The 57,671-nt window shown below is 73.2% G+C and carries 44 protein-coding genes (1 of these 44 running past the window's edge); 18 read left to right on the forward strand and 26 right to left on the reverse strand.

Translation table 11 applies throughout. From position 1 onward, the window contains the following. A partial coding sequence (sucB, locus tag KR546_RS10660; RefSeq protein ID WP_238444695.1) for a 2-oxoglutarate dehydrogenase, E2 component, dihydrolipoamide succinyltransferase occupies positions 1–1,505 on the forward strand: 1,505 nt, incomplete at its 5' end. A gap of 414 nt (positions 1,506–1,919) precedes the next feature. Then, complete coding sequence (locus tag KR546_RS10665; protein WP_238444696.1) at positions 1,920–3,227, forward strand: MFS transporter; 1,308 nt, start codon at positions 1,920–1,922, stop codon at positions 3,225–3,227. Here KR546_RS10665 and KR546_RS10670 read toward each other — a convergent pair. After that, positions 3,217–4,158 carry an acyl-CoA thioesterase gene (locus KR546_RS10670; protein ID WP_238444697.1) on the reverse strand — a complete coding sequence of 314 codons (942 nt, stop codon included), beginning with the start codon at positions 4,156–4,158 and terminating at the stop codon, positions 3,217–3,219. The two genes, KR546_RS10665 and KR546_RS10670, sit on opposite strands and share 11 nt — an antisense overlap. Positions 4,159–4,326: 168 nt before the next feature. On the opposite strand from KR546_RS10670, the gene KR546_RS10675 reads away from it, so the two are divergent. Then, positions 4,327–4,932, forward strand: coding sequence for a DJ-1/PfpI family protein (locus KR546_RS10675; RefSeq protein ID WP_238444698.1), 606 nt, complete (start codon positions 4,327–4,329; stop codon positions 4,930–4,932). A gap of 3 nt (positions 4,933–4,935) precedes the next feature. Here the strand turns inward: KR546_RS10675 and KR546_RS10680 are convergent, their stop codons facing one another. Next, a complete protein-coding gene (locus KR546_RS10680; protein ID WP_238444699.1) occupies positions 4,936–6,903 on the reverse strand; it encodes a M3 family metallopeptidase in 1,968 nt (655 codons plus the stop codon). A 71-nt stretch (positions 6,904–6,974) separates the two neighbouring features. Between KR546_RS10680 and gpt the strand changes: the two genes are divergently transcribed. Both gpt and KR546_RS10690 read left to right on the forward strand, forming a co-directional pair. Further along, a complete protein-coding gene (gene gpt, locus KR546_RS10685) occupies positions 6,975–7,472 on the forward strand; it encodes a xanthine phosphoribosyltransferase (protein ID WP_238444700.1) in 498 nt (165 codons plus the stop codon). A gap of 87 nt (positions 7,473–7,559) precedes the next feature. Next, entirely contained in the window at positions 7,560–8,840 is a 1,281-nt protein-coding gene (locus KR546_RS10690; protein WP_238444701.1) for a saccharopine dehydrogenase family protein, read from the forward strand. A gap of 15 nt (positions 8,841–8,855) precedes the next feature. On the opposite strand, the gene KR546_RS10695 is transcribed toward KR546_RS10690, so the two are convergent. The 3 genes from KR546_RS10695 to KR546_RS10705 are packed head-to-tail and all read right to left on the reverse strand — an operon-like array spanning position 8,856 to position 12,267. Further along, complete coding sequence (locus tag KR546_RS10695; protein WP_238444702.1) at positions 8,856–10,094, reverse strand: SAM-dependent methyltransferase; 1,239 nt, start codon at positions 10,092–10,094, stop codon at positions 8,856–8,858. Beyond that, a complete protein-coding gene (locus KR546_RS10700) occupies positions 10,091–10,984 on the reverse strand; it encodes a DUF1365 domain-containing protein (protein WP_238444703.1) in 894 nt (297 codons plus the stop codon). The genes KR546_RS10695 and KR546_RS10700 overlap by 4 nt, the downstream gene beginning before the upstream one ends. Beyond that, positions 10,981–12,267, reverse strand: coding sequence for an NAD(P)/FAD-dependent oxidoreductase (locus tag KR546_RS10705; RefSeq protein ID WP_238444704.1), 1,287 nt, complete (start codon positions 12,265–12,267; stop codon positions 10,981–10,983). The genes KR546_RS10700 and KR546_RS10705 overlap by 4 nt, the downstream gene beginning before the upstream one ends. Before the next feature lie 228 nt (positions 12,268–12,495). Here KR546_RS10705 and lipB point away from each other — a divergent pair, with 228 nt between their 5' ends. Further along, the gene (gene lipB / locus KR546_RS10710; RefSeq protein WP_238444705.1) at positions 12,496–13,281 is read left to right on the forward strand and encodes a lipoyl(octanoyl) transferase LipB; all 786 of its coding nucleotides are present in this window, start codon (positions 12,496–12,498) and stop codon (positions 13,279–13,281) included. On the opposite strand, the gene KR546_RS10715 is transcribed toward lipB, so the two are convergent. After that, on the reverse strand, positions 13,265–13,999 hold the full coding sequence (locus tag KR546_RS10715; RefSeq protein ID WP_238444706.1) for an SDR family NAD(P)-dependent oxidoreductase: 735 nt from the start codon (positions 13,997–13,999) through the stop codon (positions 13,265–13,267). The two genes, lipB and KR546_RS10715, sit on opposite strands and share 17 nt — an antisense overlap. Before the next feature lie 353 nt (positions 14,000–14,352). On the opposite strand from KR546_RS10715, the gene lipA reads away from it, so the two are divergent. Further along, a complete protein-coding gene (gene lipA, locus KR546_RS10720; protein WP_238444707.1) occupies positions 14,353–15,378 on the forward strand; it encodes a lipoyl synthase in 1,026 nt (341 codons plus the stop codon). Positions 15,379–15,394: 16 nt separating this feature from the next. Here the strand turns inward: lipA and KR546_RS19720 are convergent, their stop codons facing one another. After that, positions 15,395–16,066: a CPBP family intramembrane glutamic endopeptidase gene (locus KR546_RS19720; RefSeq protein WP_238444708.1), complete on the reverse strand. Its 672-nt coding sequence runs from the start codon at positions 16,064–16,066 to the stop codon at positions 15,395–15,397. A gap of 208 nt (positions 16,067–16,274) precedes the next feature. On the opposite strand from KR546_RS19720, the gene KR546_RS10730 reads away from it, so the two are divergent. Together KR546_RS10730 and KR546_RS10735 are read left to right on the forward strand one after the other, a co-directional pair. Then, on the forward strand, positions 16,275–18,311 hold the full coding sequence (locus KR546_RS10730; RefSeq protein ID WP_238444709.1) for an alpha/beta-hydrolase family protein: 2,037 nt from the start codon (positions 16,275–16,277) through the stop codon (positions 18,309–18,311). A gap of 91 nt (positions 18,312–18,402) precedes the next feature. Continuing rightward, the gene (locus KR546_RS10735; protein WP_238444710.1) at positions 18,403–19,059 is read left to right on the forward strand and encodes a TM7S3/TM198-like domain-containing protein; all 657 of its coding nucleotides are present in this window, start codon (positions 18,403–18,405) and stop codon (positions 19,057–19,059) included. On the opposite strand, the gene KR546_RS10740 is transcribed toward KR546_RS10735, so the two are convergent. From KR546_RS10740 to KR546_RS10780, 9 genes are all read right to left on the reverse strand, one after another. Beyond that, positions 19,056–20,114 (reverse strand): mechanosensitive ion channel family protein, encoded by a 1,059-nt coding sequence (locus tag KR546_RS10740; protein WP_238444711.1) that lies wholly within the window; start codon positions 20,112–20,114, stop codon positions 19,056–19,058. The genes KR546_RS10735 and KR546_RS10740 overlap by 4 nt on opposite strands. Positions 20,115–20,238: 124 nt before the next feature. Continuing rightward, the gene (locus KR546_RS10745) at positions 20,239–20,769 is read right to left on the reverse strand and encodes a hypothetical protein (protein WP_238444712.1); all 531 of its coding nucleotides are present in this window, start codon (positions 20,767–20,769) and stop codon (positions 20,239–20,241) included. Continuing rightward, the gene (locus tag KR546_RS10750; RefSeq protein ID WP_238444713.1) at positions 20,754–21,362 is read right to left on the reverse strand and encodes an RNA polymerase sigma factor; all 609 of its coding nucleotides are present in this window, start codon (positions 21,360–21,362) and stop codon (positions 20,754–20,756) included. The genes KR546_RS10745 and KR546_RS10750 overlap by 16 nt, the downstream gene beginning before the upstream one ends. Positions 21,363–21,816: 454 nt before the next feature. Then, a complete protein-coding gene (locus KR546_RS10755; RefSeq protein WP_238444714.1) occupies positions 21,817–24,420 on the reverse strand; it encodes a CHAT domain-containing protein in 2,604 nt (867 codons plus the stop codon). Continuing rightward, complete coding sequence (locus tag KR546_RS10760; RefSeq protein WP_238444715.1) at positions 24,417–26,360, reverse strand: S8 family serine peptidase; 1,944 nt, start codon at positions 26,358–26,360, stop codon at positions 24,417–24,419. Before KR546_RS10760 ends, KR546_RS10755 begins: the two co-directional genes overlap by 4 nt. 52 nt (positions 26,361–26,412) lie before the next feature. Then, positions 26,413–26,928 (reverse strand): hypothetical protein, encoded by a 516-nt coding sequence (locus KR546_RS10765; RefSeq protein ID WP_238444716.1) that lies wholly within the window; start codon positions 26,926–26,928, stop codon positions 26,413–26,415. Between the two features lie 185 nt (positions 26,929–27,113). Next, the gene (locus KR546_RS19725) at positions 27,114–29,708 is read right to left on the reverse strand and encodes a CHAT domain-containing protein (protein ID WP_238444717.1); all 2,595 of its coding nucleotides are present in this window, start codon (positions 29,706–29,708) and stop codon (positions 27,114–27,116) included. Positions 29,709–29,718: 10 nt separating this feature from the next. Further along, positions 29,719–31,401 carry a S8/S53 family peptidase gene (locus tag KR546_RS10775; protein WP_238444718.1) on the reverse strand — a complete coding sequence of 561 codons (1,683 nt, stop codon included), beginning with the start codon at positions 31,399–31,401 and terminating at the stop codon, positions 29,719–29,721. 279 nt (positions 31,402–31,680) lie between these two features. Next, complete coding sequence (locus tag KR546_RS10780) at positions 31,681–33,111, reverse strand: amidase (protein WP_238444719.1); 1,431 nt, start codon at positions 33,109–33,111, stop codon at positions 31,681–31,683. A gap of 100 nt (positions 33,112–33,211) precedes the next feature. Here KR546_RS10780 and KR546_RS10785 point away from each other — a divergent pair, with 100 nt between their 5' ends. Then, the gene (locus tag KR546_RS10785; RefSeq protein ID WP_238444720.1) at positions 33,212–33,679 is read left to right on the forward strand and encodes a GNAT family N-acetyltransferase; all 468 of its coding nucleotides are present in this window, start codon (positions 33,212–33,214) and stop codon (positions 33,677–33,679) included. A gap of 147 nt (positions 33,680–33,826) precedes the next feature. Here KR546_RS10785 and KR546_RS10790 read toward each other — a convergent pair whose 3' ends face one another. Genes KR546_RS10790 through KR546_RS10800 form a run of 3 tightly spaced genes read right to left on the reverse strand, consistent with a single transcriptional unit; the run spans position 33,827 to position 36,863 of the window. Continuing rightward, positions 33,827–35,083 carry an aspartate aminotransferase family protein gene (locus KR546_RS10790; RefSeq protein ID WP_238444721.1) on the reverse strand — a complete coding sequence of 419 codons (1,257 nt, stop codon included), beginning with the start codon at positions 35,081–35,083 and terminating at the stop codon, positions 33,827–33,829. Then, positions 35,080–36,027, reverse strand: a complete 948-nt coding sequence (locus KR546_RS10795) for a DODA-type extradiol aromatic ring-opening family dioxygenase (protein WP_238444722.1) — start codon at positions 36,025–36,027, stop codon at positions 35,080–35,082. Before KR546_RS10795 ends, KR546_RS10790 begins: the two co-directional genes overlap by 4 nt. 41 nt (positions 36,028–36,068) lie before the next feature. Continuing rightward, on the reverse strand, positions 36,069–36,863 hold the full coding sequence (locus KR546_RS10800) for an acetoacetate decarboxylase family protein (RefSeq protein WP_238444723.1): 795 nt from the start codon (positions 36,861–36,863) through the stop codon (positions 36,069–36,071). A gap of 178 nt (positions 36,864–37,041) precedes the next feature. Here KR546_RS10800 and KR546_RS10805 point away from each other — a divergent pair, with 178 nt between their 5' ends. The 4 genes from KR546_RS10805 to KR546_RS10820 all read left to right on the forward strand — a co-directional run bounded on the left by KR546_RS10805 (position 37,042) and on the right by KR546_RS10820 (position 40,340). Next, positions 37,042–37,335, forward strand: coding sequence for a hypothetical protein (locus KR546_RS10805; RefSeq protein ID WP_238444772.1), 294 nt, complete (start codon positions 37,042–37,044; stop codon positions 37,333–37,335). A 20-nt stretch (positions 37,336–37,355) separates the two neighbouring features. Then, positions 37,356–38,492, forward strand: a complete 1,137-nt coding sequence (locus KR546_RS10810; RefSeq protein ID WP_238444724.1) for a JmjC domain-containing protein — start codon at positions 37,356–37,358, stop codon at positions 38,490–38,492. Further along, the gene (locus KR546_RS10815) at positions 38,489–39,376 is read left to right on the forward strand and encodes a sucrase ferredoxin (RefSeq protein WP_238444725.1); all 888 of its coding nucleotides are present in this window, start codon (positions 38,489–38,491) and stop codon (positions 39,374–39,376) included. The genes KR546_RS10810 and KR546_RS10815 overlap by 4 nt, the downstream gene beginning before the upstream one ends. Before the next feature lie 70 nt (positions 39,377–39,446). Next, positions 39,447–40,340 (forward strand): fumarylacetoacetate hydrolase family protein, encoded by an 894-nt coding sequence (locus KR546_RS10820; RefSeq protein WP_238444726.1) that lies wholly within the window; start codon positions 39,447–39,449, stop codon positions 40,338–40,340. A 37-nt stretch (positions 40,341–40,377) separates the two neighbouring features. Here KR546_RS10820 and KR546_RS10825 read toward each other — a convergent pair whose 3' ends face one another. The 3 genes from KR546_RS10825 to KR546_RS10835 are packed head-to-tail and all read right to left on the reverse strand — an operon-like array spanning position 40,378 to position 44,728. Then, positions 40,378–42,615 (reverse strand): cyclic nucleotide-binding domain-containing protein, encoded by a 2,238-nt coding sequence (locus tag KR546_RS10825; RefSeq protein WP_238444727.1) that lies wholly within the window; start codon positions 42,613–42,615, stop codon positions 40,378–40,380. Continuing rightward, a complete protein-coding gene (locus tag KR546_RS10830) occupies positions 42,612–43,700 on the reverse strand; it encodes an ATP-binding cassette domain-containing protein (protein ID WP_238444728.1) in 1,089 nt (362 codons plus the stop codon). Before KR546_RS10830 ends, KR546_RS10825 begins: the two co-directional genes overlap by 4 nt. Next, positions 43,697–44,728: an FtsX-like permease family protein gene (locus tag KR546_RS10835; RefSeq protein WP_238444729.1), complete on the reverse strand. Its 1,032-nt coding sequence runs from the start codon at positions 44,726–44,728 to the stop codon at positions 43,697–43,699. Before KR546_RS10835 ends, KR546_RS10830 begins: the two co-directional genes overlap by 4 nt. Before the next feature lie 224 nt (positions 44,729–44,952). On the opposite strand from KR546_RS10835, the gene KR546_RS10840 reads away from it, so the two are divergent. Together KR546_RS10840 and KR546_RS10845 are read left to right on the forward strand one after the other, a co-directional pair. Continuing rightward, positions 44,953–45,753: an MBL fold metallo-hydrolase gene (locus KR546_RS10840; protein WP_238444730.1), complete on the forward strand. Its 801-nt coding sequence runs from the start codon at positions 44,953–44,955 to the stop codon at positions 45,751–45,753. A gap of 7 nt (positions 45,754–45,760) precedes the next feature. Beyond that, positions 45,761–49,561, forward strand: coding sequence for an adenylate/guanylate cyclase domain-containing protein (locus KR546_RS10845; RefSeq protein ID WP_238444731.1), 3,801 nt, complete (start codon positions 45,761–45,763; stop codon positions 49,559–49,561). Positions 49,562–49,578: 17 nt separating this feature from the next. Here the strand turns inward: KR546_RS10845 and KR546_RS10850 are convergent, their stop codons facing one another. The 4 genes from KR546_RS10850 to KR546_RS10865 form a co-directional block, all read right to left on the reverse strand. After that, a complete protein-coding gene (locus KR546_RS10850; RefSeq protein WP_238444732.1) occupies positions 49,579–50,835 on the reverse strand; it encodes a hypothetical protein in 1,257 nt (418 codons plus the stop codon). Positions 50,836–51,011: 176 nt separating this feature from the next. Then, positions 51,012–51,956 carry a TIGR03619 family F420-dependent LLM class oxidoreductase gene (locus KR546_RS10855; RefSeq protein ID WP_238444733.1) on the reverse strand — a complete coding sequence of 315 codons (945 nt, stop codon included), beginning with the start codon at positions 51,954–51,956 and terminating at the stop codon, positions 51,012–51,014. Positions 51,957–51,983: 27 nt separating this feature from the next. Beyond that, positions 51,984–53,456 (reverse strand): aldehyde dehydrogenase family protein, encoded by a 1,473-nt coding sequence (locus tag KR546_RS10860; RefSeq protein WP_238444734.1) that lies wholly within the window; start codon positions 53,454–53,456, stop codon positions 51,984–51,986. 42 nt (positions 53,457–53,498) lie between these two features. Continuing rightward, positions 53,499–54,770, reverse strand: coding sequence for a cytochrome P450 (locus KR546_RS10865; protein WP_238444735.1), 1,272 nt, complete (start codon positions 54,768–54,770; stop codon positions 53,499–53,501). Positions 54,771–54,896: 126 nt separating this feature from the next. Here KR546_RS10865 and KR546_RS10870 point away from each other — a divergent pair, with 126 nt between their 5' ends. Both KR546_RS10870 and KR546_RS10880 read left to right on the forward strand, forming a co-directional pair. Continuing rightward, on the forward strand, positions 54,897–55,604 hold the full coding sequence (locus KR546_RS10870; protein ID WP_238444736.1) for a type 1 glutamine amidotransferase: 708 nt from the start codon (positions 54,897–54,899) through the stop codon (positions 55,602–55,604). A 140-nt stretch (positions 55,605–55,744) separates the two neighbouring features. Further along, a protein-coding gene (locus tag KR546_RS10880) for a multicopper oxidase family protein (protein WP_274387948.1) crosses the window boundary here: on the forward strand, positions 55,745–57,671 show its 5' portion. It continues 56 nt past the right edge of the window; 1,927 of the gene's 1,983 nt are visible here — the first part of the coding sequence; the start codon lies at positions 55,745–55,747; the stop codon falls past the right edge of the window.

Raw genomic sequence — 57,671 nt, forward strand, 5'->3', positions numbered from 1 at the left:
TCCGTCCGGACCGAAAGCCGCCCGCCATGGCCAACGTCGAACTGCCCCAACTCGGAGAATCGGTCACCGAAGGCGTCGTGACCGCCTGGCTCGTCGAGGTCGGTGACACCGTCGAGGTCGACGAACCGATCGTGGAGGTGTCGACCGACAAGGTCGACACCGAGATCCCCTCCCCCGTCGCCGGGGTCGTCCAGGAGCTCAAGGCCGAGGTCGACGACACCATCGAGGTCGGCCAGGTCATCGCCGTGATCGGCGAGGACGAGGGCGCTGACACCGACGGGGGCGGCGATGGCGACGGCGGCGCGGACGGTGCCGAGGGCGAGCCCTCCGGCGCCCCCGAGGACGAGGCCACCTCCGAGCAGGTCGCGGAGGAGATGGAGGCGGAGAGCGCAACGGACGAGGACGAGGACGACGACGAGTCGGCCGACGACGACGCACCGGCCGAGTCCACCTCGACGACGTCCGCGCCGTCCAGCCCCGCCCCGTCGGGCGGCGACACCTCCAGCAGCGAGGCCGTACTGACCTCGCCGCTGGTACGCAAGCTGCTCCGCGAGGCCGGGATCGACGCGGCCAGGGTCGAGGGCACGGGACCCGGTGGGCGGATCACCCGCGCGGACGCCGAGGCCGCCATCGCCGACCCGCCGGCCGACGCCACGTCCGGGGCGGCGCCCGCCACGGACCAGCCGGCCGCCGGGGCAGGCGTCACGCCAGCACCCGTCCAGGTCGCCGCCGTCGGCACGCCCGACCGTCCCCGTCCGTCCCCGACCCAGGTCGACTTCCAGGGCCAGCGCGAGGTCGTCCAGGACCTCACCCGGGTCCGCAAGGCCATCGCCAAGGGCATGATGGACTCGTTGCAGTCCACGGCCCAGCTGACCGCCGCGGTCGAGGTCGACATGACCGCGATCATGAACCTGCGGGCCGCCGTCAAGGACGACTTCAAGGCACGCGAGGGCGCCTCGCTCTCGCCGCTGCCGTTCGCGGCCAAGGCCGTGCTGATGACCATCCCGCGTCACCCCACGGTCAACGCGCGCATGGACCTCGACGCCGGCACGGCGACCTACTACCGCCACGTCAACCTCGGCATGGCCGTCGACACCGAGCGTGGCCTCCTGGTGCCCAACATCAAGGACGCCCAGGACATGACGGTGGCCGCACTGGCGCGCAACATCGCCGACATCGCGAAGCGGACGCGGGACAAGAAGATCTCGCCCGACGAGATCCAGGGCGGCACCTTCACGATCACCAACACCGGCTCGCTGGGCACGCTGTTCGACACGCCGATCCTCAACGCGCCCGAGGCAGCGATCCTGGCGACCGCAGCGATCGAGAAGCGCCCGGTCGTCGTCTCGGACGCCTGGGGCGACTCCATCGCGATCCGTTGGATGACCTATCTCTGCATGACCTACGACCACCGGATCCTGGACGGCGCCGACGCCGCCCGGTTCCTGCAGGACCTCAAGTGGGTCATCGAGAACCACGACTGGCGCGCCGAGGTCGGCGTCTGAGCCGACCCCACCACGCACCGGACCGGGCGCCCCATCGGGCGCCCGGTCCGCGTCCAGGGTCGTGCGGGGTCAGACACGACGCCCGCCGGAACCGCGGAAGAAGCCGCGGATCGCGCCCAGCAGTCCACCGGAGACACCGCCGCCACCCCGGTGGGTGGTGTGCGTCCTCCGGCTGCCGCCGGTCACTGAGCTGATGAGCCTGCGCAGGATTCCCATGGTGGGCCTCTCGTCGCGTTCCCGTCCGACGGTAGGAGCCGCCTCCACTGCCCCCCCTGCACGAACGCGGGGGGCGGCCAGTGCCGTCGCGGACGGGGAGCCGGTCGGCGGCAGGGGCGACCGACGGGCATCCTCCACGTCAACCCGACCCGTGCCACACCCGGCCCGCGGCCCGGGCCCCACGGACGGGAGCGGACGGTGATCGAGCCAGCAGCGGCACGGCCGGCGTCGCCGTGGGCCCACCGCAACTTCCGACTGCTCTTCACCGCCAACGCGGCCGACATGGCAGGCACGGCAGTGGCGCCCATCGCGCTGTCGTTCGCGATGCTCGACCTCACCGGGTCGTTGACCGACCTCGGCCTGGTGGTCGGTGCCCGCTCCCTGGGGCTGGTCGTCCTGCTGCTGGTCGGGGGGGTGCTGGCCGACCGGTTCCGACGGTCTCGCGTGCTGGCGTGGTCCAACGTCGTCAACGGGCTCGTGCAGACCGCCGTGGCCGTGCTGGTCGGGACCGGGACCGGGTCCGTGCCGACGCTGGTGGTCCTGTCCCTGGTCGCCGGTGGCGCCGACGCGATGTCGTTCCCGGCGATCCAGGGCGTCCTGCCCCAGACGGTCCCCCGACCGTTGCTCCAGCGGGCCAACGCGCTCAACTCGTCGGGGCGCAACACCGTGCAGCTGGTCGGGCTGGTCGGCGGTGCCGCGCTGGTCGCCTTCGTCGGGCCGGCGTGGGGCCTGGCGCTCGACGCGGCGTCCTGCCTGGTAGCGGCGGTCCTGTTCTCCCGGCTGCGCCTGCCACGGCGCGAGCGCGGTGCCGGCTCGACCATGCTGGCCGACCTGCGCGAGGGCTGGTCGGCGTTCACGGCGCACCAGTGGCTGTGGGTGACCGTGCTGTCCTTCATGGTGCTGATGATCGCCTTCAGCGCGACCGTCACGGTCCTCGGGCCGGCCGTGGCGGACCAGACGATCGGGCGGGCCCAGTGGGGCTGGGTCCTGGGTGCCGAGGCGTCCGGCGTGCTGGCGGCGACCCTGCTGCTGTCCCGGGGCCATGCCCGCACCCGACGCCTGTGGCAGGGCATGGTCGGCATCCTGCTGCCGGTCGGGCTGATCGTGGCGCTCGGGATCGCCCCACGGCTGTGGATCCTGCTCGTGACGGCCCTGGCCTCGGGGGCGGGGATCGGCGTCTTCGTCGTGACCTGGGACACGACCCTGCAGGCCAACGTGGCCGAGGAGCACCTGTCGCGGGTCGCGTCGTTCGACGCGTTCGGGTCGATCCTGATGACGCCGATCGGCCAGGCGATCGCCGGCCCGCTGGCGGCGGCGTTCGGGTTGGCGGCCACGCTGGTCGGCGCCGGCGTGCTGGTCGTGGTGGCCGTGCTGGGGGCACTGGCCGTGCCGGCCGTGCGGCACCTGCCGCCGCCACGCCTGGACGAGGGACCCACGGACCCGGGGGGACCCGGCGGTCCGGGCGGTCCGAGCCCGTCCGCGCCGGAGCCGGTCGCTACTCCTTGATCCGGAGCATGCCCTCCTGGGCCACGGTGGCCACGAGCGTCCCGTCACGGGTGAACATCCGGCCCAGGCCCAGCCCGCGTCCGCCCTGGGCCGACGGCGACGACTGCGTGTACAGCGTCCACTGGTCGATGCGGGGTGGGCGGTGGAACCACATCGCGTGGTCCAGGCTGGCCGGACGCAGCCGCGGATCCGACCACGCCACGCCGTGGCGACGCAGGACGGGCTCGAGCAGGGTGTAGTCGGAGCTGTAGGCCAGCACGGCGGCGTGCAGGAGCGGATCGTCGGGCAGTTCGCCCCGCGCCTTGATCCACACCCGCTGGCGTGGCTCGCGGACCGGCGACGGGGACGCCCAGACCTGGCCGTCGACGTGACGCAGGTCCAGGGCGCGTCGCCGCGCGAACATCGCCACGCGGGGGTCACTCGTGCCGGCCAGGGCCTCCTCGGCCGACGGCAGGGTCTCGGGGTCGGGCACGTCGGGCATCGTGTCCTGGTGGTCCAGTCCCCCGGCCGGCGCCTGGAACGAGGTGATCATCGACAGCAGGATGTTGCCGTCCTGGACGGCGTGGACCCGCCGGGCCGAGAACGACCGACCGTCGCGCATCCGCTCGACCACGAACTCGATCCCGCGCTCGGAGTCCCCCGGACGCAGGAAGTAGCCGTGCAACGAGTGGATGTGGCGGTCGTCACCGTCGACCGCCTCGACGGTCCGCCCCGCCGCGATCACGCACTGGGCGAGCACCTGCCCCCCGAACACGCGGCCGTGGGGCTGTGGCTGGCTGCGTCCACGGAACATCAGCGCGTCGGTGGTCCCGGTCCGTCCGGCCTCCCCGTCGCCGGACACCTCGATGTGGCGACGTCCCACCTCCTCGAGGTCGAGCACCTCGAGCAGGTCGGTGACGGGATCGAGGTCGGGTTCCGAGATGTCGTCCATGGCCCGCACGCTAGCCGGAGCACCTGCCGGCGATCGGACCCGGGGTGACGGCAGGATCCTTGCGGTGCTCGTCGGGATCGACCCACCCGCGGCCTCCGCAGGCGTGCCATGCTGTCCCCGAACGACCGATCCGCCGACGCGCGCCGTTTGCCACCGAGGGAGCCACCCATGCTCGACATCGCCCTGGTCCTGTTCGACGACGTCGTCCTGCTCGACGTCGGCGGACCGTGGGAGGTCTTCCTGACCGCCAACCGACTGGTGGCCCGCGCGGGCGGGGACGAACCATTCACCGTCACGGCCGTGGCCGTCGAGCCAGACGTGCGCGCCCACGGGGGCCTGGGCCTGGTCGGCACCGCCGACCCGGCCGACGTCGGGTCCGTGGACGTGCTCGTCGTCCCGGGCGCGGTCGACCTCGACGCGGTCCTGGCCCGCCCCGTCGTGCGCCGGGCCGTCGCCGAGCTGGCCGGTCGCGCGGCACTGCTCGCGTCGGTCTGCACGGGCGCCCTCCTGCTGGCCGACGCCGGCCTGCTCGACGACGTGACGGTGACGACCCACCACGAGGACGTCGGTGCCCTGGCCGCGATGGTCGGGGAGGGTGCCGTGACCGCCCGATGGGTCGACGCAGGGGACGTGGTGACGTCGGGGGGGCTGTCGTCGGGCATCGCGATGGCGCTGCACCTGGTCGAGCGGCTGGTGTCACGCGACCTGGCCGTGGCCACCGCCACGCAGATCGAGTACGACTGGGACCCCGACGACGGGATCGTGGTCACCTGACCCTCAGTCCGCGAGCCCGAGCTTGCGCAGGAACGCCCGGTCGTCGGGGTCCCGGCCCAGGAAGTCGCGCAGCAGTTCGATGGCGTCGTGCGTGCCGCCGGGCTCGAGCACGGCTCGGCGGTAGTCGCGTCCCACCGACGGGCTGGTGACGCCCTCGGCCTCGAACCGGCTGAACATGTCGTCGCCGTAGACCTCCGACCACAGGTAGCCGTAGTAGCCGGCGTCGTAGCCACCCATCAGGTGGCCGAAGCTCGCCGGGAAGAAGGTGTCGGGGTCGGGCGGGAACGGGGTCACGTCGGCCGCTTCGCGGTCGATCGCGTCGAGGTCCTTCGGGCTGGTCGCGTCGTGCAGGCGCAAGTCGAGCAGGGCGAACTGCAGCTGGCGCAGGGTGGCCAGACCGACGTTGAGCCGGCGTGCCTCCACCAGTCGGGACACCAGGTCGCCCGGGATGGGCTCGCCGGTGTCGAAGTGGAAGGCGAACCGGGCCAGGACGTCGGACTGCCACGTCCAGTGCTCCATGATCTGCGACGGGGCCTCCACGAAGTCCCGCTCGTTGGCCACCCCGGAGAACCGGACCAGCTCGGCCCGGGTCAGGACGCCGTGGAGCACGTGGCCGAACTCGTGGAAGTAGGTCTCGACGTCGCGATGGGTCAGCAGGGACGGCCGGTCGTCGGTCGGTCGGGGGAAGTTGGCGACGATCGCCACCTCGGGCCGCTGCCACGAGCCGTCCGCCAGCCGACGTGCCGGGACCAGGGGGAAGGCCGCGGCATGGCTGAAGGTGCCCTCGCGGGGGAACAGGTCCATGTGGACCAGCCCGAGCCGCTCGCCCGAGTCCGCGTCGCGCACCACGAGCGAGACCACGTCGTCGTCCCAGGTGTGCACGTCGACCGGCTCCCACACCAGCCCGAACACCTCGGCGGTCAGGTCGAGCAGACCCTCCGTGACCTGCTCGAGGGGGAAGTACTCGGCCACCTCGGCCTGGTCCACGCCGTGGTCCGTGCGACGCTGCTGGGTGTCGTAGAACCGCCAGTCGAAGGCCTGCACGGGCGGGTGGTCGCCGTCGGCCTCGAGCAACTCCTGCATCCGTGCCAGCTCGTCGACCGCCCCCTCGGTCAGCGGGCCGCGCAGCCGGTCCAGGAACGCCTCGACCCGCTCCGGGGTCTCGGCCATGCGGTGCTCGAGCTGCAGGTGGGCCCACGACGGACGGTCGAACAGGCGGGCGATCTCGGCGCGGATCGCGACCGCCTCGTCCAGGATCGGCCGGTTGGGCACCTCGGCCCGGGAGTTGAAGGCCCGGTGGACCCGGGCGCGGAGCCCGCGGTCGCGAGCCAGGTCCATCACCGGCACGACGTCCGGGTAGGCCATGGTCAGGATTCGGCGGTCGTCGGCGGGCGACGGGGCGAGCGACGCGATCCAGTCGTCGGGCATGCCGTCGAGCTCGTCGGGGTGCACCAGCAGCCGGGTCGGGTCGTCGGCGATGTTGGTCTCGAACGTGACCCCCAGCTCCACCAGCCGGGTCGTGAGCTCACGGACCCTGGCGCGGGCAGCGGGTGCGAGCTCGTGGCCGGCCCGGCGGAAGTCGCGACGCAGGAAGGTCAGCAGCCGGGCCTCCTCGCCCTGCAGCGTCGCCGCCTCGTCGGTCTCGCCGAAGGCGGAGACGGTCGCGAACAGGTCGTCACGGAAGGCGAGGTCGGCCTCCCACGTCGCGAGTCGCTGCTCGGCGACCCGTCCGGCCGCGCGCACCTGCGCGTCGTTGTGGACGTGGCCCAGGAAGCCGGTCGTGCCGTACACGCGGCCGAGCCGGTCGGCGACGTCCTCCAGCGGGCCGAGCACCTCCGCGAAGGTGCCGTGGCCCCCGGTCGCCACGATGCGGGCGACGTCCGCATCGGCGGCGGCCAGGGCGTCGTCCACCGCGGCGGCGAGCTCGTCGGGCGTGCGGGTGTACGGGTCGTCGGGCGTGTCGTCGGTCATGCCCCCGGACGCTAGCCGTCGTGTCCGGACCCAGGCTGGCATGCTGGCGTCGTCGACGACCAGGAGACGCGATGCCACCCACCGAGAAGTCCTATCCCGTTTCCTGGGACCAGTTCCACCGGGACGCCCGGGCCCTGGCCTGGCGCCTGTCGGACCGGGCGACGTCGTGGCGCGCGATGGTCACGATCACCCGGGGCGGCCTGGTGCCGGCCGCGATCATCTCGCGCGAGCTCGAGATCCGGGTCGTGGAGACCGTGGGGGTCGCCTCGTACCACGACTACGACGAGCAGGGTGACATCCGGGTCCTCAAGACCATCACGCCGGACTTGCTCACCGACGACGGCGCGGACGTGCTGATCGTCGACGACCTGGTCGACACCGGCGCGACCGCCCGAGTGGTGCGCGAGATGCTGCCCGCCGCCCACCTCGCCACGGTCTACGCCAAGCCGTTGGGGCGCCCGGAGGTCGACACGTTCGTGACCGAGGTGAGCCAGGACACCTGGATCTACTTCCCGTGGGACCTGGGCATGGCCTTCCAGGAACCGATCATCGGGCCGCCCGGCCGGTGATGCCAGGACCCGCGATCGTCGCCGTGCGGCACCATCGGGACGACGCACGGCCCGCCTCGCCTCCCCCACGACGAACGGTCCTCATCGATGTCCTCCCCCACGCCCGACGGCTCCCCGATCGCCCCGGAGGACCGACCCCACGACATCGTGGTCCACGGCGCGACCGGCTTCGTCGGCCGGCTGACGGCACAGCACCTGCGCGACGTCGCACCGCCCGACCTGGTGATCGCCCTGTCCGGCCGCTCGCGGGAACGGCTGTCCGCGCTGCGCGACGACCTCGGTCCCCGCGCCGCGGACTGGCCGCTGGTCGTCGCCGACAGCCTCGACCCCGACGACGTGACCGCCCTGGCACGGTCGACCCGGGTGGTGGCGACCACCGTCGGCCCCTACGACTGCTTCGGGCTCCCGCTGGTCGAGGCCTGCGCGGCCGCGGGCACCCACTACGCCGACCTGACCGGCGAGGTGTCGTTCATGCGCGACTCGATCGACGCCGCACACGACGTCGCCCGGACCTCCGGCGCACGGATCGTGCACGCGTGCGGGTTCGACTCGGTCCCGTCGGACCTGGGCGTGCACCTGCTCGCGACGTACGCGGCGGCCCACGAACTGGGTGAGCTGGGTCCGACCACGCTGGTCGTGCGGGCAGGACGTGGCGGGATCAGCGGCGGGACGATCGACTCCCTGCGACACCAGGTCGACGCGATGCGCCACGACGCGGACCTGCGCCGCCTCGTCCTCGACCCCTACGCCCTCAGCCCCGACCGGGACGCCGAGCCCGATCGCGACCCCGGCCCCGCGGGTCGTGACCGCGACCGCGTCGGCATCGTCCACGACCCACGGCTGGGCGGATGGCTCGCGCCCTTCCCGATGGCCCCCGTCAACACCCGGGTCGTGCGCCGCTCCAACGCCCTGCTGGGCCACGCCTGGGGCCGCTCGCTGCGGTACCGCGAACTGGTGCGGACCGGCACGTCCCCGCTGGGCGCGCTGGTGGCGGGCGGCATGGTCGCCGGCCTCGGAGCACTCGTCGCCGCCATGGCGTTCACCCCCACCCGGGCGCTGCTGGACCGGGTGATGCCGGACCCCGGTGACGGGCCGGCGGAGCAGCTGCGCGAGGACGGGTTCTTCCGCATCGACGTGCACACCACGACCACGACCGGGGCACGGCTCCACGCCGAGATCGCGGCCCCGGGGGATCCCGGCTACGGCGCGACGAAGGTGATGCTCGGGGAGGCCGCGCTGGCGCTGGCCGGTGATCCCGCCACACTGCCCGACCGGGCCGGGGTGCTCACGCCGTCGACGGGGATCGGCGACGTCCTGGTCGACCGTCTCCGTGCCGCCGGCCACCGCTACGAGGTGGTGGCCGACTGAGTCCCGGCCGGAGCCTCAGCCGGGCTGCTCCCAGGTCCACTGGGCCACGCCGATCCGGCCGATCTCGAAGCCTGCTTGGCAGTAGCCGAGGTAGTAGTGCCACATCCGGCGGAACCGGTCGTCGAACCCGAGCGGACGAAGGTCGTCGAACGCACCGTCGAAGTCCCGCCACCACGTCGCCAGCGTGCGCGCGTAGGACGGCCCGAAGTCGTGGACGTCGCGCTCCCGGAGCCCGGCCCCGGACGCGAGGTCGCGCACGACCGCCGGCGACGGGAGGCGACCGCCCGGGAAGATCCAGGTCGTGATGAAGTCCTCGCGGTCGGCATAGGTCGCGAACAGGTCGTCGGCGATCTCGATCACCTGGTAGACCGCCCGGCCGCCCGGCCGCAGCGCGCCGGCGGTGACGGCGAACAACTCGGCCCAGCGTTCCTGCGGGATCGACTCGATCATCTCGATCGACACCACGGCGTCGAACGAGCCGCGCGCGAACGTGGTCGGGATGTCGGCGAAGTCGAGCAGGTGGAGGTCGACGCGCTCGGACAGGCCGGCGTCGGCCAGCCGCTTGCCGGCGAAGGTCAGCTGCTCGCGGGCGATCGTCACGCCGGTGACCAGCACGCCACGTGCCGCCGCCACCTCGGCGAACCCACCCCACCCGAAGCCGATCTCGAGCACCCGGTCGCCGTCGCCGAGCCCGGCCCGGTCGAGGATGCGCTCGTACTTGGCGACCTGCGCCGCGGCCAGGGCGTCTCGTCCCACCGGCGGGGTCGACACCGGCAACGGCCCCGACGACGGGACCGTCGGGAGGTCCTGGGGGTCGAACAGCGCGGACGAGTAGGTGACGGTCCGGTCGAGCCAGGCCGTGTAGAAGTCGTTGCCGAGGTTGTAGTGGTCGGCCATGGTGTCGACCGCGCCGTCGGCACCCAGGCGCGCGGTCACGGCGCCGAACAGTCGTCCGGTCAGGGCCTGGACGCGCTGGCCCAGGTCCGAGCGCACCCGTTGGTCGACGCTCGCGCTGAGCACGCGCAGCGCGCCCGGCAGGTCGTCGGTCTCCCAGCCTCCCTCCACGAAGCTCGATCCCAGCGCGGACGCTCCCCCGGTCGCCAGGCGCCGACCCAGACCGGGATCGTGCACCACGATGGCCACGTCGGGTCCTGCCCGGCCACCTCGGTGGATCCGGCGTCGGCCGTCGGGCGTGGTCAGGTCGATCGACCCGGCCACGATCTGTCCGGCGAGGGCGTGCAGCAGTCGGCTCATGCCGCCACCTCCGTGGCCGGTTCGCGGTCATGGGTCACCGGGCAGCCGGTGGTCACCCCGCGGTCGTGGTCGGGCACCGGGCGGTAGGTCGCACCCTTGGCCCACAGTCGCGCGGCGTGGAGGTGGATGCCACCGGTCACCGCCTGGGGCAGCAGGGGGTGGCGGGCCATCGAGCGCCACAGCCCCGCGGTCGTGAAGGCACGGCGGCGACCGGTGAAGGACGCGGTCAGGGTGTGGCCGTCGCCGGCGTGGTGGAGGATGCCCAGCGCCGCCCGGTCGTCGGGCATGCGCAGGGTGAAGTCGTAGGTCCCGTCGACGTCGAAGAAGGGCGAGACGTGGAACGCCTTGTCGGCCCGGTGGCGCACCACCGTCGCCCCCTCGGGGTCGGGGCCGACGCGACCGGCGAGGGGATCGGGGACGACGTAGGCATGGCGCTGGCCGAAGGTGTTGCGGACCTCGTGGACCACCGCGGACGGCCGGCCGCCGGCGTCGTGGCCGAACCAGACGCTGATCGGGTCGAAGGCGTAGCCCAGGACGCGGGGCATGCTCAGGACCTGCAGGGGGCCGGACACGTCGCGCACCCCCGCGCCGGCGGTGACCTCGGTGAACCAGTCGCGCAGGTCCGAGCCGTCGGCACGGCCGTGGTCGTCGGTGCGGAAGGCGACCGGGGCGGGACGGTCTACCCCGAAGCCGGTCACCTCGCGGTCGAGCAGGTCGAGCTCGTCGAGGTCGAACAGCCCCATCACGACCCGCTGGCGCAGGTCGTGGTCGATCTCGCCACGACGCCGATGGACGACGACCCCCGGGTACAGGCCCGAGCGGAGCCCGTCCGCGCCGGAGGACGTCGGACGAGCAGGCGAGGAGGTCGTGCGGGCAGGCATGGCACTCATGGTGCCACCACCGCGGCCGCAGGACGACCGTCCCGACGCGGCGGGCCCTCGACGTCGGCGATCGCGGCACCGACGGCCAGGCCGGACTCCAAGCCGTCCTCGTGGAAGCCGTAGCCGGTCCAGGCGCCGCAGACCCACACCCCGTTGACGCCCTGGATCGAGGGGATGGCCCGCTGGGCGGCGACCTCGCGCTCACCCAGCACGGGATGGCGGAACTCGCGCTCGGCCCGCACCCCCTGCAACTCGCGAGTCGGGTTGAGGGTCACGAACAGGTCGGTGTCGGTGTCCAGCGGCTGGAGCCGGTTCATCCAGTAGGTCACCGCGACCTCGCCGCCGGTGACGACGTTCCACGACGACCACAGGCGCCGGTCGTCGGGCATGACCGATGCGTCGGTGTGGAGCACGGCGGTGTTGTCGCTGAAGGCGAAGTCGCCCAGCACTCGGTCCTGGCCGGGCGTGGCGGCGTCACCCAGCAGCCAGCGCGCCGTGTCGGCCGGTGTCGCGAGCACGACGTGGTCGGCGCGCAGGAGGTCACCACGACCGTCGTCGCCGCGACCACCGTTGACCTCGACGACCCATTCGTCGCCGTCACGATGCAGGTCGGTCACGACGGCGTCGTGGGTGACCGTGCCGGCGAGGCGATCCACCAGCGCGTCGACGTAGCGGGCGGAGCCGCCACGGACCGTGCGCCAGCGGGGGCGATCCACCAGGTCGAACAGGCCGTGCTGGTCGAAGAAGGTCACCATGCTGGCCAGCGGCATCCGCTCGACGTCGGCACCGGGTGCGGACCAGATGGCCGAGACCATGGGGATCACGTAGTCGTCCACCACGGTCGACCCCAGCACGGCGCGGCTGTCGCCGATGGTCGCCCCCGTCCGGGCCAGCGCACGGGCCCGGCGGCCGAGCAGGACGATCCCGGCGAGGCGTTGCCAGCCTCGTCGCGTCCGCCACCGCCCGTCCCCCAGCAGGCCGGACGCCGTCCCGGCGTAGGCGTCGTCACCCAGCTGGACCGACAGCGACATGTCGCTGGGAGCCGTCTCCACGTCGAGCTCGTCGAACAGCTGGAGCAGCTCGGGATAGGTCTGGTCGTTGCAGACGATGAAGCCCATGTCGACGTCCACGTCGAGGTCGTCCACATGGACGGTCACGGCGTTGCCGCCGACGTGGTCATCGGCGTCCAGCACCTGCAGTCGGGGGTCGTGTCGCAGGGCCCAGGCTGCTCCCAGCCCGGCCACGCCTGCGCCCACGACGACAGTACGAGTTCCACGCGCATCGACCCTCACGTCGCATGCCTCCTGCACGTTCGTCGGCCCCGCGCGGCGTTCGGTCGAACGCCGACGCTAGTCGTTCGCAGCCGACGCTCGTTCGGTTCGTTGCAACGGCAACGAACCCGGGGGCATTCCCCCACGCCGGCCGGACGGTGGTGTTCCCGGTCTCCGTCGGGGCCCGGTCGGGCGGCACCACGCACGCCGTACGCTGCCGGTGATCGAGTCCCGGACCAAGGCCGTGTGATGGCGACGCGCTCCGCCCGCCGTGGTGGGCCGGCCTCGACGCTGCGCGCGACGCCGGACCGGCCGCTGCAGGTCGTCACACCCGGGACCGTGGACTACCGACGGGCATGGGACTGGCAACGGCGACTGGCCCGGGCACGCGCCGCCGACGAGGTCGGCGACGTGCTGCTCCTGCTCCAGCACCCCCCGACCTACACGCTGGGCACCCGTGCGGACCGCGCCAACGTGTTGCTGGACGAGGCCGGACTGGCCGACGCCGGCATCGACCTCGTCCAGATCGACCGTGGCGGCGACGTCACCTACCACGGTCCCGGGCAACTGGTCGGCTACCCCATCCTGCGGCTGGACGGCCCCCGGGTCGTCGACTACGTCCGCGCCCTGGAGGAGTTGAACCTGCGCCTGCTGGCGGCGCACGGCGTCGACGCGTACCGGATCGACGACCTGACCGGGGTCTGGACCGACGCCGGGAAGGTGACGGCGATCGGCGTCCGCGTGACCGCTGGTCGCGTCACCCAGCACGGCTGGGCGACCAATGTCACGACCGACCTCGACGAGTTCCGCGGGATCGTCCCGTGCGGCATCGACGATCGCCCGGTCACCTCGATGGCGGCGCTGGGTGCCGACCTCGACATGGCCACCGCCGTGGACGACACCGTCGCGGCGTTCGGCGAGGTCTTCGGGGCGGCCCTCGAGCCGGTCGCGGCCGACGGGCTCGGGCCCGGGCTGGGCCCGGACGGGTCGTCGGGGACCGACGCCGTGGTGCCGGCCGCTACAGGAAGCGCCTGAGGACGCGGCCGGGGACCAGCGGCAGCACCCCACGGGCCAGCAGCCGCCACCACCGTGGCACGTACGCCTCGCCCCGGCGGGCATCGATGCTGTCCAGCATCGACGCGACCGCGGTCTCGACGTCGGTCTTCACGCGCTCGGGCACGCGCTCGGTCATCTCCGACGACACCCAGCCCGGGATCACGACGGTGACGTCGATCCCGCTGCCGGCCAGGTCGGTCCGCAGGGCCCGCCCCAATTGCAGGACACCGGCCTTGCTGACCGAGTAGGACGCCGACGACCCCGGCAGGCCCCGCGTCCCGGCGACCGACGACACCAGGACCAGGTGGCCCACACCCCGGGGGCGGAACAGCGACAGCGCGACCTCGGCCTGGGCGAACACGCCGACGAGGTTGGTCTCGAGCACGCCGACGTTGCGATCGTGGTGGCCGTCCCCGACCACCGCTCCCCCGCCTCGGCCGGCGTTGGCGACCACGACGTCGAGCCCGCCGAGGACGGCGTCGGCGGCCCGGACCTCCCGGTCCACGGCGGCGGCATCGGTCACGTCGAGCTCGTGGACGCTGACGATGGCGCCGTTGGCGGACAGCTCGTCGGCGAGCGCGGTGAGCCGGTCCGTTCGCCGGGCGGCCAACGCAACGGCGTCGCCGCGAGCAGCGAGTTGGCGGGCCAGCTCGGCGCCGATGCCGGAGCTCGCCCCGGAGATGAAGTAGGCAGCCATGCCCCCGGACGATAGCTCCCACCCTCCCCCACCCCCGAGCGGGTGCACGACCGAGCGCGAACCGCACCCAACCGCACCCACTCACCACCTCCCGGGCCGCCACGTCCCGAGCGGGTGCACGACCGAGCGCAAACCGCACCGAAGTGCACCCACTCACCACCTCCCGGGCCGCCACGTCCCGAGCGGGTGCACGACCGAGCGCGAACCGCACCGAAGTGCACCCGCTGGAGGGGTCGGGCGACTGGCGGTGTCGGCGCGGCGGGCGGGCGGGGCGGTGAGCGTCGGACGGGCGGGGAGGTGGGGGGTGGTGGATACGATCGAGGGACCGCAACTCCGAGTTCCGAGGAGTCACCGTGACCGCCGAGCCCGTCATCCCCCCGGGCACCCGCACGCTGGACGTCCTGGGGCGTGAGCGCACCCAGCGCGCCGGCGTCGTCCGCAAGACCATCGACACGTCGCTGCACGACGGTCGCAAGCCCGAGTGGCTGAAGGTCAAGGCCTCGTTCGGCGACAACTTCACCGACCTCAAGCGCCTGATGGGCGACCTCGACCTCAACACGGTCTGCGAGCAGGCCGCGTGCCCCAACATCTACGAGTGCTGGGAGATGCGCGAGGCGACCTTCCTCATCGGTGGGTCGGACTGCACGCGGCGCTGTGGGTTCTGCCAGATCAAGACCGGCAAGCCGGCCGGCTACGACCAGGACGAGCCCCGCCGCGTCGCCGAGGCGGTCGAGCACCTCGGGCTGCGCTTCGTCGTGGTCACGATGGTGGCTCGTGACGACCTGGCCGACAACGGCTCGTGGCTGGTGGCCGAGACCATCCGCCAGGTCCGGGCCCGCACCCCCGACGTGGGCATCGAGGTCCTGCCCAGCGACTTCGGCTACGGCCTGGACCCGACCGTCGGCGCGGCGGCGCTCGAGCAGGTCGTGGCCGACCCGCCGGACGTGTTCGCGTTCAACCTCGAGACGACCCGGCGCCTGTTCAAGGAGATCCGCCCGTCGTTCGACTACGACCGCGGGCTGGAGTTCCTCGCCCTCGCGCGCGAGAAGTTCCCGGCCGACACGGCCGTCAAGTCCAACATCATCGTGGGCATGGGCGAGACCGACGAGGAAGTGCTCGAGATGATGCGCGACCTTCGTGCGGCGAACGTCCAGTTGCTGACCATCGGCCAGTACCTGCAGCCGTCGGCCCAGCACCTGCACCTCGACCGCTACGTCACCCCCGAGTCGTTCGAGAAGTTCCGCCAGTACGGCGAGGAGGAACTGGGCTTCGACCATGTCGAGTCCGGCCCGATGGTGCGCTCGTCCTACCACGCCGGCGACCAGGCGACCGATGCCGGGGCGTGGGCCCACGACAAGGAACGCCTCCCCGTCCTGTAGGGCCAGGGGGTTCGGCTCAGGGGTCGGCAGGCTCGGGCGTCGGCGTGGCGATGCGCGCCCCGAACGCCAGCACCATGTTCACCGCGGCGTGCACGCCCACCGGGGCCCAGATCCCGCCGGTCCGCAGTCGCAGCCAGCCCAGGAACAGCCCGGCCAGGCCCGTCGCCACCACCGTGACGGCGATCCAGCGCAACTCGTCGTGGCCCTCGCGCCGGGCCTGGTCGCGGGCGACGACCACGTGCCCGAAGCCGAACGCCACCGAGCTGCCCACCAGCGCGACGACGTCACCACCCATCCGCGCCAGCAGCGCCCACACGACGCCCCGGAACAGGACCTCCTCGGTCAGGGCGGTGAACATCGGGATCCGCACGAGCGTGTGGACCAGGAACTCGCTCGACCCCATCGCGGCCATGCGCTGGTCGGTCAGCCACCCCGCCACGGTCGGCACGACCCGCGACACCGCCACGACACCCAGGCACAGCCCGGCGGTCGCCAGCGTCCAGGGCACGGCCGCGGCCAGCCCCCTGGTCGGGTCGACCGACGAGAACAGCCACACGCCGCCGGCCACCGCGGCCGCCGTCACGCCGATCGACACGACCGGCTCGCGCAGTCGGGGCGGCGCCAGGTGGAGAGCGTTGTGCCACACCACGATCCCGATGACCAGGACGATCGACAGGACGGGTTGCACGGTCGGGGGATCCTCGTCGTCGGGGGTCTGACCCCCTGCGGGGAGCGCGTGGTCGACCGAGGAGGCTACCGACGCCACGATCTCGACCAGCGACCGAGGACGTGGCCGACCCCGCCGACGTGGACGCATCGGACCCCCTAGGTTCGACGGCGCGAACGGGCCCGACCCGTGCGTCGGTGCCGTGTTCGGACCCGGACCAGGAGCAACGATGGCCACCCCCGACGACGACCTGCACGACCGGATGGCACGACGAGCCACCGAGACGGGGCTGCTGGTCGCGGCCGCCGCCCTGCCGGCCACCTTCCAGCGCACGCTGACCAGTCGCAGCAACCTCGACCAGGCCCTGGTCACCGGACTCACCGTCACGATCGGCCAGGGGCTGGTCTCGACCGTCCAGGAGGCGCTGCAGGCACTGTCACGACCGACCACCGGGACCACCGGCGACGACACCCGTGACTGGCACCGGCGGGTGCTGGGGGCGGACGCGCTGGCCGTGCTGGCCGGGCTCGGGCTCGAGCACTGGCTGGACGAGCGTGACGGCGAGACCCTGTGGCGTGCGACCGCGCGAACGACCGGCTGGCTGCTCAAGATCACCGGGACCGCCGGGCTCGCGGCGGGCGCCGTGCACAGTGCCGCCGGCACGGCCGAGGGCGACGACGACACGGCGGCGCGCGCCGGCCTGGTCGTGCTCGCCGGCGCCCTGGCCGCCGCACGGGAGCTGGATCGCCGGCGCCACGAACGGCTCGACGAGGGACGCGACCTCGACGTCGAGGAGGCATCGGTGTCGGTCGGGCGGTCCCTGGCCATGGGCGTCGGCGTGACGGTCGGCGCCACCGGCCTGGCACGGGCCGAGGGCTGGATCAGCGAGCAGGTGGCCGGCCTCCTGGGGTCGGTGCTTCCCGGTGGACGCGAGACGTGGCGTCCGGTCGGCCACCTCGCGTCGGTGGGCCTGTTGCTGGCCGGGGCACGGGCGGCAGCCCAGCCGGTCTTCCGGTCGCTGGAGGGGACCAACACCCGGTTCGAGGCCGCCCTGGACGTGGCACCGTGGCGTCCGGAGGTCTCCGGTTCGCCGGACAGCACCATCCCGTACGACACCATGGGCCGCATGGGTCGCCGCATGGCCTGGACGGTCCGGCCTCCGGACGAGATCGAGCGGGTGGTCGGCGAACCGGCCGCGGCCCACCCGGTGCGAATCTACGGTGGGCTGGAGCTTGCACCGACCGTGCAGGAGCGCGTCGACCGGGTGCTGGACGACCTCGAGCGGGCGGGTGGCCTGGAGCGTCGCTGGCTGATGCTGGTCTCGCCGACCGGGACCGGCTACGCCAACTACGCCGCACTGGGCGCGCTGGAGTTCCTGACCCGCGGCGACTGTGCCAGCGTCGCCATGCAGTACTCGGCCCGTCCCTCGCCGCTGTCGCTGGACCGGGTCGACGAGGGTCGCGCGCAGTTCCGTGCGCTCGTCGACACCCTCGGGGAGCGGCTGGAGGGACGCGCGCAGCGACCGACCGTGGTGGTCTTCGGCGAGAGCCTCGGGGCGTGGACCAGCCAGGACGCCTTCCTGCACCAGGGCACCGACGGCCTGCGGGACGCCCACGTCGACCATGCCCTGTGGATCGGGACGCCGTTCGAGAGCAAGTGGAAGGACCAGGTGCTGTCCGGCGACCGGCCCGACGTCGACCCGTCACTGCTCGGGGTGTTCAACGACATCGGCGAGTGGGACGCCCAGGACCCCGACCGCGCCGCGGACCTGCGCTTCGTGATGCTGACCCACCACGACGACGGGGTGGCCCGCTTCGGGCAGTCCCTGCTCGTCCAGCGGCCCGACTGGCTGGGGGACCCGGACACCCGTCCCAGCGGGGTGCGTCGCTCCCAGCGCTGGATCCCGGTCACGACCTTCGTGCAGACGCTGGTGGACATGAAGAACGCCGCCCGGGTCGTCCCGGGGGTGTTCGCCGCACGGGGGCACGACTACCGCGCCGACCTGGCGCCGTTCCTCGCCGCGGTGCTCGACCTGCCGGCGACCTCGGCCCAGCAGGACGCGATCCGCCGTGCCCTGGAGGCCGAGGAGGCCGTCCGGACCCGCTGGATCGCCGACCACGGGACCATCGGCAACTCCATGGCCGTCCAGTTGGTCGACCGCATCCGGACCCAGTCCCCCGAGGCCTTCGCCGCCGCCATGGACGACCTGCGGGCCGAGCTGCGCGGCTGGGGCGCGGCATGGGAGGCGGGGACCGACCCGGCGTGACGCCGTCGGCGATGTCCCACCGCCCGACGGGCCGGGACTAGGGTTCGCGGTACACGGCCCCACGACGGGGCCACGACGGACGAGGCGGACCGTGGACGACGTGGTGGTGGGGATCCTGGCGGTGCTGGTCGGCGCCGCCTTCTGCTTCCGGGGGTACCTGGCGATGCGGGTCATCATCCCGATGTGGGGTGCGCTGGTCGGGTTCTTCCTGGGCGCCGGCCTGGTGGCCAGTTTCACCGACGGCGGCTTCCTGGCCACGACCACGGCCTGGCTGGTGGGGGTCGGCGTGGCGTTGCTGTTCGGTGTCCTGGCATACCTGTACTACGAGTTCTCGGTCGTGTTGAGCATGGCCGCGATCGGCTGGGTCCTGGGCACGACCGTGCTGGTCGCGCTGGGCGTGACCTGGACGTGGGTGATCATCCTGGGTGGCGTCGCCGCCGGCGCCCTGCTGGGGTTCGTGGCGATCGCGGCCGACCTGCCGATGGCGCTGCTGACGATCCTGACCGCCTTCGGGGGTGCCACCGTCGTGACGACCGGCGTGATGCTCCTGGTCGGGACCCTCGACGTCGAGCAACTGGGCCAGGGCGCCACGACGGTGGCCATGGAGACGTCCGCCTGGTGGGTGGTGCTGTACTTCGGCCTCGCGATCGCCGGGATCGTCATCCAGCTGCGCGACGTCGACCGGCGCCGCGCCGGACTGCGCTCCGCCTGGGAAGGCGACGGCGGTCGCAGCATGCGGGCCGTCTAGGCGTCCCCGTCGGCACCCGGCGCGCCGGTGGCGAGCTGGCCGTCACCGCCGTCGCGGAAGACCTGCCCGTCACCCCGGATCCACAGTTCGCGCTGGGGGAACGGGATCGAGATGTCGTTGGCGTCCAGGGCGAGCTTGATCCGCTGGCGCATCTCCCGGGCCACCGTCCACTGCTCGCCCGGCAGGGTCTTGATCGAGGTGCGGATCACGACCGCGTCCGCCCCGAGGGTCTCCACGCCCAGGATCTCCGGATCCTCGAGCACGACCTGGTCGAAGTCGGGGTCGACCGACATTTCGTGGGCGACCTGGCCGATCACCTCGCGCGCGTGGGCGACGTCGGTGTCGTAGGCCACGCCGATGTCGAGCACCGCGCGGGCCCAGTCCTGGGACATGTTCCCGACCCGCTGGATTTGGCCGTTCGGGACGTGCCACAGCGTCCCGTCCACGGCCCGCAGCGAGGTCGTCCGCAGGGAGATCGACTCCACGACGCCGGTGGCCTCGCCGACGTCGATGACGTCGCCGATGCCGAACTGGTCCTCGGCCAGCATGAACAGGCCGGTCAGGAAGTCCTGCACCAACGACTGGGCCCCGAAGCCCAGCGCGACGCCGATGATCCCGGCACTGGCCACCAACGGCCCGAGGTTGATGTTGAACGCACCAAGGGCGATCATCACCCCGATGGTCCACACGAGCACCGTGACGATGCTCGACACCACCGCGACCAGGGACTCGACCCGGCGGGCCCGGCGCGGATCGGGCGGGCCGGTGCGCAGTCCCGGGGTGAGGTCGGTGATCCGACTGGGTCGGTCCCCGCCAGCGACCAGCCGGCGGCCGATCCGGCGGACGGCGAAGCGGGCGATCAGGCTGACGACGAAGGTCACGACCAGGACGGCGAACGCCTGGGTCAACGGGGCCACGATCCCCCCGGCCAGCCCTGCGAGTGCATCGGAGCCGGTGGTCTCCAGCACCCAGTCGCACACGGCGTTGGGCTGGTCCTCACACAGGCCGGTCGGCTGCTCGGTCGCCGACTGGGCGAGGACGACGAGGGCGTTCACGAGGGGAGGTCTCCTGGGTCGCGGTGGCGCGGGCCGGGCGGCGGGGCGGGTTCCCAGCGTAGGAGTGGCGCGCGCGACGACGCCCGGTGGGACCCGAACCGTCGACCGCCGTCCGACCGGATCGCTACAGCTGGAACACCGGGGTGACCACGGCCGGGCCGTCGCCGTCCACGGTGGCGACCACGAGCTGGACCATGCTGGCCGGCACGTCGTCGAAGACGAACCGCCCGTCGTCCCCGACGCGCTGGCGCCGCGGCGTGTCCGGCAGGCGCAGCGTCACGTCGACCTCGCCCCCGCCGGTCAACCAGCCGTCGACCCGGAAGCGGTCGCGACCCACCTCGGTCACCGCGACCGTGACGGTCACCGACGCCGCCGCGAAGGTCATCGTCAGGGAGCGGTCGGTCGTGGCACTGCGGACCCCGGCCAGGTCTCCGTCCCGGTCGGTCGAGGTCTGGAGGAGGTGCGCCACCTCGACCTCGACCTCCTCCAGTGCCACGGCGAAGCGGGCACGGTCGACCAGCCCCGCCGGGACCGGGTCCAGCCGGTCCGCGAGCCGGGCCAGGCCGGCCAGGAGTCGCTCGTCGTGGTCGTCGATCGGTCCGTCGGGGCCGCCGTCGTCGGGTGGGATCGGGGCGTCCATCAGCTCGTCTCCCACGTCGGGTCGTCGGCCAGGAGCGTGCGCAGCTTGGCCAGGCAGCGACCACGGGTCGGCCCGATGCTGCCGATCGGCATGCCGAGTGCCTCGGAGATGCTGGCGTAGTCCGGGCGGTCCGCGAAGGCGATGACCCGCAGCAGGGTCCGGCACCGCTCGGGCAGGGACTGGACGTGGGCCCACAGCCGCTCGGCCTCGTCCTCCAGCTCGACGGCCTCGTCCGGTCCCCGGGTCGGGGTGGCCGTGGCGACCCAGTCGACCTCGTCCGGGTCGCGGTGCCCGACGGTCTGGCCGAGGTCGTCACTGCGGACCGGCCGGTCACGCCGGGTCGCACGCCACGCGTCGCGCTTGGCCGTCGTGACCAACCACGACACGACCGCGCGTGGCTCCTCGATCGCGTCGGCGCGACGCACCAGGGCCAGCCAGGCCCGCTGGATCACGTCCTCGGCGGCGGTGGAGGACAGCCCCTGGGACCGCACCACGTGCCACAGCAGCGGTGTCACCTCCCCGACGAGGTCGTCGAACCCCGAACGGTCCCCCTCCAGGTACCGACGGAAGCACCGCTCGGCGCGATCCGTGAGTGTCGCGGTCGTCATCCCTGCCCCAACGTGGTCGGATGGTGCGCCCGGTCGTGGTCCGTCGGCATCCGTTCGCGGCTCCTGGGTTTCGCGTTCCGCGTCCGGGCCTCGATGGCCACGCGCACGTCGTCCAGCCTAGACACGTCGCGCCCGTGGCCGGACGACGTGGGGCGCCGTCACGAGTGGGAGCACGAACTGCAGGACCGTGATACCACCACCCCGCGTCGTGCGTCCAGCGCACGTACCGGGGGCCTCGCGTATCAGGGGACGACCCCTCCGCCTCCCGTGTGTCGACCGGCGGCCCGGGTGCGAGCCCGACGCCACCGGATCCGGTGCCCGGTCGCTGCTGTCGGGGGACGAGCAGCGGCCGGGCACCGGCACCATCGCGGCGGGGGCTCCCACGGGGCAGGGCAGGCCCCCGCCGACACCTCCCACGCCCGCCACCGCGTCCCGGCCGATGCCCGGACCGTCCTCAGCCGACCAGGGGACGAAGTCCGGCCCCCAGGCACCCGAACGGCGCGAGCTCGCCAGCGCCCGCCGCATCGGCGACGGCCATCGCCAGCGCCTCCGCCGGACCGAGCCCGGCCACCAGGCCCTCGTGCACGGCGATCATGACGTCGTGTGCGGTCTCGTCGCGCACCCGGGCGAGCCCCGCGAGCACGGTCGGCACCCCCGCCTGCAACAGGGCGGCCGTGAGTCCCAGTGGCTCGTCACCCCGCCGGACCGTGTGCGAGCCGACCTCGCAGCTGGACAGCACCACCAGGCGGGCCCGGGGGTCCGGCTCCAGCTCGTGGGCGAAGATCGGGCCGTCGTGGAGTCGCAACGAGGAGAACAGCGGTGACGCGGCCTGGTGGTGGCCATGGGTGGCCAGGTGCACCACGTCGGCCTCGCGCAGCCCCCGGCGCACGACCGCGCCGGTGGCATCCGCACCCTGCGCGACCCAGCCCGACCCCCAGGCCTCCGCCACGGCGACGGCCTCGGCCACGGAACGGTCCAGTCCGGGCCCCGCGACGGCCATCACCCCGGCCCCCGAGGCCGACGCGGCCCGCCCACGAAGCCGGTCCCACATGGTCAGGCTCGGGACCATGGTCGAGGCGAGTCCGAGCCGACTGGGCACGAGCGACCACGGCACCAGCGCCAGCGCCCCGTGGGGAACCAGCACCAGGGGGGACGGGCCCACCTCCAGCGGGCGCAGCAGCCGGGCGTCCAGTCGTTGCAGCGTCGCGTCGACCGAGCGACGCATCACGCTGCGGACGGCCTCGGGGACCCCGGACAGGACGACCGCCTGGAGGTCGGAGCGCACCTGCTCGACGTCGCGCACGGCCGTGGCGAGGTCGCCGAGCTCGACGACGGTGACGTCTCGCTGGTCGATGCGGACCGCGAGGAGGCGCGACCCGACACTGGTGTAGGACACCGCCACGGCCCCGCTGGGGGCGAGGTGTGCCCGGACGGTGGCGAGGTCGGCCAGCCCGACGTCGGACCGCACCCCGCTGCGCTGCCACTCCCGGTGGCGCAGGTCGTGCTGGAGCCGCGTGATCTCCCGCCGCAGCCGCCGGTCGTGCTCGGGGTCGCCACCCTCGTCGCGTCGCCACAGGGCGTCGTTGGCACGGCGCAGTCGGGCGAGCTGCTCACGCTCCCGTGCGGTCGCGCTGGGACGGACCGGGGCGATCCGCGTCGACGAGGCGTGCGATCGCTCGACGGCCCCGTGCACGACCTCCGGATCGTCACGTCCGACGGCGTCGGCGACCCCGATCTCGGCCAGCTCACGACCGTGGATCGCCATCGCCGTGCGCAGGTCGACCGAGCCGAGTCGTGCCTGAGCCCGTCCGAGCTCGACCAGCCCGTCCTCGACGATCTGCTGGAGGTCGGCGTCGCCCCGCGCGGCGGCCAACCCTGCGCGGGCGCGATACCAGCGCAGGCGCACGCTGACCGCGGCGTCCTCGGCGGCTCGCCCGTCCAGGGCACGGGCCGCCCGGTCCGGGTCACCGGCGACGAGCGCCGCCTCGGCCAGCATGAACCAGGCCGGCAGGCTGATCTCGACGTCGTCGGCGTCGTCGGCCGCCCGCGCCAGGTCCTCGACCTGGTCGGCCAGGGACGGGTCCGGTGGGATCCCCGTGGGGTCCGACGGTGCCAGGCCGGCCACCTCCGACTGGGCCTGCTCGAGCCGGACCGCCAGCCGGACGAACGCCGCCCGCCGCGCCCAGCGCGCGTTGCGGCGACCCACGAACAGGCCTGCTGCCCGCTCGGTCTGCTCCGCCGCGAGGTCGAGGTCCCCGCTGGCGAGGGCGCCCCGGGCACGCAGCAGGTGGGCCTCGCCGACGTCCTGGTGGCGCCCCGACCCGGCCATGTCGCCGATGGCCTGCTCGAGGAACGCGTCGCCCTCGTCGACCAGGCCCGCCTCCTGCAGGACCCGGGCACGATCCATGCGTGCGATCGGGTCGTCCATCAGCCGCCCGACGGCCGGCTCGAGCTCGACGTCGGCCACCCCCCGCGCGAACACGTCCAGCGCACGGGGCAGGTCGCCCTGGATGAAGGCGAGGAATCCCCGGTTGTGCCGGGCCTTCTGGGCGAGTTCCAGCAGGTCGGCCGCAGCCCCCTCCTCCTCCACCCGGCCCAGGTCGCGACCCGCGGCGTCGAGGTCGCCCACCTCCAACCGGACGAATCCCCGGTTGAGGAGGAACCGCACCCGATCCTCGGTCGACGCGTCGTCCAGCCAGGGGTCGGCCGTGTCGAAGACCGCCATCGCGGCGTGCACGTCGCCACCCCGCAGGTGGCAGTACGCCCTCGCCCCCGCGACCGCCACGCGCAGGTCGGCGAGGCCCGCCGCATCGACGATCTGGGCGGCACGGTCCAGCAGGGGCGACCAGGACTGGTCGACGTCGACCTCGTGTCGCGAGCAGGCGAGGATCGTCAGCGCGCGCACCAGCAGCCGCTGCTCACCGGGATCGTGCGTCGTGCCGAGCGCGTCGACCACGGGGCGGGCCAGCGTGGCCGCAGCGCCGTAGTCGTGGGCCTCCATCGCCCGCCGCGCCAGTTCGACCCGGCGATCCGGGGTGAGCCCGGGCGGGGCCGTCAACCCGCGTCCGCGTCGTCTCGCGTCGCGTCGGGGCGCTCGACGTGCCCGAAGCCCTCCAGGGACACCAGGGCCTTCCACGCCCGTGCCACGGATCCCGGGACGGACGGGTCGTGCTCGGCGAGCGGGACGTCGTCCGACGCCAGCGCGGCCGCCAGCTCGGCCGCCAGCACCGGTGCGGAGAACGACGTCCCACTCCACACGGCGAAGCCCCGGTAGTCGTCGGGGTCCAGTGCGGTGCGTCGGGTGCCGAACGCGGTCTCGACCTCGACGTCCGGACTCGCGCCGGCATCGACCAGCGGGAAGGTCGAGACCAGCGAGACGCCGGCGCGCCAGGCCGTGACCCACGGGCCGTCGTTGCTGAACAGCGCGGACGATCCGTCGGGGTTCGTCGCGCCCACGGCCACGAGCGGGACCAGGTCACCGTGCAGGGGCAGGGTCGGCTGGCCGTCGTCCACCGGCCCGGTGTCCCCCTGGTCGGTGTCCGCGGGCGGTTCGCCGTCGGACGGCGCCGGGACCGGTGGGCGTGGCAGCCGCTGTGCCAGGGCACCCGGCCAGCACGGCCGGACGGTGGCGTCGTTGCCGGCCGAGGCGACGACCGCCACGCCCAGCATGCCGAGCGCGCGCAGTCGCGGCTCCAGCAACTCCGTGAAGGCGGGGTCCTCGGGCCGTTCGTGGTAGTAGCCCAGCGACAGGCACACGACGTCGACCAGCCCGTCGCGGTGGCCGGTCACGTTGCCACCGTGGCGCGCGACGAGTTGCCGCACGACCAGGGCCGACAGGATCCGCAACAGCTCGCCCTCCGGGACGACGCCGTCCGCGCCGTACAACGGCACGCTCACGATCCGGGCGTCGGGGCACTCCTGGCGCACCAGGCCGGCGATGAAGGTGCCGTGTCCGGCCTGGGACTCCAGCTGGCGCAGCAGGGGGTCGGACACGAGCGGGTCGTCGACCAGCGCGTGGTCACCCAGCGGCAGCGAGGACGACGTCGCGGTGCCGACCCGGGGCAGGCGCTCGACGACGGGCGGGCGGTCGTGCGCGTCGTCGGGGAAATCCCCGAGCCACGGATGCGGCTGGACCGGCGTGTCGACGATCGCGACGACCGGACCCGGGCGTGACTCGTCGGGCCCGACGGGTGCGGGTCCACGCCAGGTCACCGGCATGCGACCCCCGGCACCCGGCACGGCGTACCGGGCGATCGAGGCCCCGAGCGGGTTGCCGGCGCCGAACGCACCGCCAGAGGTGAACGGACCGCCCGAGGTGAATGGACCACCCGAGGTGAACGGGCCGCCCGACGTGAACGGACCGCCCGACGTGAACGGACCCCCCGACGTGAACGGACCACCGGACGTGAACGGCTGGCCGGACATGGTCGGCATCCCGACCAGGTGGTCCAGCGCCAGGACGAGGTCCTCGTCGGCGTGACGCAGCAGGACCAGTGCCCGCCACGCGTCGGGCGGATCGTCCAGCGGGTGCTCGGTCACCAGCCGCAGGTGGACCGTGGTGTCGCAGGCGAGCTCGAGGGCATCCTGCTCGACCGGGGTCAGGGCCATGTCGGCGACGAGCCCGCGCAGGTCCGGCTCCCGATCGTCCTGCTGGACGCGGAACGACTCGCCGGCGTCGTCCAGGAGCTCGTTGACGTGGGCGACGAGTCGCTGCGGGTCGTGCGGGGCCTCGCAGGTGCGGTCGCACTCGTGACCCTCGGGGAGGGGCGTGGTCCGGGCCAGGAGCCGATCGGCGCAGTACCGCGTCGGCCGGCAGGCGGCGGCGCCGTGGTCGTCGTGGCGATGCCGCACGTGCCGGGTCGCCTCCACGGGGTCGAGGTGTCGCGCCGCCCAGCGACGCGCCGCACCGGGTGGAACGCCGACGTCCGGGTCGTGGTCACCGGCGGGAAGTCGTTGGTCGGCGGCGTAGTCGGCCGCGCGGTCGTACCTGGGAATCATGGTCGCCCCTCGTGGTGCGGTCGCCGAGCCCGGGTGCCCGAGGACGGGCTCGTCACAGTTCGACGGCCGGCGTGATCATCGTCGCCCGACCGTCGGGCTCCTCCACCAGCAACTGGACCTGGCCCCGGGGGACCTCATCGAACCAGAAGCGGCCGCGCTCGGCGGCCGCTCGACGGGTCTCTCCCGGGATGCGCAGGGCGATGACGGCATCGTCCGCGCCGGTCAGCCACCCGTCGATGCGGACGAGCCGATGGCCGGACGGGGACACCGTGATCGTCATGGACGTGCGCTCGGAGGAGAACGTCATCGTCGCCGTGTCCGTGTCGGCGGCGTCACCCCCGCGCACGCCGGACCCCGCGAGGAGGTCCTCGCGCTGGATCTCGGCCACCTCGGCGTACACCTCGTCGAGCGCCACCGCGAAGGTGATGCGGCCGACGAGGCCCGGCGGCACCGGGTCGAGCGTCTCGGCGGCATGTCGGAGGGTGGTCAGGACGTGGGCGTCGACGGTGTCGAGCGGTCCACGTGCGAGCACGGCGGGGTCGTGTTCCGAGGAGGGCTCGTGGGGCATCGGTCGCTCCTGGGCGGTCAGGCGGTCGGGCGGTCGTGGCGTCTCAGGTCGTGACGGGGGTCACGGGGCGGGTCGCGTCGGGTCGGGGCAGGACCGTGACGGACGTCGGGCAGCGGTTGGGAGGCACGATGTCGGCGACTCGATACCTGCGGGGGCCGACTCGTGCGACGAGCGCACATGACGTGTCATGCCGACCGCCTCCGTGTCGTGACGTCCGCCACCGGACCGAGGCCGTTGCCCAGCACCACCATGGGCGCGACACCACCGTCGTCGCCGGCATCGGCCACCACGCGGCTGACGGCACGGGCCGGGGAGGATCCGCCCGCGAGGTACCGGTGCAGTTCGCTGCCCACGCGCGCCGCCACGTCGTCGCGGATGGGTGCGACCGCCCCCACCACCACGTCCACCCCCGTGTCGAGCAGTGCTGCGGCGAAGCCAAGCGGCTCGTCGCCCGGACGCATGGCGTGCTCGGCGACGTCGCACGCCGACAGCACGACCAGGCGCGTGGCGGTCGCCCGTGACAGGTCGTGGGCGTAGAAGGGACCGTCCTCGAGCCGGACCGACGAGAACAGCGGCGCGGCGGCGTGGTGGACGCCGTGCGCCGCGAGGTGGACCACCTCCGCCTCGGCCAGCGCGGCCCGCAGGTGATCCCCCCGGGCCGCGGTCGCCCGACCCGTCGTGCCCCAGGTCGCCGCGACGTCGGCGACCTCGTCGTGCGCCCGGTCGAGGTCCGGGCCGGCGAGGGCCCGGACCACGGGGGCTGACGTCGGGGGACGCCCGCGGCGACGGACCCAGCGGGTCGCACTGGGCGAGGTCACGGTGCCGGCACCCGCACGACTGGGGAGCAGCGACCACGGGACCAGGGCCAGGTCGGCGTGGGGCACGACGACGAGGTCGCGGCCGGGTGCGTCGAGCGGCGTCGCCAGCAGGGCGTCCAGGCGGGCCAACCCGTCCCGCAGTGAGTCTCCCACCACGCCACGCATCGCAGGGGGCAGGCTGGAGAGGTTGACCACCCGCAGGTCGGCCCGCACCCGCCCGACCGCCCCGAGGATCGGGCCGATCGGACCCAGGCGGATCGGCGCGGCCTCGCGGGCCGTCACCCGGAGGGCGACCAGGTCGTCACCCGAGCGGACGAACGAGACCGACACGGCGTCCCCACGACCCAGTTCGGCACCGAGCTCGTCCAGGGAGACGATCGGGTCGGGACCGTCCTGCGACGCACCACCGGACTGGCGCCAGGCTCGTCGACGCAGGTCCTCGCGCAACCGGCCGGCCCGGTCACCCCACGCCTCGCGCTGCGACTCGGGGGCCTCGACCTCGCGCCACCGGCGGTCCTCGAGCGCGCGCAGCTCGGCGAGCAGGCGGCGGTCGGCGTCGGGGAGGTCGGCCCGCACGGGGGTCAGGCGTGACGACGCGGCATGGGCCAGGTCCACCGCACGATGCAGCTCCTCGACGGATCCACGGGCAAGGGCGGCCTGCACCCCGATGTCGACCAACGGACGTCCGTGCAGCGCCATCGCGGTGCGCAGGTCACGCGAGCCCACCTGCGACTGTGCGTCGGCCAGTGCCGCGACCCCCTCCTCGACGACGACCAGCACGTCCGGATCCTCGCGTGCCAGTGCCACGGCCGCCCGGCACAGGTGCCACCGCAGCCGGATGCGTGGCGTGGCCCAGTCCGGCACCTCGATCGCACGCAGCTCGAGCTCGGCGCTCGCGAGTTCGCCCATGGCACACGCGATGTCGATCGCCAGCAGGCGCGCAACGAGCTCCACCTCCGCATCGACCTCGCCGGCCTGGTCGACGAGGTCCAGCGCGCGCCGTCGCAGGGGACGCAGGTCCCGTGACGGCAGCGCGCCGGTGGAGACCCGCTGGCGCGCGACCTCCACCACGACGAGCTCGGCCCGCCGCCACCACCACGGGTTGTCGGTGGTCGCGAACAGGTCCTCGGCCATGGCGGCGAGCTCGGCCGAACGCTCGAGATCACCTGCCACGAGCGCGGCCTCGGCCCGGACCAACGTGACCTCGCCGACGTCTCGTCCGCGCTGTTCACGCTCGAACAGGGCCTGTGCACGGGCGAGGAGGGCGTCGGCCTCGTCCACCAGCCCGGCCTCGATCAGGACCCGTCCACGATCGAGCAGGCCGATGGGCTCCGGCGTCTCGGTCGTCCCGTCGTCGTGCTCACCGGCCGTCGCCATGCCGGCGATCGCGCGGGGGAGGTCGCCGTCGAGGGAGGAGAGGTAGGCCAGGTTGTGCCGTGCCTTGTAGGCCGTCCTGGGCTGCCGGGCACCGGAGGCCTCCGCCACCGCGCGGACGAAGTCGCGCCGCGCCTCGGCCCGGTGGCCCAGCTCCATCCGGAGCACGCCACGGTTCAGCACCATGGATGCCCGGTGGCTGGGGCTCGTCAGGTGCAGGATCGGCTCGGCCGCGAGGAACGCCTCGAGCGCCTGTTCCATCCGCCCTGCCCGCAGGAGGAGGATCGCCCGCTGCCCGAGCAGCGCGACCCGCAGGTCGTCTGCATCCGGGGGGAGGAGCGACTCGGCCCGCGTGAGGTGGTCCAGCCCCGGCACCGGATCACCCGTGATGTCGGTCTCGGCGAGCGCGAGCCCCAGGAGCGCGCGAACCCGCAGTCGGTCCGTGTCGTCGTGCGACGGAAGGTCGTCGAGCCCGGCCAGCGCCTGTCGGTAGCAGGTGATGGACGCCGCCGGGGCGCCGTGGTTGACATGCGTGCGCCCGGCTTCGACCAGTTCGGCCATGGCGGCGACCGCGTCGCGCTCGGTCACGCCCGGGACATCACGCGGGAGTCGGGTCGCCGTCGACCGCGTCGACGTCGGACGACCGCGGTTCGGTGGGGAGTTCGCCCAGGGCAGCGAGCGCCACCTTCGCGCGGCTCTCGATGGAGTCACCCGCGCTGGCATGGCCGGCGTCCACGAGCGCCCGGGCCAACTGGCCGGCGAACAGCGGCGTGGCGAAGGAGGTGCCACTCCAGGTCGCGAACCCGTCCCGGTAGTCGTCCTGGTCGAGGCCACTGCGGTGACCGGGCGACCACAGTCGCTCCAGCTGGGCCCCGGGGTTGCCGGAGGCGTCGACCCGCGGGAAGGTGCTGACGAGCGACGCGCCGCGCCGCCAGTGGCTGACCCAGCGTGCCTCGTTGCTGAACAGCGCCACGGTCCCGTCGGGATTGGTGGCGCCGACACACACCATCGGGGCCGACGGTGGCGGGGCCGGCTCGGCGAGCCCGTTGGGTGCCAGGGCTGCAGGCACGCAGGGCCGGACCGTCGCGTCGTTGCCCGCCGAGACGACGACCGTGACCCCGGTCGCCTGCAGGGCCCGGATCGCACCCAGCACCTGGGCGGTGTGTTCGACGTCCTCCAGGGTCTCGTGGTAGTAGCCCAGCGACAGCGAGACGATGTCGATGGGCGGCCGGGCCGGGTCCCCGGACCGCAGGGCATCGTCCTGGCGGATCGCCAGCAGCAACAGGGCGTCCAGCAGGGCGTGCTCGGCGATGACGCCGTCGACCTCGAACAACGGCACCGACCTGATCCGTGCCGCCGGGCACGCCTGGCGGACCAGGCCGGCGATGAACGTCCCGTGACCGGCAAGCGTCTCGAGCCCGCGCAGCAGTGGCTCCGACGACGTGGGCGCACTCGCCTGCGCCGAGGCCGACGCGATGCTGCTGCCGTCCTGCATCGTCACCGCCTCGCCGATCCCGGATCCCTGCAACCATCCGTGCTCGGCGTCCACGGCGGTGTCCATGACCAACACGACCGGACCTCCCGGGTCCGCGTCGTCCGGCGTCGCCCAGCCCGGACGTGCCACCGGGGCGCGGCCGCCCCGCCCCGGCACGGCGTAGGCGGCCACGCTGGCCCCCGGGGAGTGGCCGTCGTACATCGGATGGCCGTCGTACATCGGATGCCCGTCGTACATCGGGTGCCCGTCGTACATCGGGTGGAGCGTGACGGCATGGTCGAGGCCGACGAGCGCCTTGCCGAGTGCCCGTCGACCCACCGGTGGTGACTGGATCCGGGACCGGAGGACCTGGAGGATCGGCCACGCATCGACCGGTGGCAGGACCACATCGCCGGACCGGACGGTGATGGCCAGCGGGACCGCCCTGGCGCGCTCGACCAGCGCCCGGACCCTGCGGTCACGGACCCCTTCCACCAGCCCCGCCCAGTCCCGGGCCTCGCCGTCGGGCCCGGACATCTCGACGGGCTCCACCTCGACCTTGATCCCGGCGTCCGTCGCGAGCTGTTGCTCGACGATCACCCGGACCTCGGAGATCACCTCGTCCAGGACCTCGTCGACGCCGTCGCGCCCACGAACCAGGAGGTGGTTGCCGACGTAGCACGTCTCGAAGGGGTCGTCGTCCTGGGCACCGAACGGCGGGGCGGCGGTCGCCGGGTCGAGCAGCCGGAGCCGCAGGCGTGCGCGTGCCTCCGACGGGATCCGGATGACAGGGGCCCGATCGAGCAACGGGACCCTCGATCGGCGCGCACGATCCTGTTTTCCCGGTGGCTGTGGGAGCCGCGCCCCCTCGCGACCGAGGAGCCACCGCAGCTCGTCACGCACGTCCTTCGGGGAGAGGGGCTCGGAGGCAGTCATGGAGCGTCCGTGGTGTCGGGGGTTGGGGCCGCGGCCGGCCGCGCGGGCCGAGGCATCGGAGTCGATGGTGCGACGTCGTGATACGCCGACGGGCGTCGGAGGCCCATCTCGGTCGAGGAGCGCACGTCCCCGTGGACAGGGCGCACGCGGTCACGGCATCGGACCGCGGGGGTCGATGGGCCTCGGATCCAGCCCCAGGTCGGCCTCGAGGACGGCACCGGCAGCCAGGACCACGTCCTCGCGGCGTGGCGGCCCGACCAGTTGCAGCCCCACCGGCAGCCCGGACGCGGTGACGCCCACCGGCACGACCAGGGCCGGTGAGGCGACCGTCGTGGCCAGGAAGGTGATCTTGACCCAGTCGATGTAGGTCGCGAAGTCCATCCCGCGGTACGACGACAGCGAGCGGGTCTCCAGGCTCGGTGGTGGGACGATCGCGGCCGGCAGGGCCAGCAGGTCGACGTCGTCCAGGAACGCGACCCAGCGGGCGTACACCTCGGCGCGCAGGCGGCGGCCACGGGCCTGGTCGGCGCCCGTCAGGTCGCGGCCGTGGCCGACGTTCCACTGGACGTCGGCGTTGGTCTCGTCCAGCCGGTCGCCGATCACCTCGCCGAAGTCGGCCTGCAGCCGGGCCCGCAGCAGGTGGTAGGCCTCGTGCAGCCCGGTCGTGTCCGGACTGGCCTCGACCACGTCGGTGCCCAGGGCCGCGAGGCGCGCGACCGCCGATCGACAGATCACGACTACCTCCGGGTCCACGGTGGTGTAGCCATCGAGGTCGGGCGTGAACGCGAGCCGCCGCGGCGGCTCGGCGTGGTCCACGACGTCGACGTACGCCCGGTCGGGGACGGGCAGCGACATCGGGTCACGCCGGTCCACCCCGGCCATCGCGTCCAGTCCCAGCGCCACGTCCCCGACGGTCCGACCCATCGGCCCGGACACGTTGACGTCGTCGAACGGGTTGCCACCCGGACCGCGCACCACCCGGCCGGGGGTGGGACGCAACCCGACCACGCCGCAGAACGAGGCCGGCGTGCGCAGCGAACCCCCCACGTCGGTCCCCTGCGCGAGCCACACCTGGCCGGTCGTGAGCGCCGCGGTGGCCCCACCCGACGAGCCGCCCGGACTGCGCGTGGTGTCCCACGGGTTGCGGGTCGCGCCGAACACCTCGTTGGTGGTGTGGGCGCCGTTGCCGAACTCGGGGGTGTTGGACTTGGCGACCACGATCCCGCCCTTGGACTCGAGTCGCTCGACCAGCAGGTCCGAGGTCTCCGGCACCCGGTCGGCGAACAGCGTCGACCCCCGGGTGGTCCGCACGCCGGCCACGTCCGTGAGGTCCTTGATCGCCAGCGGCAGTCCGCCGAGCCAGCCACGGTCCACCTCGGTGCCGGTGACACGGGCCGTCTCCTCGAGTCCACGGGCACGGTCCAGGGCCCGCTCCCCCACCACGGTCGGCAGGGCGTTGACCGCGCCGTCCACGTCCGCGATCCGGGCCAGCGAGGCCTCGACCAGCTCGCTCGGCCGGACCTCGCCGGCCCGCAGCTCCGCCACGGCCCGGCGCGCCGTCCACCCGATCACCTCGTCCACGTCTCCACCTCGCTGCGCGCCGCCGGTCCGACCGGGGGGCACGTCGGACACGCTAGGTGGGCGTAGCCTCCGGGGCATCGTGCGACGGGAGGACGCCCGGATGGTCGAGGTGCGACGGGTGGCGGCGGACGACCCGGCCGTGGTCGACCTGCTGGCGGCCCACGTGGCGCTGATGGACGCCGGCCCCGAACCCGCCGAGGCGAAGCACCGGCTGGAGCCCGACGCGCTGGCCGACCCGGCGCTCACGCTGCTGGCGGCGTTCGACGACGGCGAGGTGGTCGCGATCGGCGCGTACGCGGCTCGCGGGGACGACTGGGGCGAGGTCAAGTCCATGCACGTCGCCGCCGACCACCGGGGGCGCGGGCTCGGTCGCACGATGCTGGCCGCGCTCGAGGACGAGGCCCGCCGCCACGGCGCCACCCACGTCCGGCTCGAGACCGGCGCCACGATGGCCGCCGCCCTCGCCCTCTACCTGGGCGCCGGCTACACCCCCCGCGCCCCCTTCGGCCACTATCCGGAGCATCCTGCCAGCATCTTCCTCGAGAAGGCATTGCCGCCACACCCGTGACTCGTGCCCGACGCGAGCCCGACTCGCGATGTGAGTTCGACGCACCGATGTGAGTTCCGCGCACATGGGCGGACAACTCACATCGCGGAGGGGAACTGACATCGGGTGGAGGTGTCGGCGCTGCAGGGGCGGGGAGGACGCGGGGGGTCAGGCCGTGGCGGACAGGGCGTGGTCGAGGGCGGTGACGGCGTGGTCGACCTGGTCGGCGGTGGCGACCAGCGGGGGGATCCAGCGGATCGTCGAGCCGAACGGTCCACACGACATCAGCACGACGTTGGACTGCTCGACCATGTGCGCCAGCACCGCCTTCGTGCGTGCGGGGTCCGGCCGACCGTCGTCGTCGACCAGCTCGGTGCCGACCATCATCCCGAGGCCGTGGTGCTCGGCGATCGCCTCGTGGGCCCCGAGCAGCTCGTCCAGGCCGGCGCGCAGCTGGACAGCGCGCTCGCGGACGGTGTCCATGAAGCCGTCGGCGGTCAGCACGTCGATCGTGGCCAGCGCGGCGGCACAGCCCATCGGGTTGCCCCCGAAGGTGCCACCGTGGCTGCCGGGCGGCCAGTGCGCCATGAGCTGGTGCGACGCGCCGATCGCCGACACCGGGAAGCCCGACGCGATGCCCTTGGCCATCACCATCACGTCGGGATCGAGGTCGTGGTGGTCGACGGCGAACAGCTCGCCCGTCCGACCGAACCCGGACTGGACCTCGTCGGCGACGAACAGCATGCCGTGCTCACGGCAGCGCTCCAGCAGCCCCTCGAGGAACGCCCGGGGCGCCTCGACGTAGCCACCCTCGCCCAGCACCGGCTCGATGATGACCGCCGCCACCTCCGACGGTGCGGTCTGGGTGCCCAGCAGCAGGTCGAACTCGCGCAGGCAGCGGGCAACGGCCGTGTCGACGTCCTCGCCGCTCAGGAAGGTGTACGGGAACGGGGCGACGTGGATGCCGGACGGCAGCGGCCCCTGGTTGACGCGGTAGACCGACTTGGAGGTCGTCATCGCCATCGCCTGGTGGGTGCGTCCGTGGAACGACCCGCGGAACACGATCGTGTCGGTCCGCCCGGTGGCCCACTTCGCCAGCTTGACCGCGGCCTCGGTCGCCTCGGCCCCGGAGTTGGCGAGGAAGAACGTGTCGATCGAGTCCGGGGTGATCTCGTCCAGCCGGGTGGTCAGCGGGTCGAGCAGGTCGTGGGTGTAGCAGTTGAGCTGGGCGTGCAGGAACCGCCCTGCCTGCTCGCGCACCGCGGCCACGACCTGCGGGTGGGCGTGGCCGGTGTTGACGACGCCGATGCCCGACGTGAAGTCGAGGTAGTCCTGTCCGTCGACGGTGGTGACCACGGCCCCGGAGCCGTGCGTCACCTGCAGGTCGGTGACCTTGAACCAGACGTCGCTGAGGTGTTCGTTCACGCCCCGGCACTCGTCCCGGCACCCGCGGTGGCGGGCTCGTCGGTGGTGATCCCTGCGACCTCGACGCCGTGGCCGGTCCAGCCGGTGGCCGGGCGGTCGAACCACACGTGGACCTGGCCCGTCCCGGTGGCGTTCTCGTAGTCGCTGAGCTTCTCCCCCGTGGCGATGCACGCCCGGCCACCGACCGCGGCCTGCATCATCAGGACGTGCCCGAACCCACCCTCGGGGGCGTGGGCCATGTAGTCGTCCATGTGGTCCACGATCGCCGCGTGGTCCCCGGCCTCCATCCAGGCGATGCGCTGCTCGTCGGCGGCGCGGGCCTCGGGCGTGATGATGTGGGAGGGGTCCGACGCCTCGTGCTCCTCGAGCTTCTTGAGCGACCAGAACCGGTGGCTCATCCCCCCGGAGGCGAGCAGCACGACCTTGCGATCGGTGGCCGCGACGGCCCGGCCGATCGCGCGGCCGACCCGCTGGAAGTCGTCGTCCTCGCCCGTCTGGGCGATCGACACCGAGATCACCTTCTGGTCGGTGCGCAGGTACTTCACGAGGTTGATCGTGGCGTAGAAGATCGGCAGGTGCGGGTCGTGGTTGGCGTGGATCGGCGTCCCCACCACCTCGCCCTGGGCGGCGATCGCGTCCGCCAACTCGGGGTCACCGTCGTACTCGAAGGGGATCTGTGACATCCCGCGGGGCAGCTCGGCAGAGGTGAACACGCCCTCGAAGTGGTCCTGGGCGGTCACGACGTGCTCGACCGTGGTGAACCAGTGCGTGTCGAGGATCACGATCGTGTCGACGTCGAGCGCCGCCAGCTTCTCGTCGCGCATCCGGTGCAGACCGGGCACGAGCGAGATCTCCCTGCCCTCGTTGAGCTCGAGTCGCTGCTCGCGGGGCATCATGATCGTCGGGGCGTGCGAGGTCAGCGAGACGGCCAGGATCTCACCCATGGTGGGGCCTTTCCGGGGTCGGTGGGTCGAGTGTGCCGGGTTCAGGTCATGCGGGCGAGCGTCTCGCCGCCGGGGAAGGTCACGCCGAGCTGCTGGTAGAACCCGCCGATCATCTCGCGCGGCTCCAGCAACCCGAACTCCTCGCCCGGCACGTCGAACAGGGCCAGGTCGGCGTCGCCGGTGAAGATCGGCCCGGCGTCGACGTCGGTGGACTTCATGGTGACGAGCTCGTGCAGCGCGGCGGTCCCGTCGGCCTCGATCGACGGCATGAAACGGGTGTGGACCATCGCGTGGCTGTTGACGAACCCACCCGTGTCGCTGGTGCCGGTGATGGTGAAGGTGGCCTCGGCCAGCCGCCGGTCGTTGGCCGCGAGGGTGGCGCCGAACCGCCCACCGACCTCGAGCCGGGGTCCGGCCCGGCCGTACGCCACCGGCCGGGTCATCCAGATGCTGCCGAGTTTCTTGGGGTAGCCCTGGAAGTGGCCACGGACCATCGCGAAGTCCTTGTCCACCCAGATGTAGGCACACCGGGACCGGTGTTCGCCCTCGTAGCGCCCCCGGATGACGAAGAACACCTCGCGGTACTGGGCCCGGACCGGGTCGTCCAGCTCCGCGAAGTCGTCACCACAGGACTGCCAGTCGGCCCAGACGATCGCGACCGCCCCGGGGTCGTCGGCGGGCTCCATCGGGTCGGGCAGCAACTCGACCACGCGGTCGGGGTCGGTGCGGTACTCGATGGTGAGGAGGTCGCCGGAGTAGTGCCAGGGAGGTGGGGGCAGGATCGACGACGCGCCGGTCGCCGTGCGCGGGAAGATGAATCCGTGCTGTTCCGGCATGGCCGGGCTCCCGTGGGTGCGATTCGTTTGGATCCCAACGATAACACGGGTCCGCGGACCTGTCACGGGCTCGCGTCGCCCGTCGGCGCACCCGCGACCGGCCACTGCCCGGCTGGTCGCCACACCCTACGTTCGTGGGTGCGACCCAGCACTGCCAACCGACCCGACAGGATCCACCATGACCTCCTCCGACGGCCCGCTGCGCGACGACGACATGTCCACCTCCGGTCCCCTGGATGCCGACCGCCCGGCCGCCGACGCAGACGGCACCGACGGTGACGCGACCGACGGCGACGCCACCGACGTCAGCGACGGCGACGCTGCCGACGCAGACGGCACGGACGGTGACGCCACCGACGTGACCGACGGCGACGCCACCGATGCCGACGGCACGGACGGCGACGCCACCGACGTGACGGACGGCGACGCCTCGGACGCCGACGGCGCCGACGCGGACGGGACCGACGCCTGAGCCACGTCTCGCTCGACAGCATGCAGGCCACCGACCTGCTGACCGGTGACGCCCAGGACTTCCTCGCGGAGTCCTGGGCCACCCGCATGCACCTGCACCGGGGCGACCCGGAGTTGCTGACCTCGTTGCTGTCGCTGGACGACGTCGACCGGCTCACGACGGCGTCGGCCATCCGCACCCCGTCCATCCGGCTCGCCCGGGACGGCTCGGTGCTCGCGACCTCCTGCTTCACCCGTCGGGCCAGCCTGGCCGGCGCTCCGCTGACCGGCCTGGTCGACCCGCGCCGGATGCTCGAGGAGTTCGACGACGGTGCCACGATCGTGCTGCAGGGCCTCCAGCGGTCGTGGGAGCCGATCACGGACCTGGTCGCCCAGCTCGAGGCCGAGCTCGGGCATCCCGGGCAGGCCAACGCCTACCTCACCCCGCCGTCGGCGCGTGGCTTCGCCCTGCATGCCGACTCCCACGACGTGTTCGTCGTGCAGACCCACGGGCGCAAGCACTGGGAGGTCCACGACGAGCAGGGCATCCACGAGCTGGTGCTGCGGCCGGGACACGTCCTGTACCTCCCCACCGGCACGCGCCACGCCGCGCGGACGACCGGCAAGGCCTCCCTGCACGTCACGATCGGCATCCGCCCGATCACGTGGCGCGCGGTGGTGGACCGGGCGCTGGCCGAGGTCCTGGCCGACGTCGACGAGCTCGCCGCCCCACTGCCGGCCGGCTGGCACGACGACCCGTCGTCGCTGGCCACCCCGCTCAAGAACCACCTCGGTGCCATCGCCGATGCACTGGCGCGCCACGACCACGACGCCACCGGCGCGGCGGAGGTCGAGCGCTTCCTGACCACCCGACCGACCCGGGTCGGCGGTGCGCTCCGGGACCGACTGGCTGCCGACGACCTCGACGACGACACGGTCGTGCGACGCCGCCCGGGCCACGCGGTCGCGCTGCGCCCCGACGGCGACGACGTCCGGGTCCTGCTCGGCGATCGCGAGCTGCGCGTGCCGGGCTGGGTCCGCCCCGCACTGGACGAGGTCGTCGCCCGTGGCGACGAGCCGCTGCGGCCGGCCGACCTCGCCGACCACCTCGACCACGACAGTCGTCGCGTGCTCGTGCGTCGCCTGGTGGTCGAGGGCCTGCTCACGATCGAACCGTGAGCGATCCCCGCTGCGCCCTGGCCAGCCGCCAGCGTGACGAGGCCGCGTTCGGCACCGCCTCGACCGTGCGGGCCTTCCTGTTGGTCCAGCAGGAAGGTGCGTGGGGCCAGGACGCCCTGGAGGACTCGGCCCTCCCCGACGACGTGGCCGCCTGGCTGCGCACGACCTCCCGGGCGACTGGGGTCCGCCCTTTGCTGATCCGACGCCACGGTCGCGCCGCCGAGCACGGGGTCCGGGTCTTCGCGGCGTACGCGCACCATCGCGAGCCCTGGCTCGAGACCGGGCTCCTCGACGACGTGGGCGAGGTCACCGGCCTCGACCTCGCGGCCCTGGCCGACGGACGATCCACCGGCCTGGCTCGCACCGAGGCCCCCGTGGTCCTGACCTGCACCCACGGCAGCCACGACCTGTGCTGTGCCGTGGAGGGCCGCCCCGTGGCCACCGCCCTGGCCGCGAGCCATCCGGACCTGTCGTGGGAGTGCTCCCACCTGGGCGGGGACCGGTTCGCCGGCAACGTCCTGCTGCTGCCCCGGGGCCTGTCCTACGGACGGGTCGGCCCCGACCTGGCACCCGCGATCGTCGACGGACACCTCGCCGGGCGCGTGGACCGCGACCACCTCCGGGGCAGGTCCGGCTGGCCGTTCGCCGTGCAGGCGGCCGCCCACCACCTGCGTGCGCACCTGGACGTCGACGGGATCGACGACCTACTGCTGACGGGCGCCCGTCGCGACGACCACGTCGTGACGGCGACCTTCACGGTGGCCGAGCGTGCCTGGACGGTGGCGGTGCGGGCCGAGCACGGCCCGGAGGCGGTCCTCACCTGCCGGTCCCCCCGGCCCAACCGCCCGCTGCACCACGCCCTGGTGGAGGTCCGGCCGGGGTGACGTCCGGTCGGCGTCCACGCGACCTCGGCTATCGTTCGGGGACGAACGGACCGCCACGCAGGGACCGCCGATGACCGAGACCCGCCGCATCTTCCTGGACGGGGCCGTCGTGCCCGTCACCCGCCACGACGACGAACTGGTCGCCGGCGACGGGCGGCGGGTGTCGGTCGACGAGGCCGCCCACCTGGCCCCGGTCGAGCCGACCAAGGTGCTGGCCGTCCACCTCAACTACACCTCGCGGGTCGAGGAGTTCGGGGTCAGCCTCCCCCCGGCGCCGACCTACTTCCAGAAGCCCCTGTCGGCGCTCAACGGCCACCGGGGCGACGTGGTGCGGCCACGCAACTGCCGGTTCCTCAACTACGAGGGCGAGATCGCCATCGTGATCGGGCGCACGGCCCGTGGCGTGTCGTGGGACGACGCCTGGGACCACATCGCCGGCTACACGATCACCAACGACTACGGGTTGCACGACTTCCGCGACACCGACGCGGGGTCGATGCTGCGGGTCAAGGGCTCCGACACGCTGTGCCCGCTCGGGCCCGGACTGGTCACTGACTGGGACCCGCGCGAGGGCCAGGTCCTGCGCACGCTGGTCAACGGCGAGGTGGTGCAGGAGGCCTCGACCGACGAGATGACGTGGGACATGGCCTACCTGGTCGCCGACCTCGCCCGGTCGATCACCCTCCACCCGGGTGACGTGATCCTGTCGGGCACACCGGCCAACTCGCGCTCAGTGGAGCCCGGTGACGTCGTGGAGGTTTCTGTCGACGGCCTGGGAACGCTGTCCAACACCATCGTGGACGGCCCGCTGCCGGTGTCGGACGAGGTCGGGGCGCAGCCGACCGCGACCGAGCAGGTGCTGTCGACCGCCCGGGGTGGCGACTGGGAGTTCCGGGGCCAGCGCGCGCCCCACCCGACCGACTTCTCCACCGTGCCGGCGCCACGCCAGGACCCCCGCCGCTGAGGCGAGGTCCCGGTCGGTTCGTGGTCCCGGCGGGACCCTAGCCCGCGTCGTCGGCGTCCGAAGACGCGGTCGACGGCCCGGCGACCGTGGGCGCCCGACCCGTCCACCCGCCGGACGCCAGCCAGTCGTCGACGAGCGGCCCCGCCAGCTCGGCACCGCGCGCGATGACGGGGTCGATCACGTCGAACTCCAGCAGCCCGACGCCGCGCAGGTCGAGCTCGAGCACCAGGTCGACGGCCGCCTCGTCCAACACCCGGGTCCGGTCCCGCTGGGACCCGACCAGCATCGAGCGCATCAGCACCGAGGCGATGCCCGGGTAGCCACTGCGACCCCGCCCGACCGTTGCGCGCAGCGCCTGCCACCCCGACACCGACAGGCCGTAGTCGGACCGTGCGCGTGGACCCACCGGCGGTGCCACGTCCACCGCGATGATCGTGCCGCAGATGCCCTCGTCGGCGAGGACGTCCACCGGCAGGTTGTTGAGCACGCCCCCGTCGACCAGCAGGTCGGCGCCGTCGGGCACGGGCGGCAGGACACCCGGGATCGCGACGCTGGCGCGCACGGCCGGGGCCGTCGGCCCGGAACGATGCACACGGGTCCGCGACCGGGTGAGGTTGGTCGAGACGCAGAGGAAGGGCTTCCAGGTGTCCTCGAAGTCCCAACCGTCGAACTGCTCCTGGATCGAGCGGGTGATGCGCTCGCCCTTGACCAGCGACACGACCGGCACCGTGTAGTCCAGCAGGCCGGCGAACAGGCGGTGCAGGGCCGGTCCGAAGTCCTCGGGCGGCACCCCACAGGCCATCCCACCGGCGATCGGCGCGCCGATCGACGAGCCCGCGAGCACGTCGATGGGCACACCGCGCTCGGCCAGCACGCGCTGGACGCCGACGTGCGCGAACCCCCGCGCGCCGCCACCCCCCAGCGCCAGGCCGACCGCCCGACCCGCGGTGATCCGGGCAGCCCGGTCGAGGTCCTCCCGTCGGCCCGCCCGCGCATGCAACACGCGGTCGACGCCCAGCACGTCGCGCAGGGCCGCCGTGCCACGCGGCTGGGCGGTGTCGACGGGATGGACGACGACGGCGTTGGTCCGGGTCGCCGTGGCGATCCGGTCGGTCGCGGCGGCGACGGCGTCCCGCTCATCCCGATCGGGCGTGGGCGACACGACGAGCAGCACCCGGTCGGCCGTCCCGAGGGCCGCCCGGGCCCACGCATCGGCCCCGCGATCGACCTCCAGGACCGTGAAGTCGTGGGTCAGCTCGACCTCGTGGAGGTGGGCGGCGACCCGGCGGCTGCCCGGCTCGGACGGCTCGCTGGCGGCGATCCCGCGGACGCCGAGGTCGGCGTCGACCCGGGCCGCTGTCACGTGGGCGACCGTGCCGAACCGGCCCAGCGCCTCGGTGACCTGGGTCGTGACCACGCGGGCGTTCACGGCGGGGTTGGTCGTCACCACGGCGACGGTGGACACGACCCGGCGCTGGCCACGAGGGGGCCGGGCCATCCGCTCGACGAGCTGGCGGGTGATCCGCGCCATGGTGACGGGGTTGCGCGCCAACATCGCGTGGAAGGTTTCGGCGCGCAGCTCGGCCACGACCGAGTCGCGCACGGCGACCACGGTCGCCGAACGTGCCTCGCGCTCGAACAGGGCACCCTCGCCCACGACCTGTCCACGGCCGAGCCGGGCGACCTCGGTCTGCTCGCCGTGCTCGTCCCGGACGGTCACCGCCAGGCGGCCGGAGACCACCAGGAAGGCCGACTCGGCGACGTCGCCCTGGCACAACAGCACCTCGCCGGACGGCAGGCGGCGCAAGCCCAGTTCGGCGACGGCGGGCGCGAGCTGGGTCATCTCGGACAGGTCGGTGAACTCGGTCAGGACGCTGACGAGGGCGTTGCGGTCGACCCGCTCCGCGGCGCCCTCGGCCAGGCGCGCCGCCAGCTCGGGATGGGCGTCCAGCGCCGCGTGGGCCACGGCGGCCGGCACGAACGCCACCCGGACCGGCTCGGTCGCGGTGACGGTCGCCGTCGAGACACCCCCGGCCAGCAGGCTGATCTCGCCGACAAGGTCGCCCGGGCCGAGCCCACCCACGCGCAGGCCACCCCCGCGACCCTCGACGGTGGCCTCGAGGTGGCCGGACACCACCCGGTACAGCCCGTCGACGGCCTCGCCGTGACACGTCAACGTGTCGCCGACGGCCACGTCCCGCACGGCGACGTCGTCACCGAGCCGCGCGAACAGCTCGGCCACCCAGGCCCGGGCGTCGTCGTCGCCGGCGGTCACCGCGGGCCCGTGGGGCCGGCATCGGACGGGTGCCCGGGGAGGCGCCGGTCGGCAGTCGGTGGCCCGTCGCCACCCGCGACCCCGCCACCTCGCTCCAGCAGCATCCGGAACCCGTGCGGGGAGTGCGACGTGAGGCGGAGCTCACCGACGGCCCGCACCGACGCCGACCGCGGGAAGCCCAGCATGGCGCCGAGCTCGCCGAAGTACTGGCCCGGTCCGAGCACGGCGAGCGACTCCTCGCCACCGTCGGCCAGCTCGCGGTAGACCTCGGCCTCGCCCTCCTCGATCACGAACACCAGGCTCGCGTGGTCGTTCTGGTGGAACACCACCTCGCCGTCCGCGTAGGACACCACCGTGGCGCCGGCCTCGACCGGGTCGGCCTCGCCGGACATCTGGACGACCCGGTCGGCGGCCGGCATGAGCCTGGCGTCGTGCGACGACACCACGATGATGCGTCCCTCGTCCCGCAACTCGGTCAGCAGCCGGATGACGGACTGGGCCTGGATGTGGTCGAGGTTGGCGGTGGGCTCGTCGGCCAACAGCAGCACCGGATCGGTCACCAGGCCGCGGGCCACGGCGACGCGTTGCTGCTGGCCACCGGACAGGTGCGAGGGACGATGGTCCATGCGGTCGGCCAGGCCAACCAGCTCGAGCAGCTCGGTGGCCCGGGCCATCGCCTCGCGTCGGGACGCAGCCCGCGTGACCAGCAGCGGCATGGCGACGTTCTCGCGTGCGGTCAGCGATCCCAGCAGGTTGAAGCCCTGGAAGACGAACCCGACGTCGCGCCGTCGATAGGCGTCCAGCTCGGCGCCGCCCAGGCTGGTCACCTCGCGACCACCCACCGTCACCGACCCCGACGTCGGGGTGAGCATCCCGCCGATGCACGACAGGAGGGTCGTCTTGCCCGAGCCCGACGGCCCCAGGAGCACGACCAGCTCGCCGGGCCGGGCCACGAACGACAGCTCGTCGAGCACGCGCAGCCGGTAGCCGCCGGACTCGTACTCCTTCACCAGGTCACGCACGACCAGGTCGTGGTCGCCGGTGGCCCCGGGGCGCTCGACGGGGGTGGAGGTCGACGTCGTCATGCCCCGGCCCCCGCGAAGGCGGCGGCGGGGTCGATCCCGTTCACCCGCCGGATCCCGACCAGCGCGGCCAGCAGGCCCACCACGGCCGCGACCAGGGGGACCTGGACGTAGGCGTAGTCGGGCACCCGCACCGCCAGCGGGAAGACCGGTTCGACCAGCGTGGCGACGACGGCCGCCAGCGCGGCGGCGAGCACGGCGACCAGGATCGACTGCAGGGCGAGGCCCCCCATCAGCGGACGGGCGCCGGCGCCCACGGCCTTCATGATCGCGAAGTCGCGCTCCCGTTCGAGCGCGGACAGGTACACCACGGCGCCGACCACGATCGCGGCGACCGTCCACAGCAGTGCTCGGATGAGGTCGATCGACGCGACCGCGGACTCCAGCGGGCCGAGTGCGTCGTCGCCGACCTCCTGCGCCGTCAGCACCGTGGCGCCGTCGACGGGCCCGGGGTCGGCGGTCGTGAGGAAGGCCGACACCACCTGGTCGGTGTCGAACGACAGCTGCTGGGCGTCTGCGAGGTCCAGGAACACGAAGGGCAGGCCGGCCAGCACGGTGGTGTCCCGTGACAGCCCGACCACCTGGTGGTCCGCACGTCCGACCTCCACGACGTCGCCGACGGCCACGCCGAGGCTCTCGTCGACCACCACCTCGCCAGGTCCGCTGGCAGCGACGCCGTCCACCACCTCGGGACTGCCCAGCTCGCCGGCCAGGTGGCCGAACACGATGATCTCGCTGTCACTCCCGTCGGGCAGGAAGGCGGTTCCCCGGGACACCACGACCGGGGACGAGCCCTCGCCGACGTCGTCCCGGAGGTCGGCGGGAAGCACCGACACGGAGGTGAACGGCCCGGAGACCCCGTCGGCCACCACCCACCGGGCGGCCCCGATGCCCTCCACGGCCCGGTGCGGCTCGGTGTTGAGCTGGTGGACCAGGCCGGTCATGAGGAACAGCAGGGTGAGCACGAGCCCCACCAGCACCGTGACGACGACCACGCGACGGGCACGGTGCTGCAGGTCCCGGAAGGTCACGAGCAACAACGGCGGCCCCCCACGTCCCGTACGACGACGTACCCCTCGACGACCTGTCACGCTAGCGGTCGGACGAGCCCTTCGTCCGGGGGTCGCCCGACTTCTGCGCACCCCGCGGCGCCACGTCCGGCCAGCGACCACCGCGCCCCGGGTCCCACCCGAGGCGATCCCGAGGCCATCCCACTTGGGTAGCCTCCGCTCGAGCCCAGGGGAGGCGACAGCGGGTGTACATCGAGATCCACGGCGCGCGCGGCTCCATGCCGGTCGGCACCGCCGAGTTCAGCACCTACGGCGGTGACACGACCTGCTACTCGCTGCACCACGACGATGGCACGCTGATCGCCATCATCGACGCCGGCACCGGCCTGCGCCGGATCCTGCCGGCAACGATGTCCGCCGCGGAGACGTCCGGGCGTCCCGTCACGATCATCATCACCCACTACCACTGGGACCACATCCAGGGCCTGTCGATGTGCGCACCGATGTGGCGCGGTGACGTCGCCCTTCGCATCATCGGCCCGGGCGACCCGCGCCGGTGCATCGGCGAGGCGATCAGCCCGCCGTGGTTCCCGGCCTCGATCACCGACATGGACGTCGACTTCGTCCCGGCCGTCGACAGCTTCGTGCTCGACGACGTCGACGTGCGGTCGTTCCCCCTGCACCACCCGCAGGGTGGACGTGGCTACCGCTTCGACCACCAGGACACCTCGATCGTCGTGGCGACCGACCACGAGGCGGGCACCGACGCCGACCAGGTCCTGGTCGACGCGTCCCGGGGCGCAGGCGTGCTGGTCCACGACACCCAGTACCGGCCCGACGAACTGGCCGACAAGCGGGGCTGGGGCCACAGCACCTGGGAACAGGCCGTGGAGGTCGCCATCGCCGCCGAGGTCGACCAGTTGCTGTTCGCCAGTCACGACCCCTCGCGGACCGACGCACAGGTCGAGGAGATGGTGGCCGACGCTGCCGAGCGCTTCGGGGCGACGACCGCGGCCCGGCCCGGCTCGCGCTTCTGGGCCAAGTGAGCCCCACATGACCGGCGAGACCGGCACGCGCGCGTCGACGGACCCCGATCCGCTCGTGCGCCACCTCCCCCGGCTGGTGCGCTTCTGGGACGTCGAGGCCCCCGGGGAGCACCACCGCCAGATCCCGGGCTCCATGGCGTTCGTCGACGTGTCGGGATTCACCGAGCTGTCCGAACGGCTCGCCCGTCATGGCAACGTCGGTGCCGAGGAGATCACCCGGGTCATCGACACCACGTTCGACGAGCTGCTCCTCGAGGCCTACGCCCACGGTGCGAACCTGCTCAGCTTCGGCGGGGACGCACTCCTGCTGTTGTTCGAGGGACCCGGCCACGCCCCCCGGGCCGCTGCGGGCGCCCACGCGATGCGTGCCCGCCTGCGCCAGATCGGCCCGTTCCACACGCGCGACGGCGACGTCTCCCTGCGGATGTCGGTCGGGGTCCACACCGGACGATTCGACGTGTTCATGGTCGGACGCTCCCACCGCGAGTTCCTGGTGGCCGGCCCCGACACGACCCGCACGGTGCAGATGGAGGGTGCGGCAGGGCCGGGGCAGGTCCTGTTGAGCCCCGAGACCGCGGCGGAGCTCCCGGCCGCCAACCGTGGCCGGCCCGAAGGTCCCGGCATCCTGCTCCAGGGCGATCCAGTCGCGGAGACGCTGACCTTCCAGCCCGCCACGAGTCCCCCGATCGACCTCGCCCAGTTCGTGCCCGCCGCGCTGCGCACCGTCCTCGCCGCCGACCGGGTCGAGCCCGAGCACCGGCCGGCGACCATCGCCTTCGTCCACCTCGACGGCCTCGACGAGCTCCTCTCACAGCACGGCGCGGCGTCGGCCGCCACGGCGCTGGACGAGCTGGTCACGGCGATCCAGCGAGCGGCCGACGACCACGGTGTCACCTTCCTGGCCTCGGACGTGGCACCCGACGGCGCGAAGGTGATCCTGGCCACCGGGGTGCCCCAGGCCACGGGCAACGACCAGGAGCGGATGCTGCTGGCGCTGCGCGAGCTGTTGGGACGCGACCACCAGCTGCCGATCGAGATCGGCGTCACCAGCGGCCACGTGTTCAGCGGCGTGGTCGGTTCGGAGCAACGCCGGACCTACACGGTCATGGGTGACACGGTGAACCTGGCGGCCCGCCTGATGGCCGCGGCGGCGCCCGGCGAGCTGTACGCCACCCAGGGGGTCCTGGACGCCTCCCGCACCACGTTCGCGACCACGTCCCTCCCCCCGCTGCAGGTCAAGGGCAAGGCCGCCCCGATCACGGCCGTGGCGGTGGGCGACGCCGTGGGCACTCGGGACAGCTCCGACGAGGGACTGCCCCTGGTGGGACGCGAGGACGAGCTCGCGGCGCTGCTGGGCGCGTGGGACCGGGCAGCGGCCGGTGCACCCGGGACCACCGGCCTGACGGCCCCGGTCGGCATGGGCAAGTCCCGGGTCCTGCTGGCGTTCCTCGACGAGGCCGAGCCGGCCCGACTCGTGCGCGCCGAGTGCCGCCTGTACCAGGCCGCCACCCCGTACTTCCCCTTCCGCGCCCTGCTCCGACAGGCGCTCGGACTCCCCGAGTCGGACGGGGTGGCCGAAGCCCTGGCGGAGTCGGTGACCCGTCGTGCCCACGCGCAGCTGCCCTGGCTCGCCCTGCTGGGCGAAGTCCTGGGCGTGGAGGTCCCCCCGTCGCCCGAGGTCCGGGAGCTGGAGGACCGACATCGCCCGGCCCGCACCCGGGACGCCGTCCACGCCACCCTGTCGTCCGCCCTGTCCGAACCCACGGTCCTGCTCATCGAGGACACGCACTGGATGGACGACAGCTCGCGCGAGCTGCTGGCCGGACTGGGACGTGTCGTCACCGACGAGCCGTGGCTGTTCCTGCTGACCTCGCGGCCGCTCGAGACCGACGAGGACCCACCCTGGGACCACCACGTCGAGCTCGGTCCCCTGTCGGACGACGCGGCCTCCCGCCTGCTGGTCGCCGCCAGTGCCGACGACCCCCTCCTGCCCAGCCAGGTCACCGCCCTGGTGGAGCGTGGCGAGGGGCGCCCCCTGTTCCTCTTCGAACTCCTTGCCGCCCTCCAGCAGGGTCGTGACACCGAGGAGCTGCCCGACTCGGTCGAGCAGCTGATCGCCGCGCGGATCGACCGACTGGCCGCCGGGGACCGCAGCATGCTGCGACGGCTGGCGGTCCTGGGCACGGGGTTCCGGGTCGAGTACACCGCCTCGGTGCTGGACGAGGACACGGCCGGGCCCATGCAGCGCGACCTCGCCCTGGGCCGGCTGCGCCAGTTCGTGACCGCGGACGACCGGGGCTGGGTCCAGTTCCAGAACACGCTCGTCCGTGACGTCGCCTACGAGGGGCTGCCGTACCGGACCCGCACGACCCTGCACGCGCGGGTCGGCGACTCCATCCTGGCCAGCACCGGGGACCACCCGGAGGCGGAGGCCGAGCTGCTCTCGGTGCACTACCACCGCGCGCGGCGGTGGGACGACTCGTGGCGCTACTCCCGGATCGCGGGCGACACCGCCCGCTCCCTGTTCGCCAACCAGGACGCGGCGACCTTCTACCGCCGGGCCCAGGACGCCGCGCGCCACCTCGACCTGCCGCGTCGCGCGCGGGGCGAGGTGGCACTCGGGCTGGCCGAGGTCCTCGAGCGCGCCGGATTCCTGGACGACGCCCTCGGGGCCCTTGGCCGGGCGATGCGCCAGGTCGGCGACGACGACCTCCAGCGTGCCGAGATCCTCCTGCGTCGGGCCCAGGTCCGGATGCGCAAGGCGGCCTACCCCCAGGCACTGCGTGACACCGCGGTCGGGCTCCGCCTGCTCGAGGCCGCCGAGGGCCGGGAGGCCACCGGCCTGCGTGCACAGCTGCGGGCGCTGCGATCCTCGGTCCGCATGGCCCAGCAGCGACCGGCAGAGGCCCTGGCCATCGCCGAGGCGGCGATCGCCGACGCCAACGACGCGCAGCGCCGGGACGCGCTGGCCCGGGCATCGGCGATCATGGACTGGGCGTACTTCGTCCTGGGCGAGCCGGACCTGGCGACCCACTCCCCCGAGGCAGTGACCATCTACGAGTCACTGGGCATGCTGGACCGCGCGTCCGACGTGGTCAACAACATGGGTGGGTTCGCCTACTACCTCGGCGACTGGGACGGCGCGGTCGCGCACGTCGCGCGGAGCCGTGACCTGTCCGCCCGGGCCGGCAACGACGTCCAGGCGGCCTCGACCGGGGTCAACCTCGGCGAGCTGTTGGTCAGCCAGGGCCGGACCGAGGAGGCCGAGCCGGTCCTCGCGGAGTCGCAGCGGGTGCTGCAGGCGGCCGGCGACCGCGACGGGGCGATCAATGCCGAGCTCCAGATGGCTCGCCTGCTGCTCCGCCGGGGCGACACGGACCGCGCGCGGGAGATGCTGGCGGAGGTCCGGGCCCAGGCCAACGAGCTCGGGCAACTGCAGTTCGCCTACGAGGCGGTGCTCTACCTCGCCGAGTGCCTCGTGCGGGAGGGCGACGCCGACGACGCCCTGGACCTGGTCCACCGCGCGACCGAGCGGGCCGGGGAGCGCGCCGCGATGTTCCGTCCCCAGCGGGCACGGGTCGTCGCGCGGGCGCTGGTGGTGCTGGGACGCCTCGACGAGGCCGGCGACGAGCTCGCCGACGGACTGGCGGCTGCCCGCGAGGTCGGCCTGGCCTACGAGGAGGCGCTCCTGCGGGTGGCGCGGCTCGACCTCGCCAGCACGGGCGACGAGGCCGACCCCGAGGAGCAGGCCGCGGTCACCGCCCTGCTGGACGGCCTGGGCGTGCAGGAGGCGCGGGCCGCGGTGTGACCGCGACCCGCCGTCCGTCAGCCCCGGAACTTCCAGTCCCCGGCGAACACGACGTGCCAGGTGGTCAGGCCCTCCCAGGACTGGGTGACGTCGATCACGCAGCCCTCGTGTCCGGCCGGGATCGCCTCGTCGTTGAGCGAGCCGGTCGGCTCGTCGTCGAGGGTGAACGGGTCCTGCACGCAGCGAGGCATCTGCTTGAAGTTCGTGTACCCGTCGGTGCGGTCCGAGTCGTACTCGAGCACGGCGTCCAGCGGCGTGTTCAGCGGCTGGTCGAGGGTCAGGAACGCCTCGTAGATCGCTGCCTGGGCCGGCACCACCGGGTCGTCGACCTCGAACACCACCGAGTCCAGGCCACCCTCGACCGGATCGTTGGAGGTGACGAGCATCGTGTAGGGCTTCAGGACGCAGTCGCTGGCGACCGTGTTCTGGTACCGGATGATCGTGCCCACGATCGCCCCGTCCGACTCGCTGGCCGTGTCAGTGCCGTCGTCACAGCCGAGCAGGCCGTCGTAGGTGACCAGGTGGAACACCGTGTCGTACGCGGGGTCGGTCCCGAAGTCGTTGCCACCCTCGAGCGAGACCTCGCCTGCGACGGGGGTCAGCGTCAGCTCGTCGAACGGGCTGGCCGGCACGATGGTCACCCGGCAGTTGTCGCGGGGGCCCGAGTCCGGACCCGCATCGGAGTCGTTGCGGCAGTTGCCGACCGGCTGGGTGCTGGTCAACTCGAGCGAGAAGGGCTGGGTCGTCGTTCCGTCGACACCCTGGCCCGCCACGACGCTGCCGCCGGCTCGCACGTCGAAGGCCTGGACGAGGACGCCGTTGGAACGGGCCTCGACCAGCACGCGGGCGCTGCCCTTGAGCTCGAGGTCCAACGCGGCGGAGGACGCGGCGGGCACGCCGACCAGGCCGAGCGTGAGCACCTCGGTGGCGTCGATCCGGCCACACGGCGTTCCCTGCGAGCCACCCGACTTGATGCCCAGGCCGTTGTCGCTCAGGCCGGGACCACGACGGTTGCCGGACAGCGCGACCAGCGGCCCGTCGACCGACAGCTCGCACCGCGTCGGCGTGCCGACCTGGGTGGTCGGCGTCCCCGACGCGGGCGTGTGGACGAACGTGACCTGGCTGGTCGTGACGTCCATGCGCAACGTGGGACCGGCCGTGGTCTGCGAGGACCCGGCCGTGGGCACCATGAGCAGGACCATCGTGGCGACGAGCGCCAGCAGGACCCACCTCCCGGTGCTGGAGAAGCGAATCGAGCGTGTTCCCGTGGCCATCGTGGACCCCCTGGTCTCCGGTGCGCCTGCCATCCTCCGCCCGGGTTGGGCGACCCCCACGCACGCACCGTTCGGAGCGGATCGTACTCGCACGGGCCGACGTGTCCATCCGTCAGATGACGGACCCCGTCGAGGACGTCGTCACGCGCGCCCTCCACGGTCGTGGTCGAGGGCCCTCAGGCCGTCTCGCCCAGCCCCGCCACCACCCGTTCCCGGACCTCGCGGGCCCATGCCGGGAACGCCTCGACGTCGTCGAGGTACTGGCTGGGCTTGACGCACACCGTGCGCCACCCGGCGCGCACGCGCTCGACGACGTCGTCGACGAGCGGTCCGGTCGGGGCCGGTGTGTCGGCGTCCGGGAACCGACCCCGGGTCCCACCGACGCGCTCGATGTCCGCGGGATCACGACCGGCCGCCTCCAGCGCCGTCTCGAGCTGGTCGATCTCGTCCTGCGAGGGTGTCCCGAGGGGGTTCCAGCCATGCCCGTGGTCGACCAGCCGGCGCAGGATGGCGGGGTGCAGGCGCTGGCCCCCGAACCACAGCCGGGGCCCGGAGGCCCGCCACGGCTGGGGCTGCACGTGGATGTCGTCGAAGGCGAAGAACTCGCCGTGGTGGCTGGCGGGCTGGTCGCGCCACACCGTGGCCAGCACCGCCAGCTGTTCGTCGAGGATGGCACCGCGACGGTGGAACGGCACCCCCAGGGCGTCGTACTCGGCCTCGTGCCAGCTGACGGTGGGCTGGACCACCAGGCGGCCCTCGCTGAGCCGATCCAGGGTGGCGACCTGGGTGGCGAGGTGGAGCGGATGGCGCAGGGGTGCGATCACGGCGGACGCCGCCAGGCGCAGCGAGGTCGTGGCCGAGGCGATCGCGCCGAGCAGCACGAACGGGTCCGGCCAGGTCATGTCGGGGTCCTGGTTGCCCGGGTAGGCGTAGTCGCGGGGATTGGCGGGCAGGCCCCGCGCGTCCGCTCCCCGACCCAGCACCACGTGTTCGGAGACCATCACGGTCGCCCACCCGGCGGCCTCCGCCGCGACCGCGAGGTCCACCAGCCCCCGCAGGTCCTCCGCAGGTGTCATGGTCCAGTTCTCGGTCAGGACGAGGACCAGGTCGACGTCGTCCATGCACCCCTCCGTCGCGTGGTGGCGGGCTCAGCCGGTGGACCCGTCGAGGATCTGCAGGGTCTTGAGGTCGGCGTGGAACTCCAGGGCGAAGTCGCCACCCTCGCGCCCGATGCCCGAGATCCGGCACCCGCCGAACGGGGCGGTGAGGTCGCGCACCAGGAAGGTGTTGACCCAGACCGTGCCGGCACGCACGCCCTCGCCGACCCGTACGGCGCGCTCCTGCGACCCGGTGTAGACGATCGCGGACAGGCCGTACTCGGTGGAGTTGGCCAGGGCGATGGCCTCGGCCTCGTCGGCGAACGTCTGGATGGTCAGGACCGGTCCGAAGACCTCGCGCTGGACGACCTCGGACTGGTTGTCCCGTGGGCGCACCAGCGTCGGCTCGACGTACAGGGGGCCGAGGTCGGCCCGGCCACCGCCACGCAGGATCTCGTCGCCGTTGTCGCGCGCACGCTCGACGAACCCCAGGACCCGCGCGACGTGGTCGGGGTGCACCATGGGGCAGATGTCGGTGTCGGGATCGGTCGACGGGCCCAGCACGAGGTCGTCGACGTGGGCGTGGAAACGCTCGAGGAACTCGTCCACGACCGACTCGTCGACCAGCAGGCGCGTGCCGGCGAGGCAGACCTGGCCGCTGTCGTCGTACTGCCATGCCGCCTTCTTCGCGGCGGCGTCGAGGTCGGCGTCGGCGAACACCAGCAACGGACCCTTGCCCCCCATCTCGGCGGTGAACGGGACCAGGTTCTCGGCCGCGGCCCTCCCGATCAGGCGGCCGGCCTCGGGCGAGCCGGTGAACGAGATTCGCCGAGCCCGGCGGTCGGCGACCAGGGCGGCCCCGACCTCCTCGCCGATGCCCTGGACGATGTTGAGCACGCCCGGCGGCACGCCGGCCTCGTCGGCCAGGTCACCCAGCAGGGACGCGGTCAGCGGGGACCACTCCGCCGGCTTGAGCACGACCGGGTTGCCGGCGGCCAGCGCCGGCGCGACCTTCCAGGTCGACAGCATCCAGGGGGCGTTCCAGGGGGTGATGACGACCGCCGGCCCGGCCGGCATCCGGATCACCCGGTTGTGGGTGCCCTTGGAGTCCCACTCGCGCTCGACGTGGTCGCGGGCGAGGTCGGCGTAGTTGCGGAAGTTCTCGGCACCACGGTGGACCAGTCGTGCCCGCATCGACTGGAGGTTGAAGGCCATGTCGGTGGCCTCGACCTGCGCGATCGGCTCGACGTGGTCGTCGATCACGTCGGCGAGGCGGTGCAGGACCTCGGCCCGGCCAGCGGGCCCGCGGTCGGCCCAGTCGTCGGCCGCCGCGGTCGCCGCGGCCATGGCCAGGCTGGCGATCTCGTCGTCGCCCCGGGCGACCTCGCCCAGGACGGTGTCCCAGTCGTTGGGCGAGCGGGTCTCGAAGGTCGTGGGCGAGTCGACCCGCTCCCCGTCGACGTAGTGGCACATCGACACCTCGACACCCGCCACCTCGACCCGTCGGTCCTGGTCGTGACTCATCGTCGCTTCCTCTCGCGCAGTAGGTCCTGGCGCAGTCCGTGGTCAGGTCGGGTCGTCGACGGCCACGGGCAGGTGCTTGATGCCGGAGATGAAGTTGGACCGCAGCCGCTCGACGCTGCCGTCGATGGTGAGGCGGTCGAGCACCGGGAGCAACTCCTCGAACGTCACCTTCAGCTCCGCCCGGGCCAGCCACTCCCCCAGGCAGCGGTGTGGTCCGCCCCGTCCGAACGCGAGGTGGCGGTTGTCCTCGCGGGTGATGTCGAAGCGGAACGGGTCGGGGAACTGGCGCTCGTCGTGGTTGCCGCTGATCCACCAGAGCACGACCTTGTCGCCCTCCCGGATGGTCCGGCCGTGCAGCTCGACGTCCTTTGTGGCGGTGCGACGGAAGTGCATCGTCACCGACGACATCCGCAGCATCTCCTCGACCGCCTGGTCCAGCAACTCGTCGGGCCGCTCCTGCAGCAGGCCGAGCTGGTCCGGGTGGTCCAGCAGCAGTTGCAGCCCGGCGGCCATGGTGTAGCGGGTGGTGTCGTTGCCGGCCGCGACCAGCAGGGTGAAGAAGTTCTTGAACTCCAGGTCCGACAGTGGCTCACCGTCCATCGTCGGCGCGAGCAGCTGGGTGATGACGTCGTCGGTCGGGTGCTCCCGACGCTCGCGTGCGATCTCGGCGGCGTACTCGAACAGCTCGACGCCCGCGGGTGACCGGAACGGCATGAGTCGGTGGTCGTCGTGGGTGACTTGGTCGACGACGTGGTCGGTGAACTCGGGGTCGGTGTTGCCGATCATCGCGTCACCACGGTCGACCAGGAAGCGGTAGTCGGCCTCGGGGGCGCCCAGCAGCTTGCCCAGCATCCGCATCGGCAGCTGTCGGGCGACCCGGGTGACGAAGTCGAACCGGCCCGCGGGCAGCGCGTCGTCCAGCACCTGGCGGGCGAGCAGCCGGATCGCGTTCTCGTAGGAGGCCACCGTGCGTCGGGTGAAGCCGCCCATGACCAGGCGACGCAGCCGGGTGTGCTCGGGTGGGTCGAGCTCCATCATCGTGCGTCGTGCCGCCAGTTCCTCGTCGTCCATCTCCTCGAGCCGGATCCCGTGGGACGACGACATCGTGCGGAAGTCCTTGTTGAGCGCGATCACGTCGTCGTAGCGCGTGATGGACCAGAACCCGGCGCCGTCGTGCTCGGGTGTCCAGCTGACCGGGTCGGTGTCGCGCAGTCGCTGGAAGGTCGCATGCGGCACCCCGGCGCGGTACACGTCCGGGTCGGTGAGGTCGAGGTGGCGGTCCCCCCAGACGATCGTGTCGACCGGCGTGGGCATCGATGTCCTCCGTCTGGGCGGATCGCGTCCACCCTAGCAGTGGTCGTTCGTGCCCGAACGACTATCGTGGCCGTCGTCCTGCCGGGAGGCGATCCCGGCCGGCGAGTCCCCCGGGAGGCATGGCCAATGCGCGTGGTGTTCCTGCAGCACGACCCCGGGTCACGCCCGGGCCTGCTGGGCGACGCCCTGGTCGATCGCGGCGCCACCGTCGAGCGCCTGGCGATGGCCCCGTCCATCCACGACGCCACCTTCACCGGCCCCCTGCCGGTCGTCGGCGACCACGACCTGGTCGTCCCGCTGGGCGCGATCTGGTCGGTCTACGACACGGCGCGCCTGTCGTCGTGGATCGACCGCGAGCTCGCGTGGCTGGGGGACCTGGACCGTGCCGGCGTGCCCGTCCTGGGCGTGTGCTTCGGAGGCCAGGCCCTGGCCGCAGCACACGGCGGCACCGTCGAGCCGATGGGCACGATGGACATCGGCTGGTCGACCGTCACCAGCACGGATCCACACCGGATCCCGGCGGGCCCGTGGATGCAGTGGCACGGTGATCGCTTCCTGCCTCCCCCCGACGCCACCGTGCTGGCCACGTCCTCCGTCGGGGTCCAGGCCTTCACGCTGCGTCGCAACCTGGGCCTGCAGTTCCACCCCGAGGTCACCACCGACATCGTCGGCCACTGGATGGACCTGGGCGGCCCCCATGCCGACGCCGCGGCCGAGGCCGCCGGCACGTCACGCACCGAGGTCCTGGCCGACACCTCCGCCCAGCGGGACCGCGCCCGGGCCGACATCGACACGATCCTGGACTGGTGGCTCCCGACCGTCGACCTGGGTTGAGCATCGGGCCCGCCGGGGGGCCGCAAGGGGCGACCGGCGCGTCGTGACACGGCTGGTGGACTCTGTCCGGTGCCGCCCTGGGACGGCATGCTCGGCGTGACGGCCGGACCACGTTCGGCCGCGGGGTCGGGGGGTCGATCATGGATCTGCACCAGCGCAACCTGTCACGTCGCGACCTGCTGCGGTGGGGGGCCACTGCGACGGCCGGCCTGTTCGTGGCCACCCACACCGGCTGGCGCCCGGTCGGGGCGGTGGCGGCCCCCCTGCGACCGCCCCTGTCGGACCCGGCGGCGCAACCGAAGTTCCTCGACGAGGTGCCCAACGCGCTCGACCCGGGGTTCCGGTTCGCTCCGGACGCCGCCGGGGAGTACCACGTGGGCGTGGCCCCGGCATGGCACCACACCGGCCTGGTCAACAGCAGCGGCACCCCCGTCCCGACGCGGGTGTTCGGCTACGGCGCGGACGGGCTCCACACCTGGCCCGGCCGCACCTTCGAGGTGGTGTCGGGCTCGGGTGGCGGCGAGGCCGTGGTGCACTGGTACAACCAGCTGTTCGGCATCTCCGAACACCTCGTCCCGGTCGACACCAGCCTGCACTGGGCCTACTCGTTGCACGGCTACGAGTCCCGCACGATCGACGAGGACGGCATCCCGATCGTCGTCCACCTGCACGGCGGCCACAGCGACTTCCAGTACGACGGCAACCCGGAGTTCTTCTGGTCGCCGGGGGAGGTCGTCACGGGGCCGCAGTGGGAGCTGGTCCCAGGCGGCTTCACCAACCGGTTCGTCTACGACACCGAGGTGCCGGCCGGCACGCTGTGGTACCACGACCACGCCCTGGGGATCACGCGGCTGAACGTCTACGCCGGCATGGCCGGGTTCTTCATCGTCCGCGACGACCAGGACACCGGCACGGCCGACAACCCACTCGGGCTGCCGGCGTTCCCCTACGAATACGCGCTGGCGATCCAGGACCGCATGTTCCGGAAGGGCGGCCAGCTGTTCTACCCGGCCCTTCCGCCGGACCCGGCCTGGGCCGACTTCATCACCGGCGAGGGGCTGGCCAACGGTGACGTCCCCAAGCCATCGGCCCTGGCCGAGTTCTTCGGCGACCACATGGTGGTCAACGGCAAGATCTGGCCGAAGGCGAGCGTCGAGCCGCGCCACTACCGGCTGCGCCTGCTCAACGGCTGCGACAGCCGCTTCCTCGTCGTCCAGTTCCGGCCCGTCGCGCCCGACGCGACCGACCTGTCCGGCGCTGGCGAACCGCTGGCCTTCCACGTGATCGGGAGCGACCAGGGGCTGGCAACGGCGGCGACCGAGGTCGACACGCTGGTCGTCGAGCCCGGTGGGCGCTACGACGTGGTCGTCGACTTCTCGGACCTGGCCGGCGGGCGCGTGGTCATGGCAAACGTCGGCGGGGACGCCCCCTTCGGCGGGGACTTCGGCGACGACCTCGACGCCGACGACCTGTTCCCGGACCGCCAGACCGACCGGATCATGGCCTTCGACGTGGTCGTGCCCCTGGCCCTCCACGTCCCCGACGTGTTCGACCATGACGCGATCGCGGCGCCTCCGCCGGTCCCGGCCGCAGCCACGACCACCCGCAGGGTCGCGCTGTTCGAGGGCCGCGACCAGTACGGACGACTGCAGCCGCTGCTGGGCACGGCCGAGGGGGTCGTCGACGCCAGCGGCGAGAGCGTCGCGGGCGCGATCCCCTGGCACGCCCCGACGACCGAGCGGCCCGCCCTGGACGACACCGAGGTCTGGGAGGTCTACAACGCCACCGGCGACGCCCACCCCGTCCACCTCCACCTGGTCAACTTCGCGATCCTCGACCGCCACGAGTTCACCGCGGACGTGGTCGAGCAGCCGATCCTGCAGCACGACGGCACCACGGGCGTGGGGTTCCGGCTCGAGGACATCGCGGTCGGCGCCGCGGTCGACCCAGGTCCTGCCTACGTCGAGAAGGCCCCCAAGGACGTGGTGACGGCGCTGCCGGGCCAGGTCACCCGGATCCGGGCGACCTTCGACAAGCCCGGGCGCTACGTCTGGCACTGCCACATCC

It is taken from the genome of Salsipaludibacter albus (assembly GCF_019798055.1).
GTDB lineage: Bacteria > Actinomycetota > Nitriliruptoria > Nitriliruptorales > Nitriliruptoraceae > Salsipaludibacter > Salsipaludibacter albus.

What these genes read in the sequence shown, in the direction of transcription:
- KR546_RS10845 (WP_238444731.1), top strand. Translation starts at nt 45,761, where the DNA reads ATGACCGGCGAGACCGGCACGCGCGCGTCGACGGACCCCGATCCGCTC.
- KR546_RS10850 (WP_238444732.1), bottom strand. Translation starts at nt 50,835, where the DNA reads ATGGCCACGGGAACACGCTCGATTCGCTTCTCCAGCACCGGGAGGTGG.
- KR546_RS10670 (WP_238444697.1), bottom strand. Translation starts at nt 4,158, where the DNA reads ATGGACGACATCTCGGAACCCGACCTCGATCCCGTCACCGACCTGCTC.
- KR546_RS10795 (WP_238444722.1), bottom strand. Translation starts at nt 36,027, where the DNA reads ATGGGTGAGATCCTGGCCGTCTCGCTGACCTCGCACGCCCCGACGATC.
- KR546_RS10870 (WP_238444736.1), top strand. Translation starts at nt 54,897, where the DNA reads ATGCGCGTGGTGTTCCTGCAGCACGACCCCGGGTCACGCCCGGGCCTG.
- KR546_RS10820 (WP_238444726.1), top strand. Translation starts at nt 39,447, where the DNA reads ATGACCGAGACCCGCCGCATCTTCCTGGACGGGGCCGTCGTGCCCGTC.
- KR546_RS10810 (WP_238444724.1), top strand. Translation starts at nt 37,356, where the DNA reads ATGCAGGCCACCGACCTGCTGACCGGTGACGCCCAGGACTTCCTCGCG.
- KR546_RS10805 (WP_238444772.1), top strand. Translation starts at nt 37,042, where the DNA reads ATGACCTCCTCCGACGGCCCGCTGCGCGACGACGACATGTCCACCTCC.
- lipB (WP_238444705.1), top strand. Translation starts at nt 12,496, where the DNA reads ATGGCGACGCGCTCCGCCCGCCGTGGTGGGCCGGCCTCGACGCTGCGC.
- KR546_RS10855 (WP_238444733.1), bottom strand. Translation starts at nt 51,956, where the DNA reads ATGGACGACGTCGACCTGGTCCTCGTCCTGACCGAGAACTGGACCATG.
- KR546_RS10675 (WP_238444698.1), top strand. Translation starts at nt 4,327, where the DNA reads ATGCTCGACATCGCCCTGGTCCTGTTCGACGACGTCGTCCTGCTCGAC.
- KR546_RS10680 (WP_238444699.1), bottom strand. Translation starts at nt 6,903, where the DNA reads ATGACCGACGACACGCCCGACGACCCGTACACCCGCACGCCCGACGAG.
- KR546_RS10865 (WP_238444735.1), bottom strand. Translation starts at nt 54,770, where the DNA reads ATGCCCACGCCGGTCGACACGATCGTCTGGGGGGACCGCCACCTCGAC.
- KR546_RS10750 (WP_238444713.1), bottom strand. Translation starts at nt 21,362, where the DNA reads ATGACGACCGCGACACTCACGGATCGCGCCGAGCGGTGCTTCCGTCGG.
- KR546_RS10830 (WP_238444728.1), bottom strand. Translation starts at nt 43,700, where the DNA reads ATGACGACGTCGACCTCCACCCCCGTCGAGCGCCCCGGGGCCACCGGC.
- KR546_RS10800 (WP_238444723.1), bottom strand. Translation starts at nt 36,863, where the DNA reads ATGCCGGAACAGCACGGATTCATCTTCCCGCGCACGGCGACCGGCGCG.
- KR546_RS10690 (WP_238444701.1), top strand. Translation starts at nt 7,560, where the DNA reads ATGTCCTCCCCCACGCCCGACGGCTCCCCGATCGCCCCGGAGGACCGA.
- KR546_RS10730 (WP_238444709.1), top strand. Translation starts at nt 16,275, where the DNA reads ATGGCCACCCCCGACGACGACCTGCACGACCGGATGGCACGACGAGCC.
- KR546_RS10765 (WP_238444716.1), bottom strand. Translation starts at nt 26,928, where the DNA reads ATGCCCCACGAGCCCTCCTCGGAACACGACCCCGCCGTGCTCGCACGT.
- KR546_RS10860 (WP_238444734.1), bottom strand. Translation starts at nt 53,456, where the DNA reads ATGAGTCACGACCAGGACCGACGGGTCGAGGTGGCGGGTGTCGAGGTG.
- KR546_RS10700 (WP_238444703.1), bottom strand. Translation starts at nt 10,984, where the DNA reads ATGAGTGCCATGCCTGCCCGCACGACCTCCTCGCCTGCTCGTCCGACG.
- gpt (WP_238444700.1), top strand. Translation starts at nt 6,975, where the DNA reads ATGCCACCCACCGAGAAGTCCTATCCCGTTTCCTGGGACCAGTTCCAC.
- KR546_RS10695 (WP_238444702.1), bottom strand. Translation starts at nt 10,094, where the DNA reads ATGAGCCGACTGCTGCACGCCCTCGCCGGACAGATCGTGGCCGGGTCG.
- KR546_RS10715 (WP_238444706.1), bottom strand. Translation starts at nt 13,999, where the DNA reads ATGGCTGCCTACTTCATCTCCGGGGCGAGCTCCGGCATCGGCGCCGAG.
- KR546_RS10760 (WP_238444715.1), bottom strand. Translation starts at nt 26,360, where the DNA reads ATGATTCCCAGGTACGACCGCGCGGCCGACTACGCCGCCGACCAACGA.
- KR546_RS10785 (WP_238444720.1), top strand. Translation starts at nt 33,212, where the DNA reads ATGGTCGAGGTGCGACGGGTGGCGGCGGACGACCCGGCCGTGGTCGAC.